This is a genomic window from Streptomyces aureocirculatus (assembly GCF_000720475.1).
GTDB classification, from domain to species: Bacteria; Actinomycetota; Actinomycetes; order Streptomycetales; family Streptomycetaceae; genus Streptomyces; species Streptomyces aureocirculatus.
This window is the reverse complement of record NZ_JOAP01000001.1, coordinates 399716-446987: the sequence shown is the minus strand read 5'-3', so window position 1 is coordinate 446987 and position 47272 is coordinate 399716. Positions and strand designations below refer to the sequence as shown.

Annotated in this window: 39 protein-coding genes; 18 read left to right on the top strand and 21 right to left on the bottom strand. The window is 66.4% G+C overall.

Annotated elements, in window-relative coordinates; genetic code table 11:
* The first annotated feature begins 377 nt into the window (after nt 1-377).
* The 17 genes from IG78_RS41575 (at nt 378) to IG78_RS0101860 (ending at nt 12494) form a co-directional block, all read left to right on the top strand.
* A complete protein-coding gene (locus IG78_RS41575) occupies nt 378-1154 on the top strand; it encodes a hypothetical protein (protein ID WP_037684702.1) in 777 nt (258 codons plus the stop codon).
* Nucleotides 1154-1729: a zinc finger domain-containing protein gene (locus tag IG78_RS50000; protein WP_169749659.1), complete on the top strand. Its 576-nt coding sequence runs from the start codon at nt 1154-1156 to the stop codon at nt 1727-1729. The genes IG78_RS41575 and IG78_RS50000 overlap by 1 nt, the downstream gene beginning before the upstream one ends.
* A complete protein-coding gene (locus tag IG78_RS0101940; protein WP_157855738.1) occupies nt 1656-2693 on the top strand; it encodes a hypothetical protein in 1038 nt (345 codons plus the stop codon). The genes IG78_RS50000 and IG78_RS0101940 overlap by 74 nt, the downstream gene beginning before the upstream one ends.
* 90 nt (nt 2694-2783) lie before the next feature.
* Entirely contained in the window at nt 2784-2969 is a 186-nt protein-coding gene (locus IG78_RS0101935; RefSeq protein ID WP_030559215.1) for a hypothetical protein, read from the top strand.
* Between the two features lie 41 nt (nt 2970-3010).
* Nucleotides 3011-3733, top strand: coding sequence for a hypothetical protein (locus tag IG78_RS0101930; RefSeq protein ID WP_030559214.1), 723 nt, complete (start codon nt 3011-3013; stop codon nt 3731-3733).
* A 612-nt stretch (nt 3734-4345) separates the two neighbouring features.
* Nucleotides 4346-5812, top strand: coding sequence for a hypothetical protein (locus IG78_RS0101925; protein ID WP_030559212.1), 1467 nt, complete (start codon nt 4346-4348; stop codon nt 5810-5812).
* A gap of 641 nt (nt 5813-6453) precedes the next feature.
* Nucleotides 6454-6906, top strand: a complete 453-nt coding sequence (locus IG78_RS0101920; RefSeq protein WP_030559211.1) for a helix-turn-helix domain-containing protein — start codon at nt 6454-6456, stop codon at nt 6904-6906.
* Nucleotides 6893-7240: a hypothetical protein gene (locus IG78_RS0101915; protein WP_030559210.1), complete on the top strand. Its 348-nt coding sequence runs from the start codon at nt 6893-6895 to the stop codon at nt 7238-7240. The genes IG78_RS0101920 and IG78_RS0101915 overlap by 14 nt, the downstream gene beginning before the upstream one ends.
* A 224-nt stretch (nt 7241-7464) precedes the next feature.
* Nucleotides 7465-8175 (top strand): hypothetical protein, encoded by a 711-nt coding sequence (locus IG78_RS0101905; protein WP_051852281.1) that lies wholly within the window; start codon nt 7465-7467, stop codon nt 8173-8175.
* Nucleotides 8168-8476: a hypothetical protein gene (locus IG78_RS0101900; protein ID WP_030559207.1), complete on the top strand. Its 309-nt coding sequence runs from the start codon at nt 8168-8170 to the stop codon at nt 8474-8476. Before IG78_RS0101905 ends, IG78_RS0101900 begins: the two co-directional genes overlap by 8 nt.
* 383 nt (nt 8477-8859) lie before the next feature.
* Nucleotides 8860-9339: a hypothetical protein gene (locus IG78_RS0101895; protein WP_030559206.1), complete on the top strand. Its 480-nt coding sequence runs from the start codon at nt 8860-8862 to the stop codon at nt 9337-9339.
* 87 nt (nt 9340-9426) lie between these two features.
* Nucleotides 9427-9852 (top strand): hypothetical protein, encoded by a 426-nt coding sequence (locus IG78_RS0101890; protein ID WP_157855737.1) that lies wholly within the window; start codon nt 9427-9429, stop codon nt 9850-9852.
* A 328-nt stretch (nt 9853-10180) separates the two neighbouring features.
* Nucleotides 10181-10399 (top strand): hypothetical protein, encoded by a 219-nt coding sequence (locus IG78_RS0101880; RefSeq protein WP_030559202.1) that lies wholly within the window; start codon nt 10181-10183, stop codon nt 10397-10399.
* A gap of 129 nt (nt 10400-10528) precedes the next feature.
* Entirely contained in the window at nt 10529-10879 is a 351-nt protein-coding gene (locus IG78_RS0101875) for a hypothetical protein (protein ID WP_030559201.1), read from the top strand.
* Between the two features lie 283 nt (nt 10880-11162).
* Nucleotides 11163-11570 carry a hypothetical protein gene (locus IG78_RS0101870; protein ID WP_030559199.1) on the top strand — a complete coding sequence of 136 codons (408 nt, stop codon included), beginning with the start codon at nt 11163-11165 and terminating at the stop codon, nt 11568-11570.
* Nucleotides 11530-12075, top strand: a complete 546-nt coding sequence (locus tag IG78_RS0101865) for a hypothetical protein (protein ID WP_157855736.1) — start codon at nt 11530-11532, stop codon at nt 12073-12075. The genes IG78_RS0101870 and IG78_RS0101865 overlap by 41 nt, the downstream gene beginning before the upstream one ends.
* 62 nt (nt 12076-12137) lie before the next feature.
* Nucleotides 12138-12494: a hypothetical protein gene (locus IG78_RS0101860; RefSeq protein WP_030559197.1), complete on the top strand. Its 357-nt coding sequence runs from the start codon at nt 12138-12140 to the stop codon at nt 12492-12494.
* A 90-nt stretch (nt 12495-12584) separates the two neighbouring features.
* Here IG78_RS0101860 and IG78_RS0101855 read toward each other — a convergent pair whose 3' ends face one another.
* The 21 genes from IG78_RS0101855 to IG78_RS0101745 all read right to left on the bottom strand — a co-directional run bounded on the left by IG78_RS0101855 (nt 12585) and on the right by IG78_RS0101745 (nt 46044).
* Entirely contained in the window at nt 12585-12965 is a 381-nt protein-coding gene (locus IG78_RS0101855; protein WP_030559196.1) for an HU family DNA-binding protein, read from the bottom strand.
* Nucleotides 12966-13098: 133 nt separating this feature from the next.
* The gene (locus tag IG78_RS0101850) at nt 13099-13464 is read right to left on the bottom strand and encodes a hypothetical protein (RefSeq protein WP_030559194.1); all 366 of its coding nucleotides are present in this window, start codon (nt 13462-13464) and stop codon (nt 13099-13101) included.
* Between the two features lie 41 nt (nt 13465-13505).
* Entirely contained in the window at nt 13506-15245 is a 1740-nt protein-coding gene (locus IG78_RS0101845; RefSeq protein WP_030559193.1) for a hypothetical protein, read from the bottom strand.
* Between the two features lies 1 nt (nt 15246).
* Complete coding sequence (locus IG78_RS0101840; protein ID WP_030559192.1) at nt 15247-20793, bottom strand: hypothetical protein; 5547 nt, start codon at nt 20791-20793, stop codon at nt 15247-15249.
* A gap of 176 nt (nt 20794-20969) precedes the next feature.
* Entirely contained in the window at nt 20970-25919 is a 4950-nt protein-coding gene (locus IG78_RS49995; RefSeq protein ID WP_225881902.1) for a type IV secretory system conjugative DNA transfer family protein, read from the bottom strand.
* Between the two features lie 307 nt (nt 25920-26226).
* A complete protein-coding gene (locus IG78_RS0101825; protein ID WP_030559191.1) occupies nt 26227-28284 on the bottom strand; it encodes a coiled-coil domain-containing protein in 2058 nt (685 codons plus the stop codon).
* A 143-nt stretch (nt 28285-28427) separates the two neighbouring features.
* Nucleotides 28428-31337: an AAA family ATPase gene (locus IG78_RS49990; protein WP_225881908.1), complete on the bottom strand. Its 2910-nt coding sequence runs from the start codon at nt 31335-31337 to the stop codon at nt 28428-28430.
* Between the two features lie 268 nt (nt 31338-31605).
* Entirely contained in the window at nt 31606-32844 is a 1239-nt protein-coding gene (locus IG78_RS0101810) for an ATP-grasp domain-containing protein (protein ID WP_030559189.1), read from the bottom strand.
* 38 nt (nt 32845-32882) lie between these two features.
* The gene (locus IG78_RS0101805) at nt 32883-33221 is read right to left on the bottom strand and encodes a hypothetical protein (protein WP_225881901.1); all 339 of its coding nucleotides are present in this window, start codon (nt 33219-33221) and stop codon (nt 32883-32885) included.
* Nucleotides 33222-33246: 25 nt separating this feature from the next.
* A complete protein-coding gene (locus IG78_RS50950; protein WP_051852280.1) occupies nt 33247-33630 on the bottom strand; it encodes a hypothetical protein in 384 nt (127 codons plus the stop codon).
* Nucleotides 33631-33871: 241 nt separating this feature from the next.
* Nucleotides 33872-34414, bottom strand: coding sequence for a hypothetical protein (locus IG78_RS0101795; protein WP_030559186.1), 543 nt, complete (start codon nt 34412-34414; stop codon nt 33872-33874).
* A gap of 138 nt (nt 34415-34552) precedes the next feature.
* Nucleotides 34553-36841, bottom strand: coding sequence for a relaxase MobL (mobL, locus tag IG78_RS0101790; protein ID WP_030559185.1), 2289 nt, complete (start codon nt 36839-36841; stop codon nt 34553-34555).
* Nucleotides 36842-36935: 94 nt separating this feature from the next.
* Nucleotides 36936-37961: a hypothetical protein gene (locus tag IG78_RS0101785; RefSeq protein ID WP_030559183.1), complete on the bottom strand. Its 1026-nt coding sequence runs from the start codon at nt 37959-37961 to the stop codon at nt 36936-36938.
* Nucleotides 37961-38470: a hypothetical protein gene (locus tag IG78_RS0101780; RefSeq protein WP_030559182.1), complete on the bottom strand. Its 510-nt coding sequence runs from the start codon at nt 38468-38470 to the stop codon at nt 37961-37963. Before IG78_RS0101780 ends, IG78_RS0101785 begins: the two co-directional genes overlap by 1 nt.
* Before the next feature lie 63 nt (nt 38471-38533).
* Nucleotides 38534-39244 (bottom strand): hypothetical protein, encoded by a 711-nt coding sequence (locus tag IG78_RS0101775; RefSeq protein ID WP_030559181.1) that lies wholly within the window; start codon nt 39242-39244, stop codon nt 38534-38536.
* The gene (locus IG78_RS0101770) at nt 39241-39990 is read right to left on the bottom strand and encodes a hypothetical protein (RefSeq protein WP_030559180.1); all 750 of its coding nucleotides are present in this window, start codon (nt 39988-39990) and stop codon (nt 39241-39243) included. Before IG78_RS0101770 ends, IG78_RS0101775 begins: the two co-directional genes overlap by 4 nt.
* Nucleotides 39991-40103: 113 nt before the next feature.
* The gene (locus IG78_RS0101765) at nt 40104-40805 is read right to left on the bottom strand and encodes a hypothetical protein (RefSeq protein ID WP_030559178.1); all 702 of its coding nucleotides are present in this window, start codon (nt 40803-40805) and stop codon (nt 40104-40106) included.
* Nucleotides 40802-41785 carry a hypothetical protein gene (locus IG78_RS0101760; RefSeq protein WP_030559177.1) on the bottom strand — a complete coding sequence of 328 codons (984 nt, stop codon included), beginning with the start codon at nt 41783-41785 and terminating at the stop codon, nt 40802-40804. Before IG78_RS0101760 ends, IG78_RS0101765 begins: the two co-directional genes overlap by 4 nt.
* 197 nt (nt 41786-41982) lie before the next feature.
* Nucleotides 41983-43887: a phage tail tip lysozyme gene (locus IG78_RS43785; RefSeq protein WP_030559175.1), complete on the bottom strand. Its 1905-nt coding sequence runs from the start codon at nt 43885-43887 to the stop codon at nt 41983-41985.
* Between the two features lie 321 nt (nt 43888-44208).
* Nucleotides 44209-45513: a hypothetical protein gene (locus IG78_RS0101750; RefSeq protein WP_030559174.1), complete on the bottom strand. Its 1305-nt coding sequence runs from the start codon at nt 45511-45513 to the stop codon at nt 44209-44211.
* 138 nt (nt 45514-45651) lie between these two features.
* A complete protein-coding gene (locus tag IG78_RS0101745) occupies nt 45652-46044 on the bottom strand; it encodes a hypothetical protein (protein WP_051852279.1) in 393 nt (130 codons plus the stop codon).
* Nucleotides 46045-46467: 423 nt separating this feature from the next.
* Between IG78_RS0101745 and IG78_RS0101740 the strand changes: the two genes are divergently transcribed.
* Nucleotides 46468-46977 carry a helix-turn-helix domain-containing protein gene (locus IG78_RS0101740; protein WP_030559171.1) on the top strand — a complete coding sequence of 170 codons (510 nt, stop codon included), beginning with the start codon at nt 46468-46470 and terminating at the stop codon, nt 46975-46977.
* Nucleotides 46978-47272: the final 295 nt, after the last annotated feature.

Sequence of the window (47272 nt, the reverse complement as noted above, 5' to 3'; positions counted from 1 at the left end):
CCGCACGAAGAGCCTCTCCGTCGACGCCAGGTATCGCTTGCGGTTCGTAACCAACAACAAGTGCAGAAGACATGCGGCCAACCTACCGAGCCCTGCCCATACATGATCCGCCGGACAGGGCCTAGCCCGCCGGGTTCACGAATCCCAGGACGCTCTCCATGGAGCACGCCATGAGTCCTCGCGTCTGCCGCAAGGGCCGTAAGCGACCGATCCCGTTCGACTGCAAGTTGGGCACCGAACACTGAGGTGCCTGTAACCCCTTCACCCACCGGCCCAGCCCGCCCAAGAACCCTGCCGACCACGCCGTTCCCCTCGCAATGAGTAAGGCCAATTGTCAGCGCTGGAGCTGGTCCACACCTCCCTCAAGGAGATTCCCCGTGATTGCCGCACGCTTCAACCCGCTGGACATCGAGTGCCTTGTGAAGACCGCTGTGGAGCTGTGGGAGGACATCGACCCCAGCGATCTTTCCGAGCACCAGCAGGACGCCCTCAACCGCGCACGCGATCTGTTGCTCGCCGAACATACTGACCAGGAGTCTTCCCACCCCGAAGTAGTGACCTTCATCAGTCCGCGCCCGGCAGGACAGGCATGGGTGCTGCGCCGCCGGGACCGCCACGAGGACGTGGTGACACTCCATGATGATGAGGACTCCGCGCTGGCTGATCTCGCCACGTACGTGCGTGGGGTCTGGGACAACCTCGTTGGTAAGGAAGGTGTCCCCGAGCAGCCGCCCACCGACGACCGCGAGGCCGTGCGACTCTACTACGGGCCCGAGCGGGATAGCCGCCCGGATGAGGGATACAGCCTCTACGCCGAGGATATCGCCAGGCGCGGACGGACCCGCATCGTGCCGCTCGACTACCGCTTCCTTGATGAGGATGCGAGCGAGCAGGCGAATCGGGACGCCACCTTCCACCCGCAGACCGACGACAACGACCCCCCATACGTCCAGGTCGACGGCGTCCTGGTGTTTGTCTACCTCGACCACGAGGCCGGTGCCGTCCGGGTCTCCGTGCACCTCGACTCCGCAGCAGACCGGCTGGTCCGTCCCGACGGCACCGTGCCGCTGCGCGTGGATGTCGAAGACGCCGTGGTGCTGGATGACAAGGTGACCAACGTCTGGAAGCCCAGGCAGAAGGGCGGCGACGCCTGATGGACCTCACCCCGAACGACTGGCAGCGGGAGAACCTGCCGCCACTCGCCATCACCTGCCCGGACTGCGGCTCGGCGGCCGGCGAACTGTGCACGAGCCACGACGGCACCCGCGCCCGCAATTCCCAGGTGCACCGAGGACGTACTGCCGCATGGGACCAGGCCCGGATTGACGGCAACCCGGCCGTCCGCCTCGTCCTCGACGCCGTCAAGACCCGGCGGGGCATGCGCGGCAAGCACGCCGCTGAGCTGCTCGACGCCCATGGCCACACGGCCGAGGCGGAGCGGATCCGCCGCGCCGTGTCCGAGCGGAACGGGCTGCTGTCCGCCAAGCAGGCCGCCGCACTCATCCTCGACGAAGCTCGAGGGAGGGCAGACCCAGTGAGCGCCCGCGACGTACTGATCGGGATCCTCCGACAGTGGAGCGGCACGCCGCCGCCCCCCCCAGACGCCCGAAGCACTGGTGGCGGCTTCCGACGCAGAGTTGCTGCGCGAGTGGTCCGTGAAGATCCGCGAGGTCGGCACCGCGAAGGGCTGGTCGGTGTGGGCTGCAGCCTACGTGGACCCCGACGTTGAGTTCGTCGACACCGGCATGCCGTCGACCGAGACCATCGTTGCGGACCTGCGACGCCTCGATCGCGACTCGGTCCTGCGCGAGGTCGACGAGCAGTTCGCCGCGAAGAAGCTGCCCGACGAGCTGAAAGGCACACTCAACGCCGGTTCCTATGCCGAGGGAAGCCGCCCAGAGCCCGAACCGCTGGTCGTGTCGCGGTACGACGTCGCCATGGAGTCCGCCTCGGAGGAAGAGCCGGTCTTCACGGTCGCCGCGGTCACCGAGGACGGGCGGCCCGTGGCGCTGTGCTTCGACCCAGAGACGCGCCGGAAGGTCGGGGCCTGGCTCGCACCGGGCGAGATCGCCGAGCTGGAGCGGCTGCGGCTTCGACTGAGTCGAGGCCCGGCACAGAGTCAGGACCTCACCCAGCGAATCGCCGCGCTGAAGACGGCCAACGCCCAGTACCGGGCGGCAACGTTCGTTGCTCTCGCCCTGGCGCTGCGCGAGGAGCCGTCGTATGACCTGGTGACCAAGCTGGAGGACCTCGGAGAACTCGCGTTGACGGGTGAGCCGGATGAGATTGGAACGCTGGTAGAGCAGATCAGTGAACTGGCTTCGGTGGACGAAGTCGCCACTCGGCTCGGCGGAGAGTTCCCGTATACGCCGGGCCCGAACAGCCAGGACGTGCCGGAAGCCCCGGCCGCTCCCGACTTCTTCCAGCCGGAGCGCACCTATCGGCGCGGACGCTGGATGTTCCAGTGCCTCGCCGTAGCCCCCGCGCCCCACAACGGCCAGGTCCACGCGGTCGGCTACCTCGCCCGCCGAGACGGAACCGCGACCGTGCACGGAATGAGCCTCCAGAACTGGAAGCACGATGGCTGGACCGACGTCACCGAGACGGAGGCGGCGCACCCGGACGTCTTCCCCGTGGTGCACGCCGATGCGCCGTCGTGCACTACCGGCGACCCCCCGGGGGAGGACCGGTGAGCCAGCCGCACGACCCGCACGATTCTCAGCGAAGGCATCGACGGCTCCACCGTCGCGAATGCCTGCTTCCAGGAGCGCATCAGCGACGCCGTGAGCCGAGCCACCTACGACGTGAGCGACCTCGCGCCCGAGAACGAGCAGGTACGTGACGCGGCCAACCTCATCGACAGCGCCGCGCTGCACTACCTCGAGAACCCCGGCGCGATCCCGCGCCAGGCGATCAAGGCCAGCTGCGACCAGGACGTCGACGATGTCCTCGGCTGGATCCGGGACTGATCCGACCCACTAATTATTCCATCCTGAAGGAGCAGATCATCATGGGCGCGAACATGCTCACCGCCACCATCGCCTTTCCGGCCGAAAGCACCGAACCGCCGAACTTCGACCGAGGCCGTCAGCTGCTCGAAGAGATCACAGACGCCTCGCTCTTCACCTTCGACGAGCCTGAGGCTGAACTGGAGGAGCTGCTGCCGGATCTGGACGACGAGTCCGACTTCGTCGACGAGAACGGCGAAGTGCTCATCGAGTACACCCGGCGGGCCGGGCTCGTCATCATCAACAACCTCGAAAAGGCCCTCGACTCCCGTGAGACGACATTCCTCACGGTCGCCGACTACAGGCTCTACATCACCGGCGGGCCCACCAACGGCGACAACCCCACGAACGCGACCCAAGCGATCTGGGACGCCTACAAGCTGCCCGAGAGCGTGTTCCTCGCCATGGGTTTCATCCCGGACTACGAGCAGCCGCTCTCCCACGCGAACAGCCGCGGGGCCAGCACGCCCCTCACTGACACCGACGTGGTCGACGCGATCGCGCTCTGCCTGGGCACCTCGCCGCAGTGGCCCGGCACGGACACCCTCAAGCGGATCGCCGAGGCCATCGGCAAGGTGCGTGACGAACCCGGCAACGCTAAGCCCGCCGAGTACCTCAAGCGCTGGTCAGAGCGGTACAGCTTCGACCCGCTGTCGAGCAAGTTCCTCTCGGCGTACATCGACGAAGAGATCGGCAAGGCCGGCGAAGACGAGAACGAGGACTGACAGCGCTCGCACGACCCATAACCTGCAGCACTTGGTCAACCAGCTCAACCACCCCCTCGAAGAGGCCGGATACGAGCCCCCCAGGCCGCCGGTGGAGGAGTTCGGCTACCGGAAGCGACCAGGGAGCCTACCAACAAGGCACCTCCCGGCACGAGCAGGTGGTATGGGATGGCCCGGAGCTTCAGGGCGAGCCACCAGCCGGCGCCGGAGAATCCACCGAAATCGGGCCATCAGGGACGGGAAAGCCAGCGCCGGTGTGCCAGTGACCACCACCCCGACGCATGTCCGCGCCCATGACCACTCTCCACGTGACCCCGGACGCCCTGTATGCCGCAGCTGTGAAAACGGAGCAGACCGGGCCCCGCGCATATGGGTCGACCAAGGCGGCGAAACAGTCGTACCGATCCCGCCCGCCACCAACGACGACTGACGTAACAACGCACCCGCGACCGACACGGGATGCAGCACCCCAGGTTGACGACGCCAACGTGCGCGGCTGGTTCTTGCGAGGGGCTGCTCCCAATGGCTGTCCGAGACGGATTTCGACTGATCGCCCGTTGGCGACCACCACGCCCGCGTGCTGCAGGCTCCTACTGGAAGGAAGACCCTGTGATGACGCTCCCCACCCCCGGCCAGTTGCGCACGCTCATACATGACGCGCTCACCACAGCGCTGACCCGCGACACCGCCACACTGCCGGCCTCCATGCTCTACACGCCCGGCTGCCGCCCCGCGCTGTTCATCGACAGCAGCGTGGTCCGCGGCGGTCCCGGAGTCGGCAAGACGTTGTGGGCCCGGGTCCTGACCGACCCTGACCTCCGTGCGGCAGCCGCCTATGACTTGAAGATGCCGCGCCTGGAGGATACCCGGGTGATCTCCGCCCCAGGGGCCGCAGGAGACAGCGACGGCTATCCGGCCGCGCCGGAGCTGGAGGCACTGATCGGCGAAGGAATCCGCCCCGTGACGGTGTGGACCGCTGTCGCCCTGACCGCCCTGGACGTCTGCGACCTCACACACCTGCCCAGCTGGCGCGACCGCGCGCAGTGGTTGCTGCGTAACCCCGACGCCCTGCACCAGGCCGTGGCCGACCTGAACTCGCAGGGCCACACTCATCTGGTTGTCTTCGACAGCCTGGACCATCTCCACCCCAATCAGCGCATTACGGACCGCCTCGCTTCCGGAGTCCTCCAGCTCGCTGCCGACCTGGCCCGCCTCGGCCCGCGCGTGAGGGCGAAGGTCTTCCTACGCCCCGACACCCTCGACGCGGCCCTGCGGGCGCTCACGCCCAAGGCCCGACGTGCGCTGCGTACGACCGACTTGAACTGGAGCACGCCGGACCACTGGGGCCAGGTGACCGGAACGCACCTCTACGGGCTGTTCTTCCAGCTCCTGGCGAACCACCCCAGTGAAGGTGCCGCCGCCTTCCGTTCTCTGACCCCGGGCTGGAGGCTTACCCCCGACGGCCGCTTCAGCGCCCCCGAGCAACTGACCTCCGATCCCGCCGCGCAGGAACGCCTCTTCACCGTGATCGCGGACACGTACATGGGCGCGACCGCCCGCCAGGGCTCCACGTACCGGTTCTTGCTCACGTATCTCCAGGACGGCGTCGGCGGACTCAGCCCGCGCCCGTTCCTCATCGCACTGAGGCAGGCCGTGCGCCACGCCCTGGACGATCACCCCGACCACCCGCGCGCCCTTCACCACCGGGACATCCGCCGGGGCGTGCCGGAGGAAGCGCGTGCCCGCGCCGCAGAAGTCGAGAAGGCCATGCCATGGGTGCGGGCGGCACTCGCTCCGCTGGCCGGGCAGCAGCTGCCGATCGAATCCGACCAGGTCATCGCACAGTGGGACCACGCGGGCCTGCCAGACCGCCTTCGCCGTCTCGGCTCACGCACGACGGACCCGTACCCCGGCGGCATGCGGCACCTAGCCCGCTACCACGACCTCCTCGAAGAGCTCACTGCCGCTGGCGTCGTGCACCCCAGTACCGATGGGTCCTGGGACATGCCCGAGCTGTTCCGCATCGCGTACGGCCTGGGACGCCGAGGAAGCGTGAAGCCGGCCTCGGCCCCCGTCTAACCCGGCTGAGGCGCGCCCGGACTCCGGCCACGCACCGGCACCCGCACCAGCTATCGCGCTGCCCCGCCGCCGGATACCGACTAGCAGGGGTGCGCCTCCCGTCGGCTGCGACGAGTGGTCGCACAGCGTGAGCACAGGCGCTGGTTGGCTCGGTTCCTGGAGCCGAAGGCGTTGCGCTTCGAACCGCGCATCACCCGCGCCCTCAAGGCCCTCGCCGAGGCGGCCCTTCCAGCCCGTGACGCTCGGCACCCTGCGGGCTGGAAGGGCCGCCGACGTTCGAGCGGCAGCCGCGCACGGCTGACGACCCGTGAGCGACCCCCGACTACGTCCCCGGCTCCCGGCCTCCAGCAGCCCCACCGCCCCCGCAGAGCACCACGTCGGCTAGCCGGGCACCGTACCCGTGGGCCGAGTGCAAGTGCACGCACGAGCCTCCGTGCGTGGCGGGCTGGATCGACACCGTCGAGCAGGAGCCCGAGCGCGGTGCCGACAGCCGACCGTACCCGGGACAGCCAGCCCGTCACCCACCAGACGAAACGCCCTTGTCCCAACTGCCGCCCCGAGGCGGCCCAAGCCTTGGCCGACTCGATGCCCACGCGCGGCCAGCAAATTCTCGAAGCCCCGTAAACGCAAGGAGCGCTGATATGTCCTTAGCCCAACCCACCGAGACGCGCCCCCCGACCTGGCGCGAGGAACTGACCCACGACCTGGCCGACGCCACAGAGAAGACGCGGGCGGCCTGGCTGTCGCAGCGCAACGTCGTCGCCACCTACCTGCGGGCCGTCATGCCCCACTTGGAGGCGGCGTTCCACCGGGGCAGGCGCGGCCACCTGCGCGACCTGGGGACGCTCCCGCCCTCGCTGATGCACCCGCTCACCGGCCGCGAGAAGCAAGTCGTCGTCCGCGTGGCGCGCGGCATGTCCAACGCGAAGACCGGCGTGGACCTGTTCCTCTCCGAGGACACGATCAAGACCCACCTGCAGCACATCTACAAGAAGACCGGCACGCACGACCGGGCCCACGCTGTCGCCCTCCTGCTGATCCGGGGCGACATCACGGCGGCCGACGTCCTGGAGCCCCTGGATGACGACCGTTGACGCCCCTCTCCCGCATCTTTCGCCCGCAGACAGCACCGAGCGCCCGGTCCACCTCGTCGAAATCCGGCGCCCCGACGACGAGTACCCAGCCGCTGCACCGACGGGCATGTGCGGCGGCTGCCAGTTTCACAGCGCCACTGTGAACGCCTGTCCCCCGAACGGCTCGTATCCCATCGAGGCGACCACGCTCACCGACACCGCGGAGTTCCAGGACTTCTCATGGGGCCACGGGTACGAGCGCGAGATGCCGCTCGACACCCCCGCGAAGGAAGTGGCCGACGTCGTCCTTGCCACGCTCCCGGTCCAGGGGAAGCAGAGCGTGCTGGTCAGCTGAGCCCCGTACGGCAAGCCGGGGTCTCCGTTCCACGGAGGCCCCGGCTTCGTCATGCCGTCGTGCTCGCCGCCAGATCCACAACATCCCCCTGCACCTAAGAGGAAGCGCAGTACACCCGCCATGACCAAACCGACCAACCCTTACGCCCAGACTTACTCGGACTTTCTGAGCGAGACCGCCGAGCACCAGGCCCAGCAGGCTGAGACCTCTGAGACGGTGCCGGCATGAGCCACCGTCAAAACCAGGACCCAGCGATCGACGCGGAGCACGGCGGTGAGATCCACCCCGCCTTCGGCGTCGCGGTCGTGACGCGCAGGCATGAATCAGGCCGTTCGCTGTTCCAGTCCGACCTGCTCCACAACGAGACCGTCTCGCTCTCCGTCCACGAGGCCGTACGCAAGCGCGACCTTAACCACGACTGGGTCCATCCGGGCCGAGAGCTCGTGGAGATCGAGATGAGCCTCGCGCAGTGGGGCTCGCTCGTGTCCTCCATGGGGCTCGGCAGCGGCGTCCCGGTGACCATCCGGCGTACCGAGCACAACGCCTTCGTACCCGCGATCCCTCATCAGCCCCGCACCGCCGAGAACCTGCGAGAGGTTCGCGAGGTCACCGACCGGATGTACGCCCGCGTCAAGGCCGCCACGGCGGCATTGCACGAGGCGATCCACGAGAAGAAGGGAGTGAGGGCCACCAAGGAAGCACTCAACGCACTGGAGAACGCCGTCGCCGTTGCAGGCAGCAACGCCCAGTTCGCCGTCGACTCACTCGTGGAAGCCGGCGAGCAGGTCGTCGCACAGGCCCGCGCCGATATCGAGGCCCACGTCCTGGAGGTCGTCCGACTGACGGGTACCGAGCCCTCCATCGAAGCCTCGTCTTTCGATGCCCCTGCGCTGCCGGGACCCGCTACCAGCCGAGAGGAGCCCACCGATGCCTGAACTCACCGTGCCCGACGAACTGTTCGACGCCGATTTCTTCACCTCCGACGAGCACAGGCTGGCCGACCGCTTCGACTGGATCATCCAGGACGGCCAGATCGTCCACGCTCCCGTCGTCGGCTGGACCTGGGCGTGCCCCAAGTGCGGCGAGTCCGGAACCCTGCCGGAGGAACCTGTTGCTCTCTTCCACAGTGCCTCTCCACACGGGAAACAGCAGGCAGCTGACCCGTTCGACACCCTCGTGCCGCTCCTGGTCTCCGTCGTGCGCGAGTTCTCTGGCCCTGCTCCAGGAGCCGACTGAAGCACCAGCCTCGATACGGAGGGACACCAGCCATGAACGCACTCACGACCACGACGCCGTACACGGCCTGAGTTGCGCGCAGAGACCCCGCCCCGCCGCACCGGGCTCGTCCCTTCCCGACCGCGGGAGCAGGGTCCGCCTCAACTCCGGCCGATCAACCACGTTCACCGAGATCCCTCAACTGCCCGGTCTCTCCGTCGAACGCATCAATGACAGCGTGGAGGAGCCTTGATAGGGGAACAGAGGAGGCAGGAATTGCTGGACAGCCTGCCGGACGACCCGGTCAACGCCGAGCGGCCCCCGGAGTCCCTCCAGCAGAAGGCAGACCGGATCGCCTTGTCACCGGCCATCCCACCGAGGACGACATCACCCTGCCATCCCAAATGGAGCGCCTGGCCGACCAGATGGCCCGTCAGTACGACTACCGGCCCCTGGCCGAGCTCGAGCAGGAAGATCCCGAACGCGCCCAGGAACACCGGGACGCGGCCGCGCACCTGGCGCCGTGGATCCAGGAGTGCCCCCGCGCGGAACGCCGTGCCGCCTTTGGCCGCGGCTTCGACAAGGGCAAGGAACGCCAGAAGCTGAGCACTGCTGGCGACGTACGCCGTCTCCAGGATGAGGTGGCCGAACTACGGCAGGACCGTGACCCGGACGGACTGCGGGCTCGTATCCGGGACCTGGAGTACGCGCTGGATGGCTGGGACCGCCTCATGACCGGCCGGGTCATCCTGCGGCCGGACGCGCCAGCGGACTGGAAGACGCAGGCCGCGGAGTATCTGGCCAAGTTGACCGCGGTACAGCGGGAACTTGCCGTGCTGAAGGGCGTCCAGCCATCCAACGCCACCCGGAGCAGCTCGTTGTGACCGAAGGCGCCTTGTGAGCCGGCGGTGCGCGGCTGGCCCCCGTGGGGCAGTGTCGGCGCACCCCACCCAGTGAGAGGGAACTCCAGCATGCCCAACGCTGAACTCGCCCCGTATCCGGACCGCAATCGTCACTCGTCCCAGCCACTACGACACGGCCGCTTGGCTCCGCTGAACCAGCCTGCTCCGCCCGGACACTCCGCTCGGCAGCACCGGCCCCTGTCCAGGACGACCCTGTGCGTCGCCGGATACGCCGCCCACTTAACCGGCCACACCCTCGAAGTCGTCCACGGCCCGTCCGACTCCCACGGCAGCCGCGCCACCCACACCGTCGCCCACAAGCCCGGCAACCATGCCCTGCCAGTCCGGGGCGTCGCCAAGGGGGAACGGCACCTGACCGGCAACGACGTCGGACGGCTCTTCGCCTCCTGCACCGCGGCAAGCACCGTGCTTGCCGCGCTCCGCCAACTCGCGGGTGGTGCACCCCGAATCGACTGGGCGGCGATCCAGCAGTAGCCGCCCGCCCCGGCCGAGTCGGGACGGCGCGTCTTCGGGTTCGTGCACAGCAATCACCCGGACGCCGACTGGGCCTCGACCGCTCTCTGTGAGACCACCTTCCTCTTCTGGACCCCCTTCCAGACCGACGCTTCCCTTGCCGTCGGTGCCGTGCTCCCGGCAGGGAGCGAACCGTACGTCCCGACGCCGGGCACGGAGTACCCGTTCAGCGTGTCCGACATCGCCCGCACCACCGCCCACCTTCGGAGGCAGATGGAGCGCCCAGTCCGACAGTTGGGGCACGACCGGCAGGCTCTCTGGCCCGCGCGCGGCGAAGTTCACGTTCCTCGTGGACGAGGAAGGCGACCTGGTCACCGAGTTCTGGGGCTCCACCGACGACTTCTTCGAGGATACGGAGCTGCCGAAGCGGGTGCTCGACTGCGACGCGGGGGTCTACCTCGAAGGGGCCTGTGCCGGTGACGGACTGCAAGCGCCCGCCGAGCTGGCCGCCGCTTCCATCCGCGCCGTCACCGGCAACGATACGCAACCTGCCCACACAGCGCCGTAAGCCCGCGCCTCATCCACACTCGCCCCCGCTCTCGGCTCCCGCCGCCCGGGTGCTGCGTGTTGCGGGGCTTGCCCAGCCCACACGCAAGGTCGCACCTGCTCAACCCACTATGGACCTGAAGGAGACATCGTGACCGTTACCGACCCTGCATCCTCCGCGGGCGCCTACCTGCTCAACGCCCTGCAGGAAGCAGGATGGACCGCCGTCGAGGACGGCGACAGGGCCAGCGACTACGTCGAGCTTCCCTTCGGCACCGGCGGGGGAGTCATCCAGGTGACCGCCAGCGGCGCCCACGAGAGCGAACTCGCGTACCCGCCCGCAGAGCACGCCGGATGGCACGCCGTCTGCTACCCCGACGGCTACGCCGGTGACCTCCCCGGTGACGCCTTCTATCCCGCCGGGATTCCGGACCTTGCCGAGGACACCGCCCGCCTGATCACCGCGATCCGCATCGCGATCACCCGGCACACCACCCGCTGACCCGCACACGCGTCATCACCGCATCCGGTGGCCCTGTGGCGCTCACCGGCCTCGTTTGCCTGCAAGTCGACGAGGGGAACTTCTGAAATCACGACCGTCCATCCACCAAGGCCCGCGCCCCGGCTCCGCACCACGCGGCACTGGGGCGCGGGTCTCTTCTTTCTCCTAACCGCACCACCTCTCAACGGCGGGATGATCGACCATTTAATGCCCTTATTGACTCGGCGAGAACGGTCGTATGCGAGTCGATGACAAGTCATTCCCGACTGATTAGGATGAAGCTATGACTCACAACAGCAATGCTCACGACAACGGCACTCTCGGCGCCGAGCTCCCGAAGTTCTCCGTCAATGTCGTCCCGACCGACCGGCTCAGGCGCGAGGACCTCGGCACGATGCTGAACCGTTATCGCCACGGCGAGATCACGCCGCTGATCTTCGGCGACGACAACAAGCCCGAGGCCGCGATCATCCCTTTCGCCGCGTTCGTGCGCCTCATGAAGTACGACCACGCGGCCCACGTCCACGCTGAGGCTCCTTTCCAGGCCGAGCTCTCCCGCCGCATCCAGGAGCCCGATGCCTCCGGCGAGGCGGGCATGACCATCGAGGAGCTCGCCGAGAGCCTCGGCCCGCTCGGTCAGCAGTGGGCCGATGAGCATCGTGCTGCCCAGCAGGAAAAGCGTGATGAGTGAGCGTCAGCCTGCCATCCGGCTCCTGCCGACAACCGGTCTCAAACAGGACCTCCAGACGCTCCACGACGCCGCGGTGATGCACCCTCATGGACCGGAGGACCGGCTCCTGCGCGTGGCCCTCAACCAGATGGGCCGGATCCAGCAGGGCGCGCCGAGCACGCACCCGCTGGAATACATGCCCAGTTATCCCGACCTCTCTGATTGCGAGACCACGTACGTCGGCGCGGATCCGAATGCGAAGCCCTCGCACCGGATCGTCTGGCGGGAGCGCGCGCCCCAGTGCCCGGGTGAGCCCGTCACCCGCGAGATCTTCGCCCTGGGTGAACGCGCGAACGGGCAGGCCTACTACATGGCGGGCCAGCGCCTCGGTCGCCCTGTGGGCTTCACTCTCGCCGAGCTGGCCGCGCAGCGCGAGCCGATCGCGAGTCCCTCACGACCCCGAAAGCGCTCGATCAGCAGCTTCGAAACGCCATCCATGAGCGAGCCTGACCTCCAGTTCGAGTGACCTGTAATCCCGCTATTCCTGCTGGCCATTGATGGCTTCTCGTAGAAGACTTCATCGGCTGGGTGATCGAGGACCCGGGGCGGGCCTGGATCGCGCTGGCGGCCTTCGTCATCCCGCACATAGGGCTGTACTACCTGCCCTTGAGGACCGGAAGTAGGACGGGGCGTCATGTTCAGGACGATGTTCAAGCTCGTGCCATCATCGTTCTCGGTCTGATCGGCGGCGTCAGTCTGGCGGTCATCATCGGATGGGGCACCGGTTTCTTCGTCGCGATCGCGAGCACCGGCGCCGGCCTGTGGAACGACTTCATGGGCTGGATCAACTCGCCGCTGAGGTGGGAGCACCTTCTCGCCGGGGCTGGCGTGCTCATCGTCCCGGTCATTGTGCTCGTGCTGATCTTCGCTGTTGCCGACGGCTGAGCCTCTCAACTGGGCTCGTCCCACCACGAAAGAACCCCCCTGATGCCTGTGCATCACGGGGGTTCTCTTTTTCCGCTGGCTCCTTGTTGCCTACGATGCGGCCCGTAGCTCACGATCCTCAACGATGTTCTCGAACTCGTCGGCATCGATCATCCCGTAGGTCTCCGGTGATATCTCATCCTCGTTGCCCCCGAGCCGGCGGTTGAAGGTGCTCGACGCGGAGAACTTCAGCACCACGTAGTCGTCGACGCTGCTCTTGCCGAAGCGCACTTTGTGGCCCTTGTGGTCCTGTCGGTAGAAGCGGCCGAAGCTCGTGAGCACGACCGTCTCCCCGCAGATGACCGCGCCCGTGAGTTCACCGAGCAGCGACTCGTACACCTTGTTCACCACTCGGACCGGCAACCCGCTGCGAGTCGCGACCCGAGAGATGAACTCGCGCTTACTGACCCGCGGATTCGTCGTCGTCTCCATACCCACACCCTGTCCTGTCGTCCTTCATGCCGCGGTTTCACTTAGAGACCAGTCTATCGAAGAAAGCTACGAGTCGAGAAGAAGAGACATGCTCATCGAGTGCCGCTCGCTACGCTTGTCGTGACCCATTCGGCTAGAGCTCCAGATCCGGCTCGATCTCCTCCCGGCCATCCTTGGGCTCGTAGTCGACCGACTCGATGATGTTCCGCGTGTTCGGATTGCGGCGCTGGTTCACGACCTTGTCGTGGGACTCCTCGAACCGCTGCTGCGCCGCCACACGGTGGGCCGCATCGAGCTTCGCGCCGATGTTGCGCTCCCCGAACTCCATCATCGAGCCCAGCAATGATTTCGTGCCCTGCTTGATCGCGTTGACGTTCGGCTTGTTCTGCGCCCGCATCTGCTCCCATCGGCTCCTGTCCTCCGGCGTGACATAGCCGAACATCCGCGCGAAACGCGATCCGAACCTGGTCTGCTGTCCCTCAGCCTGTTCCTGGTCCATGACCCTTCCTCCTGCTCCTTGTTCGTGTTCTCGGATCGCCCTCAGGCGGGCTGGTAGTTCTCGGTATCGGCCTCAGCGTTCGGGCCGTCGTTCTGCGGGCCGGCCTCCTGCTCGGCCGACGGACCCGTAGGGCGCGCCCGCGGCTTGAGCCGCTGCTCCTCGAAGAAGGAACCCGGGTCGTCGACCGCCGTCTGCAGCGTCTGCTGCCAGTTCTCCCCGAGGCTCCGCTTCAGCTCGGCCTCAAGATCCGGGTACTTCTCGTTCACCGCCTCCATCGCGTCGACGTAAGCGTTGGAGTAGACCCGCTGCTGCTCCTCGGGCGGCAGGCCGTCGATGTCCATGCTCGCGATCATCACCTCGGACTGGTCCAGGCGGTGCTGGAGCGTGTCGGGCAGTCCGCTGGTGTCCAGGCCCTGCTTCTGTGCCGCGAAGCCGACCAGGTAGCCGAGCATGTTGCCCCCGTAGCCCTCTTGGTCGCCGCGGCCCAGCGCGTCGAGCAGCGAGGTCTTCATCGTCTCGGCGAGCTGGACCTGGTGGGCGTCCGCATCCATGGGCCGGCGCAGCGTGAACATCCCGTCCTCGGGCAGACGCTGACCCAGCTGGTCGTCGAACTCCCCGCTCCAGACCGTGCGGACCCGGTCGGAGCCTGCGATCCGCTCCTCGTGCGCGGGAGCCTTGACGATCCGGCCGTGGGCCACGCCGTTGAACATCGTGCGCAGCTCGGGCTCGTACTCCATCCGCGCGCCGATGATCATTCGCGCGCGCTGGACGACCTCCTGGCGCTCCAGACCGTCTTCGCGCATCTGCTCGTGCAGCCGCTTGCGCATCGCCCGGTAGCTGTCGCGGATCAGGCCGGCGTCCGCGCCCGGCTCACGCATCTTCCAGAAGGCGTTCTCCGTGAGCGCGACCTCGGTCATGGCTGCCGAGTCCGGGGTGAACATCTCCCGGTGGCCGCGCTCACGGTGCTGCATGGCGTCGAAGCGCTTGCGCCACTTCTTCGTCAGGTGGTCACGCGGATCGGTGCTGCCGATGAGGCGCTCGTGCCGGGCGTCGCTCGGCACGTCCTTGAAGATCCTCTGCCGGTGCGCGATGCCGCTCTCGGCAGAGGCGATCATGCCGCGGGTCCTGGTGTCGATGCGTTCCTGGATCTTGTCCTTGAAGGGCTGGAGGTAGCTGTCCATCTGCGTCTTGAAGTCCGGGGCAAGCATCCGCATCGTCATCACCATGCCGACGGCCTGGATGATCGAGTTAGCATTCACCCCGCGCGAAAGCGGCTTGAGACACGACTGCACCATCATCTGCATGTAGACGTGGTGCATGACGCCGAGCTCCTGCGTCCGTTCCTCGTCGTTGAAGCCGGGCACCAGCAGCTTCGAGTCACGCAGCGAGGCCATGTACTTCTCGCCGGCCAGCCGCGTCTCCGCCCGGAGCTTGAGCAGCTGCTCGCGCTGGTCCAGGCCCTCGGTCTCGTCCCCGGCCCGGTCGACGTCGATCCCGTGCACGCGCTCGCGGTCGGCCATCCGATCCTGTGTCTTCGCGCCGAAGAAACCGCGGGCGCGGACCCGGAGCCGCTCGCGCCAGGCGCGCGAACCGTCTGCGTCCTCCGGTCCCGGCTCGTCGATCACCTCGGCGTCGATCGGCTCGTTCGAGCGCGAGTCCCAGTAGGCATACGCGGTGCCCTGAGGCTCGTTCGCCTGCTGCCGATCGTCGTCAACGGGAAGCTTTTTGGTCGCTCGCGGGCGGCCCGCAGGGCCCGTTCCCGGTTCCTTGTGCTGTGCCATCTCAGTACCCCATCCCGTAGTCATCGTCGCCCTGCGGCTGATCGATTTCGATGCTCGGCGTGTAGACCGGGCGCGACGTGCCCACGCCCACGGCATGCACAGAACGGCGGTGCGAGTTGCGGGTACGGGAGGCCCCCGCGTCGTGAGAGATCACGTCGTGCTTGACCACCGAGTCGTCGACGGCGATCGCTGCGCTGTCCTGGCCCTGCGCCTCGGTGGAGCCCAGCTGATCGAGCTGCCGGGACATCTCCGCCCGGGCCTTCCGGGTCCCCGAGGACGCGAACTGCTCGTTCTTCTCGCCGTCGTAGACGCTCTCGCGGTTCTTGGCCGCCTGCACGAGCGCCTCGAAGCCACCGCCGTAGGCCATCCGGTCCATCACGGTGCCGGCCAGCGACGGATCCTCTTCGAGGTTGCGGATGAGCCCGGTTTTCGGGTCCTCCAGCGAACTGGCCACGCGGGCCACGTAGTCCGGGTTGACCGTGACGCCGAAGCCCTCCTTGGACTCGTAGAACTCGATGAACTGCTTCTCCCACTCCTCGGCCGTGGCCTGGACGGGCTCACCGTCGAGGAATGCCGTGCGCCACTGACCGGGGCCGACGTGTTCGATGCTGCGGCCCCTCCAGAGCTCGCGGCCGGGGCCCTGGAGCATCGCGTACTTGTGCCGGGCCTCGGCGGCGTCGTGCTTGGCCTGCAGGATCGACTGGGTCACCGGGTAGGTGACCTCCAGGACGGCCTTGAGGTCCTCGCCGCGCAGCGCGCGCACGGCACGCTGGCTGAACGAGCCGCCCAGGCCGGTGCCGTGAGCCTTGATCGCCGTGGCGAACATCGAGGCTTCCTGGTCGGCCTGCGTGATGCCGGGCGTGCCCTGCGCATCGCCCAGGTTCCGGGCGTAGTCGGTGAGCTTCTTCTCGCTGCCCTTGGCACCGGTCTCGACGCAGACCTCGCGCACGCTCTGCAGGTGCGCCTCGCGGTCCGAGAACGTCAGTGCCGCGCCGAACTCGCCACGCTGCGCCTGGCGGTACAGCGCGCTCAACTCCTCCGTCACGACCTGCTGGGCGAGCTTGATGTCCTCAGGCGACTCCGCGCCCGTGAGCGCTTGCAGCCGGAGCCGGTTCGCCTCGCTGCGCGAACTCTCCAGTTCCTCAGCCAGAGCAGTGTCCTTGGAGAGCGCGACCTGGGTGTCCAGCGAGACCTGCATGGCCAGCGGGTGCGAGCCGTCGCCCTTGACCACGCCGGTGTCCAGCAGGTTGGCCGGCACCGAGAGCTTCGCCAGGGCTTCCCCCTTGGCGGCCTCGCTGTGCAGCTTCACCACGGCGACCGCGTCGCCGTCGAAGTCGCCGTCGAAGCAGGCGTCCATCACCGGGTTGATCGCGGCACCGGTGAGCCGGTCGTCGATCGCGACCCGCATGTAACGCACGCCGGCGTCACGGAGCACCGGGTCACGCCACACCAGCGCGTGGTCACCCTCGGCCAGCCCCAGCTGCTCGGCCTTGACCGAGCTCAGCGCAACCTGGTCGACGTCCAGCCGCGGGTCCGCAGTCCACACCATCGTCGCCGAGTCGGTCAGCCGCGAGGCCATCAGCCCGGTCTTGAAGATGTTATTCTTGCCCGTGAACACCCGGTTCTGCACGTTGGTCGTGATCGCCTCGAAGGCGCGCTGAGCGCGCGAGACCGACTCGCTCATGCCGCGACGCACCTCGGCACGCTTCTCCGCGGACAGACCCTGGCCGTCCAGATGCTCGGCCATGTAGCGGTAGCGGCAGGCCTCCACGAAGACGTCCTGGTAACTGCGGGTGTAGTCGTGCGTGACAGAGGACCCGTCCTCGAACTCCTGGCCACTGCGCAGATGCGAGGACATCACCGGCAGCTTCCACGAGCTCGCGCTCACCGTCTCGGTCTGCTCACCGGTCGGATACATGAGCGGGAACGGGATCTCCATGTCGCCGCCGCGGTCGCCGATGAGACCGCCGAAGGACTTGCGCATCGCCGTGGTGTTCAGCCCCGGGAGCTGGCCCTCCTTGCGCGGCTGAGTGCGCAGCAGCTCGGGCATCGGGATGAACCGGCGCTCGGGGCGCTCGTCGAGGCCCTCGGCCTGGCCGACCACCCGCAGCGTGCCGTCAGCCTCCATATCCATGCCGGTCACCAGCAGGTACTCACGCAGGTTCGACTCGGCCCCGCTGTTGTGGCCGTAGAACTCGCGCATGATCGCCGGGCAGTCCTGAGACTGCAGCGCCCAGGCCAGCTGCGAGGACGCTTTGCGGCCCTTGCCAGCACGCACCTGCTCGTCGTCGTAGATCTTCGTCTTCTCGTCCACCGCCATGTGCGTGACGACAAAGCGCATCTCGCCGAGAACGCCGCGCTTGTACTCGCCGTCAGGGGAGAACAAGCCCGCCACCCGTCCGTTCATCAGCTCGCGCGCCGAGCCGGCGTTGCGCCGGGAAATGAGACTGAACGGGCTCATGACTACGTCGAGATCTGCATTGGCTCGGAACCAGGCCACCTCCTGCTCGATGCCTTTCTCGCGTGCCGCGTTCGGCCGCATCTCCCGGTCGACTACCAGCGAGATCACGCCCTTGTTGCCGTGCAGGTCGCTGATCTTGTCGCCGACGACCAGGTCGCGCAGATGTCCGCCGGCACCGCGGATTTGATGCTCAGATGCGAACTCGGCGCTGACCACGATCGGGTCGTCGGCCGTCCAGCCGCCGAAGGACATCAGCGCCGTACCCGTGGGATGGGTGACCTCCGAGGACTGCATGATCGTCGAGGCCGTCATCTGCTGGCGGTCGAACGGGTCGTACCGCAGCGTCTCGAGCTCGGGGAGAGTCATGAGCGGCGCACGCTGTCCGGCCACGCTCCCGTCGCCCGGCACGATCCGGCCGACGGCGTCGACCTGGGCCTGAGTGGTCAGGTACCGCACGATGCCCTGGTTGGTCGCGCCTCCGGTCATCACCGGGTCGAAGTAGCCGCTGGGCGCAGCGGCGTTGTTCCGGTCCTTGCCGGTGAGCACCGTCATGTTCCGCCCGCCGGTGAGCCGCCAGGCGTCGAAACGGTTGTCGTCAGCCGGGTCAGTTCGGTCGCGCTGGGCCCGGTACTCGGCGTAGATCGTCGAGCCGGCCTTGATGTCGTTGGAGTAGCGCACACGGCGCGCCTCGGTCTGCAGGATCGCGGCCGTCCACTCGTCCAGGTGCTCCTTGGTTTCGCCGCTGGACTCGTCGACGTGGTACGTGGTGGCGCGCTCGATGAAGTCGATCGGGTGCTTCGTGCCGTACAGCTGCGAGTAGACCGTATTGAGCGAGGAGGGCTCGCCGGTCTCGCTGCGCCCGGCGATGAGGTCACCGGCGATCTGGTACTGGATGCGCTCGTGCATGAGCTGCTCGTAGCCGCGCAGGCGCGTGCGTTCCTCGACCGAGGCCGGAGCCTCGCCCGGAGTCTGGGCCGTGATCGTGGCCTCGTAGCCCGGCACGATCAGAGCGTTCTCCCCGCTGGCGAAGGCGGTGGTGATCTCGCCGTACTCGCCGACGTCGAAGACCTGGCCGATCTCACCCGAGATCGGAACCCCCTTGCCGTCACGGCGCAGCTTCTCGCCGTTCCAGCGGATGACGCCCTGCTCGTCGACCAGGATCTCGGAGACCGTGGCCGCGTTGCGCTCGATGCTCTCGCGCACGGTGGCCCCGATGCGCCGCATGAACGCAGATTCGTGATCGGCGATCGGCACGGAGCGCTCGGCGTTGAAGCGGACGAGCCGGTCCTTGAACCGGGTCGTCTGGAAAGTCGAGCCCATCATCTCGTCGGGGGAGATCCCGCAACGGCGCAGCGCCGAGGCGAGGTTGTCGAGGTTCGACCACTGCCCGGTGGGGCTGGTCATGTACCGCGCCACCCGGTCCGGGTTGAAGCGCTGATCGACCCACTCGCCGTCGACGTCGTGAGGCTCCGCCTCCCAGGTCCCGATGAGCTCGAAGGGGACGTCCTCGGCGTGCTGCCGGACCTTCTCGACAGCGGTGCCGCCGTAGACGAGGTTGCCCATCTCGGGCACCTCCTCGGCCTGCAACTCGCCGATCTCTTCCAGCCGGTCCTGGTACATCTCGTCGGTCGCACCCGGGCGCAGCAGATCGCTGTGCGCGCCAGTGAGCACGTCCCAGTAGGAGCGCTGGATCGCAGCGACCTCAGAGTCAGCCGAGTACTCCGGCGGCTCGATCGCATCCAGATGTCCGCCCGTTCGCTCTAGCTCGGCCTCCGCGCGGGCAATCAGGTCTTCGACGCCAAGAACTGCCTGCAGATTCTCCCGCGCGCTCTCGACGGCGGCCTTCGCGTAGGCCTCAGCGGGCTTGGCGTCGACGAAGAAGGTCGGCAGGGAGCGGTTCTTCGCGTCCCGGCGCAGCATCACCTTCGCCCCGGGCCGGGGACCGGATTCGCCGGGGGCCGCGTAGTCGCCGACCACGAACATCGACTCCCGGTCGACATGGTAGCTGTCGGGCACCTCCACCACCGTGCGGCCACGGCCGCGCTCCTGGTGCGTCGTGCCGGTCTCGCCGGCGGCGTGCCCCGGCAGATCGCTGCGCTCGATGCGGTGGCCCTGGGCGAAGCGCAGCAGATGAACGGCCTCCGCCGGTGAGGGGGAGTAGACCGCCATGCCGCCGGGGACCCGGTAGTTCGTCGAGTAGCGCAGCACGGTGCCGTTGTCATAGATCCGGGCTCCGGCGTACTCCTCCTGGCGCGTGTCGGTGAGACGGATCTCCATGCCGGTCCCGGCGATCTTCGCCTTGATCTGCCCCGGCTCGCGGTCGCGCATCACCTTGTAGGACACGCCCTGGGCCTTCAGCTCTTCGAGCAGTGCTGCCGAGCGTGCCACGGCGCGCCGGGACATGAAGCGGTTGCGGTCGACACGGTTCATCTGGGGATCCCGGCCGCCGTCGATGACCCACTCGCGGACCTGGTCGTACTCCTGCTGGCTCATCTTGTCCATCAGCGCGGTGAGTCCAGCGGCGTCATCGTTCGTCATCGCTCGGCCGGCCTCGAACGGCTTGCCCTCGTCGTCGATGCGCCAGAGCACCATGTTTCCGCGCCGGGGATCGGCCAGGGTCTCCACCTCGCCGCCGGCCACGCGTCCGATCGTCTCGTCCGGCAGGTATACCAGCGCGGTCCCGGCGCGCTTCACGGTCGCGCGTTCGGACCAGCCGGGGTCATAGGGGCTGATCGGCAGCCGGGCCGACTTCGGGTCGGCCGGGGCACCGACGCCGGTGGCACGGGTGAACTCCCGCTGCGACTGCTGGTAGCGCTCGTTCTGCGGGGAATGGTCACCGAACTGCGGCTCGTAGTCGGACACCTTCTCCGCGAACGCCTGGTCGATGACGGTGAGGCAGTCCGTGACGCCCAGCCGCGGGTCGGCCAGCGCGGTGCCACGCTGGCCCAGGATCTCGTCGACCCGGGCGCGGATCACCTTGGCCTGGGAGACCGGAATGACCTGTCCGGTCTGCTCCCGGGCCTGCTCGACTGCCTTGTAGTAGACGTACTCGTAGAAGTACCTGCGCAGTCCGTGCGCCTTCTTCATGGCTAGTCAGCCTCCTGTGGAAGCTCGGGATTACATAAGTACACATAGAGGCTACCTTGCTTATTGAAAGGGAGTGAGAAGTCATTAGGAAAGACCAGTGCCGAGGTCGCCTCTCTTAGTCGAGAGACGACCTCGGCACTGGTCGTGATCCTTGGCTGGCCCCAGGTGGCTGCCGGCTACTTCGCGTTCATCTCGATGGCCATGGCCCGGTCGAACCGGCCGTCGGCCAGCACCTCCCAGCTCGGCAGTAAGGCCAGGTACTGGTAGAAGGCCGCGTGGACCTTCACCGTCGCCAGCGACTTCAGGTCCTCCTCGGTGACGTCCCCCTCCGCGAACAACCGCGAGTCCTCTTCGTTCACATGGCCGTTGATCCGGCGGGCCGCATGGGCGTACGCGTCCGAGCGGATCTGGCTGATGTACGTCTGAGACCCGTCGGCGCTGCGCAGCTCGCCGTCGCTGCCGACCGAGAAGTGCTCGCGATCCTGTTCCAACTCGGTCTGCGCCGACTTGTAGGCCTCACCGATCTCGATGTCCAGGCTCTTGACCTTCGCCGAGCCGTCGGGGTTGACCAGCATCTCCTTGCTGATCGTCCCCTCGGCGTAGAGCAGACGCTGGCGCTCGAAGCTGACCGCCTGACTCTCGGCGACCGCAACCCCGACCTCGACGTTCTCGATGAACTGGTCCTCGTCGAACATGCTCATCCCCTCGTACGCGTCGGGGTCGACGACCACCGGAGCGTTGGGGTCCTGGCCCTCGTCGACCGTGGTCATCGTCGTGATGACCTCCATGACCTCGTCGGCGTAGACATCGGGATCCAGGCGCTCGATGTCGACCTCCTGGTAGCCGTAGATCTCCTTGTACTGCGCCTTCGCGTCTGCGGCCTTGACTGCCTGCCGCATGCGCTTCTCCAGCATCTTCACGAAGTCCGGCTGGTTCATCCGCACGTCGAAGTCCATGGCACTGGACAGCGTCGGGATCGTCTGCAGCGAGTACGTGTGCCCCGGGTGCTTGATCGTGTTGCCCAGCAGCCGGAACGACATCGGCAGGATTGTCTGGTTGCGGTTCCAGATCGGCGCGTCGCCGGCTCGGAAGACGATCGAGTTGCGCGGCGAGAGGAATGCCATGTCGTTGTAGCTGATCAGCGGCTCTTCCTTGGTGTTCATCGTGTAGGAGACCCGGCCCTCGGTCTTGCCGCCGATGACCTTGTCGAGATCCTGGCTGATCTGCTTGCTGTCACGGTACGACCGGTGCGTCTTGCCGCTCATCTTCTCCAGCGTCTCGATCATCGAATCATCCGTGGACTTCAAGAAGACGATGTTCGAGGTGTTGTGCGTTGGGATGAAGTCGTCGGTGAGGTAGAGATGCCGCTCGTCGGCGACCTGGATGCACTGCACCTCCTCGTCTCGCACGTATTCGACGCTGACGACACGGTTGAATCCGCGTGTACGGTCGCGCCAGCGCTCCGTCTTGCGTGAGAGCAGGAAGGGGTTGATCTCGGGCAGCCGGATGTTCTGCACGCGGTAGGCGTCCCTGGCCTCCTTCGGCCCCGGCTGGTTCGGCGAGGTGTACTTGACGTTCGTCTTGACGTTGATCGCCACACGACCGCCCAAGGAGCGCACGAGCTTCTGGACGTCCTCAGCCAGCTCGCGGCTCGCGGAGGTGAACTCCATCTCGCCCTTGCGGCTGATCGTGCCGTCGGTGTCCATGAGACCGCGCAGCAGGTCGGTCCGCTGCTGCACCGAACCGAACAGGTAAGCCGCCGGGATCGACTTCTCCCACGAGCGCTTACCCGCGATGCCGAGCTCGCGCAGGTGCTTGCTGACTCCAAGGACGCTGTACGTCGAGCAGTGTCCGTCCTTGACCTTGTACTCCGAGACCGTATGTCCGCGACGACGAATCTCCTCCACGATCTCCTCGTCATTGCACGAGAGCAAGGAGAAACCAGCCTTGCCGATATGCCCGTCCCCGATGAGAGCACCCAGAACGTATGGGGCGATCGGAAGATCGGCCTCCGGGTATGCCACCGGCATGATTCGAGGCAGGTCGACCTGACGACCCTTGTCGACGCGCGACTTCAGCTCGTCGGTGGTGACGATCTCGGTGACACGCTCGGCGGTCTTGCCGTCATTGCCGCCGACGTACGCCCTCGTGCCGTCCTCGCTCTTCCCTGCCAGATACTTCACGCTGGACTTCCAGCGCTCAATCGGCCACAGATGCTCGTTGCACGACTCGGCCGAAGAGCCGTCACGCAGGGTGAACCGGTAGACCGGGCGAACACCTCGCGGATAGACCCCCGTCACCGTGGTGACCGTGCCGAACGGCGTGAGCACCTCGTCGCCGACCTTGATGTCGCCCATGCGCTTCCATCCAGTAGGGACGGCGATGAGAGAGTGAAGCGGGGCAGCATTGCCCTGCACGATCTTGTCGACGCTCTCGCCGTAGACGTCGCGCAGCTGCTGCAGCGTCTGCAGGATGAGCGTGAACTGCTGCTCCTGGCCCAGGCCGATGGAGAGCATCGTCTCGAAGCCGTCGATGCCTTTGCCCTCGGACTGGAGGTTGCCGAGTTCGTCGAGCATGAACCGCGTGCGGTAGAGCGGCTTCTGGTTCGACTTCGTCATGTACGCCTGGTCGGCGCTCACGTCGAACAGCTGCTTGACCAGGATCAGGATCAGCTTCGCGTACTTCATCAGGTGAGGTGGAGTCACCAGGAACAGCGCCTTCGGGGACTCCGAGTAGCGCGACAGCGTCTGCGTGATCGCCCGTGCCTGGTATGAGACCTTCTCCGGGTTGCCGACGCCGGAGAAGTCGAGTCGCGTGTCCGGGTAGAGCGTGTCCCCGGGCTGGAAGGACAGGATCTTCCCGTCCCGGGTGCCGCCCTCACGCACCGGCTTCAGCTCACGCATCACGCCGTTCTTCACGATCTTATTGCCCGTCACCGGCTCGACCACGTAGTGCCGGCCGTTGAGCGAGACCTGGTAGTTCTTCGTGAAGCTGAAGTAGAAGGTGCGCACCAGCATCTTCGTCTGCGGGTTGACCAGCTCCAGCTTGAGCCAGGCCTCGTCGCCGGGGAACTTGCCCTTGAAGTTGTACCGGGCCCAACCCTCGCGGCCGACGATCTCCTCGTGCTCGAAGTCCTCACCCAGGTTCTCGGTGAACATCGGGTCCACGTAGGCCGACCACACGGCTTGCTGACCGACGAGGTGGTCGCGCTTGACGTAGTTCGGCGCGAAGCGCACGCCGAGGCGACGCGGGAAGCTCAGGCCGGCCAGGTCGGTGTTCTGCGAGGGCTTGCCCGAGGTCAGCGTCGAGATCGTGGGGTCGGTGAAGAACGACATGGCGGTGATCGCGATTCCGTACACCGAGGCCAGCATCTTCTCCGCCCCGGCCATCGAGCGCAGCGCATTGTGGGCGTTGCCCACCAGCGTGCGCATGTTGTTGCGGGGCAGCTCCTCGCTCGCGTTGAAGTACAGGCTGAGCATGTCCTGATCGGCCTTGCCCTCCCACATGAAGGCCTGGGCCGCAGCCTTCTCCTGCTCCTCGGCCAGGGCGTCCTCGTTGTTCTCAAACTCGCCGGCCTTGACCCGCTTCTCCAGCTCGGCCTCAGGGTTCTTGATCTTCTTCGAGCTCATCTGCACGAAGAGCTGGTAGCAGTTGTAGAGCGTGGCCTTGCCCCAGAGGTCATCGAGCTTCTGCTCCAGCAGCGCCGGGTCCATATTCAGCACGGCTGCGGCGCTGCGCAGCTCCCGCTCCTCCTCCAGATAGAAGTCGATGAGTCCGTAGGCCGCGCGCTTGAAGGCGTTGTTGGCGGCGTTGGGCCAGACCGGGTCCTCGCCGCCGTCGAGCGGAAAGAAGATCCCGGCGATGTTCTCCACGTACAGCGCGCACTTGGTGAAGTTGCCCTCACGCGCCGCGTCGGCCGCCAGTCCCAGGGGGTTGTAGATGTCGGTCTTCATGGAGTTGATCAGGTTGAACTGCACCGGCTCGAACCCGCGTGTGACCAGGGGCACGTAGTTCTTCACCAACAACTCGCCCTTGGGGTCGTTGATGACCATGTTCGAGGGCTTCTTCTCCCGCGACCACATGTCGATGATCGGCTCGATGTACGTCTGGCCCTTACCGGCGCGGGTGATGGCTAGCACCATGGTGTTCACCGGCGCGGTATCGACCACATACGCCCCGGCCGGGCGCTGGACCTCGTACGCCGGGAACTCCCAGTCCTTCTTGATCAGGTCAGCGACGGTCTTGTACGTGTCCGATCCGAAGCCGAGCTTGTCCCGGTCCTTGCCGTCAGGGTTGTACGGGATCCGTGCCGTGTCGTACTTCTGTCGCAGCGTCTTGTCATCGGGGAGCCCAGATGCCTCGAACAGCTCGTCGCCGAAGCCTTCGTCGATGATCGGCAGGGTCTGCGTCAGCGGATCGCCCTCGTCGTCGTCCATGACCTCGCCGGCGTAGTAGACGAGGTTCCCCTCCTCATCGACGACGTCCTTCGTGGCGCGCTGGGCGACCTCAACGGTGCCCAGGCCCTTCTTCTTGAGCATCATGTGGCTGAGCATCGAGCTGACCTGCACGCTCGAGTGAGCACCGGCGTCGGGGAACCAGTCGTAGTTCTGCTGGATCTCTTCCGGCAGGGAGATGTGCTGGTCGTTCTGGTACTGGTTGATGTCGCTCGTGGTGTTCATCAGGTTCGCCGCGGCGACCTTTCGCGAGAACCACGTACCGATGATGAGGGCGACCATCAGACCCGAGCCGAGCGTGATGAAGAGCTTGCCCCCCGAGACGTCGGCCAGCTGCCCGCCGACCGTCGTCGCGCTCTTCTTGGGCTCAGCCGGCTTCTCGGCGCTGGGCTTGCCGTCCTTCGCCGCGGTGTACCAGCTGGGGACCGGAACAGCCTCAGTGCTGGTGTAGCACTTCGCTTTCACGTCCGGGTTGCCGTCCTTGGTCAGCGGCCGGTAACACGTCACGACCGAGCCGCCCGCACCCGTCGTGGTGTCCTGGACGTAGTATGCGCTCGGCTCGCCGCTGCGGGGCGCACCCGAACCCACGGACGTGCCCGCCGACAGCACCGCCGCGGCGATGAGCGAGTACAAGACCCAGGCGACGATCGCCGCCAGCACACCGGCAATCACCGCGGCGACGATGCCCGGTCTGGTCGACCTCAGGGTCCCGAATGTGCTGCGGTCCAGCTGCTGGCTGTCGTAGACGTCTCGGTTCGTCAGCGTCTCGCCCGGCGTCCGCGCCGAAATCTTGTCCCAGCTGCTCGCCTTCGGCCGCGTTGCCTTCCGCCTGTTCGTGGCCATCGTGATCCCTTGCTCTCGAGCCTCGCTCGCTCTGCTGTCCTGCTGTCCAGTGCGCCTGCCTGCGCAGACGACGACGGTGAATGGGGAACGCGCCCCATGCGCCGTCAGATCACTCCGTCGCTCATGACCGTTCCGCTCAACGGGTCAAGACCACCCCGACGATGAACACGACCACACCCAACAGGAGCAAGAGCGTTACGATCATGACCACGAGGATCTTGTCCGAGCTGCTCTGCATCTTGGAGGCCCGAGCCAGCTCGTTGGCGTAGAACTCCTTCTCGGCCTGCATCTCCGTCAGGCGCACCTCATACCGCTTGGCCACTGAATCCTCGATCGTGGACAGCTGCTTGAGCAGGTCGGTGACCCGCGCCATCTGGGATTTGGTCTGCGCCTTCTCCAGGTCGAGGCTGTACTGCCACTCGGCGTCCCGCGTCGTCATCTGCATGATGGAGCCCTTACGGTGGCTTTCCAGCTCGTCCTCCATCCGGCGGATCCGGTCGGCGTGCTCAGAGCGCACCGAATCCAGGAGGTCCTGCTGTTCCCGGCGCAGGACGCCGATCTCGTCCGTGGTCCGCAGGTGCTCGGCCAGCGCCTCGGACTGGGCGATGTCGGCCTTGCGGTTGTCATCGACGATCCGCTGGATCTCGGACTTCCATTGGTTCAGGCGCTCTTCCTCGGCCGCCAGGTACTCCGACTGCCGTTCGGCCAGCACCTCGAAGATCCGCGTTTGCCCGGTCTGCATCTTCAGCGTCGCGTCCGAACGCCGGACCCGCAGAATCTCCTGCTGGTTGTGGGCGTGGGTATCCTCGATGTCCCGCTCGATCTCGGCGACGGAGTCGATCTGCTCGCGCTCCATCTTCGAGCGATTGCGCTCCTTGTACTGCAGTTCCGCCGAGAGCGCCGCCTGCTGGGCCGCCTTGGAGGCCTGCGACTCGTAGTCCTTGGCGATCTCCACCCGGCGGGACCGGATCTTCTCGTCCTTCTCCGTCTGCCGCTGCTGGTGCTCGGCCTCGGCGGCGTCCTTCAGCAGCTTGTACCGGGAGCCCGCGCGGTCGGTGGCCACATCGCGGATGACCTGCTCGGTGTGCGCCGACATGAGATTGACGTAGAGCGCACGCAGCTCATCCTCGTGTGCGGAACGGAGCTGCATCAGGTCTGCGTTGGACTGCCGGTTGAGCTGGGCGACCTGGTCCCCGAGCCACTCCGTCGCGCCCTCGGGCACAGCGATCTGCACGACCGGCGCGCCGATGGCGAAGGTCGCGTTGAACTCATCGAGCCGGACGTCCAGGTCCAGCTCCTCGGAAAGGAACCGGCGGGCGATGGCGTCGCGCACCTGGGCCTGATCGGCCAGCAGCACAATGTCGCCGGCCTCCTCGTAGTCGCCCTCGACGCCGTAGCCGACGTCGGTCTCGTCGAAACCCTCGTAGCCAGCCACCTCGTCGCCGTCGTAGTCCGGCTCCGACTTGACCGGGACGGTGCCCGCGTCGTCCTCGTCGAGCATGGGTGCATCCGCCCCTTCATCCTCGTCGACGACGTCGCTGAAGAGCGGCTCGTCGTCCAGGCCCTCGTTAGCCCCCTCGACACCGGGGATCCCGTCGAAGATCGCATCCCCCTCGTCCTCTCCGAGGACCGCAGCGGCAGGGGTAGTGGCTCCAGCCTCGGCGACCAGGCCGCTGTGCTCTTCCCACGCCTTCTTGCCCACGGCTTCTTCGAGGCTCGTGGTACCTGCAGCGACAGAGCGCGCCTGCGCGAAGGTCGCATCGCTCACCAGATCGACGAGCAGATCACCGCTGGACTTCTGCCACACGACGGCCCAGGCGTAGGTAGCACCGGTGAGCAGCGAGTATTCCTCCATGCGCGCGAGAGTCTCGTCGGTGGGGATGATGCCGAAGACCTCCTCTTCGATCATCTCCGCCGTGGCCACCGTGCGGATCTGGTCGGAGCTGATGAGCTCGATGATCGAGCCCTTCGCCTCGTTTCGCCCGTGCCGCCTGCTCAAGCCGCCGATTTCGCCGGCTGCGAGCACGAGCATCATCCAGGCCGTACCGCTGGGAAAGACGAACTGCGTGTTCGACCGCAGCAGCTCGACCGCCGCCGGGATCGCTGTCTCTCTCACCACGGAGGCCAGAAGCTCGTCGGGCTTCTTCTTCCGTTCCTTCTTCTGGCTGACCGCTGCCGTCCCCAGAATGCCCATTGATACAAGATCCCTTCGCTAATAAAACACAAATCACCTAGTTTATAAATATCCTATCGCCGCCCTATATCAGTGGGAAATCGTAGGGCATGAATGGACTATTGACTCATGAGTCGACTAGTTCCCGCCGTCCTCGAACCGGCTCATCGCACCGCGCTGACCTCGACATAGGCGTCGGAACTCAGCAGGTTCTTGTCGTCGCTGACCAGGTCGCCGACGACGTCGATGCGGATCCGTTGCTCCGAGGGGTGCTCGTTGAGGAAGGTCGCCACCGCGGTGGTGACCTCGTCGGTCAGCTTCGCCACAGCCGCACGCGCACCGCCGGCATCAGAGTCGGTGTCGCCCTTGTCCTCGATGAGGTACTGCAGGACCCTCGCATCGACATCGACCCGCATGTTGTGCTTGACGAACACCTCCTGCACCATCTGGCGCAGCTTCTTCCGCACGATCTTTTGCTGCGTCGGCAGCGACAACGGCTGGAAAGGCACGATCGCGTCGATACGGCCCAGCAGCTCGGGCGGAAACCGGTTGTCGCCCGTCGTCGAAGAGATAGAGCGACGGATGAGCTTCTCGTACTCCAGCAGATGCTTGCCCGACCCGGTGTCGTCCGCCGCGTACTGCGAGATGTCCTTGTAGATCTCCGAGCCCGCGTTCGTCGTCAGCACGATGTACGTGTTGAGGAAGCTCACCTCGCGGTTGTTGGCGTCGTTGAGTCGGCCGTCGTCGAGCACCTGCAGCAGTACGCGTGTCACCATCGCCGAGGCCTTCTCGACCTCGTCGAAAAGCAGCACAGCGTGGGAGAGGGCCCACACGCGCTTGGTGAGCTCAGAACGGAACGCCGCGAATGACGAGTCCTCGGCGTACTCCGTCATGTCGAACCGGATCAGGTGCCGCTGGTCGTCACCGAACAGCAGTCGTGCCAGCTGCTTCGTGAGCTCCGTGTTGTGCGTGACCACGAACTGACCAGCCTGGTAGAGGTGCTCCTCGTCGTTGACGTAGATGCACGACGAGCTCTGCTGCTCTGGCAGCTTCTCGATCGACGCGATGCCGACCATGTCGAACTTCTTCACGCGCTTACGACCCGAGGTCTCAATGGCCGCGCGCCGTGCGATCTCGTGCTTGCGGGGGAGGGAGAAGAACCGGGCCTTATCCTCGTTGCCGACCTTCACGTGCACGCCGTACTCGACCAATTCGCGCCCGCCCTCCTTCGTGCGTGTCCACGACTTGATCGTGTTCGAGACGCCGAGCGAGAACAGCACCTCCCTAAGGTCCTCCGTGAGCCCCTTGGAGAACGTCGAGTACGAGACGTTGAAGCGGCCGTTCGAGGCGCCGATCGATCCGTCGGTGTCGAAAAGGCCTCGCACCAGAGCCCACCGCTGCTGTACCGATCCGTGTTTGTACCTCTCCGGGATACGGCGCTCCGCCGAGCGCGCACCGATCAGATCGGGAACCGAGGCAAGCACGTCCTTCGTCTGGTACAGCGAATCGCGGCGGTCCTCCACCGGGCCAACACCGACAGGGAAAACCCAGCTGTAGTTGCGTCCGTACGACTTCGGTGCCGACCCCAGCCATTCGCCCACCATCCACACGGTGTGGTCGGCGTCGTCCTCGTCAGACGAGAGCGTCAGCTGCCTCTCAGTGAGGCACCCGTTACCGATGAGGACGCCCAAGACGTACGGTTCGACGTCGAAGTCCTGCTCCGGCCAGTGCACCGGCCCGTTCGCCGGGATGAAGAACTTCAGATCTTCCCGAGAGTCGCCGGGGTAGGTGCGCACGACGCCACGCTCGACCATTTCCTGCGTGCTCAGGACCATCGGCGCGACGTCCTTGCCCGCATGCTTCTTCGACCGCTGCTTGGCTGTGTAGACCGTCCACAAGTGCGGTCCGCCAACGTCGAGAGTCCGGCCGTCCCAGAGCGTGACCCGGTAGACGTCCTGCATGCCCTGCGGGAAGTGTTCGAGCACCTCGACCGGGCGACCTTGGCGACCGAATACTCTGTCGCCCGGGAGCAGGTCGCCGTGCAGCTTCCAGGTGGTCTCGCCGTCGCTCGAGTAGACCGGCACCTGCGTCGAGTCGATGCAGAATTTCCCCACACCAGTGGAGCCCGTGAACAGCAGGCTCGCCATTGGCTTTCCCTTGTCGTTGAGGTCCGCCACCGACAACTGCAGACGACGCGCCACCGCGCTGGTCGCCCAGTCCTGGCTGAACACCTTGGCGTCCAGCTGCTTCTTGATCTTTGCGCCGTCGACCCGGAATGCGACGTTCACGTTCAGGGACTCCATGAGCACGTCCGAGAGCAGGTCCCGGTCCATCGGCCGGTGCGTCAGGCGATGCCAGCCGACCATGGAGTCGAGCACGAGGATCGACTTGCGCGGCTGGGCGCTGGCCGGCATGTAGCGCTGGGTGTACTCGTAGATCTGCCAGAAGATGTGGTCGTCGTAGAACTCGTCGGCCACGCCGTACCGTTCGGCCATGCCCTGCAGGATCTTGATGGTCGTCGCCTGGTCCGGCGGGTTGAGGTTGATGCGCTGCAGGCGCTCGACGAGCGGCTGGTTCGGTGAGATGTGCTTGTGGAACTCCTCGTAGGTCGTCGCCGCGATGATCCTGATGCCTCGGGTCCCTGAGGCCGCGAGGACCGGCTTGATCGCCTCGACGGCGGCGTCGGAGAGCTGGATGATCTGGTGGAACTCGTCGATGAAGAGCACCAGTTCATGCTTCTCGTCCTTGACGAAGTCCTCGGCCTCGTCGAAGAAGCCCTTGACTATCGCGGCCATGTTCTCGGCGTTGCCCGCCTCGGAGATCATGCGCGCCGGGTCCACTTCGAGATAGAGGCGATCCGGATCCACGAGCATCGTGGCCTGGACCAATGCGGTCTTACCCGTTCCGGCCTCGGCCAGTAGAAGCGCATTGCACAGCTCGGGACGGCTCATCGAGGCCAACAGCTGCATCGTCTCGTGCTCACGGCCGACGATGTCGCGCTCAGCCTTCTTCAGCGGCTCCGAGAGCTTAGACAGGAGTGGGTAGCGCTCGTTGAGCTGTACCTCGTGGAACATGCCGCGCAAGACCTCTCGACTGAACTGAGGGTTCAACTGGAAAATCAGTCAAAATTCTATCACGAGTCGCATTCGATAAGGATTTGAATGGAGAGCACGAAAGGCCCCGGATCCCACTCCAGGGCCTTTCGTTCCGTGCGCTGGTCGCGGTCGCTCACCCGTCGTATTCGGACTCGGTGCCCTCCGGAGTCTGGCTGCTCGAACTGGTGGTTGAAGCGCTCGCTGGCGGGGCCTCGTTGCTCCCCTCCGTGCCGGCCTTGCGGCGTGGTCAGGCGGCGCGCTGCGCCTCGGAGGTGACCTCCACGACGACACGGCCGAGGACCTCGTCGAGGTGCTGCTGGGTGTCATGCGCACTGTCGCCACTGACGACCGCGAAGCCGCAGCGGATGTTGTTCGGCGTGGTGCTGGACGGGGTGAGCGTGGCGACGTCGCCGACGTCGCACAGCCACTGGAAGTGCTCCAGGTGATGGTCGTTGCCAGGGAGCAGATCGCGGTGGGTGACAAGACCTGCGGTCGGCGGGTAGATCATGCCAATGACGGCGCTGCGCTGCCGAGTGGGGCGCAGGTCGGGGATCTCGCCGCAGGCGAGAGCGGCGGAGGCCAGGGGCAGGGAGATCCCAGTGGCCAGGCGCACGAGTTCGCCGATGAGATCGCCGCCCAGGCGCGCGTTGACTTCGATGACCTTCGGTCCGTCCTTGGTGAGGCGGATCTCAACGTGGCTGACTCCGTGGGTGATGCCCACAGCCTCCAGAGCGGCTGCGGCGACGGGCGAGACCTTGTACAGGAGGGGGTCGTCGGCAGTGACGCTGTGCTCGGTCTCCATGAAGTAGGGGTCGAAGCCGACCGACGTGCGGGTGACGGCCACGGCGCTGGTGACACCGCGGTGGGTGACGGTCTCCACGGAGACCTCGGGTCCGTCGAGGTACTCCTCCACGAGCACGCCGTCTCCCTCGGGGCCCTGGTGGGCGGCGCCGGCGGAGGCGATGGACCAGGCAGTGGGCAGGTCGGTGATCGTGCCGACGCGGACGACACCAATGCCGCCGGCATGGGCAGCGGGTTTGAGGACGACCGGGTAGTCGACGCGTTCGGCCGCGGAGGCCGCGGCGTCCAGGGTGTGCACCCAGGTGGAGGCGGCGGAGGGAACGCCGGCTGCGGCGAAGCGCTGGCGGGAGGTGGCCTTGTCGCGGGCAGCGGCGACGGCCGCGAGGGTGTTGCCGGGTCGGCCGCCGAGGCTCTGGGCGAGGCGGGCGACGGTCATCAGGTAGTACTCGTCCCAGGTCACGACGCCAGCGATGGGCCTGCGGACGGCGAGCGACGCGGCGGCGGCATTGACCGCGATCGGGTCGCTCAGATCGGCCACCTCGTGGTCGATGACGTAGGGCTTCTGCCAGGTCAGCGGTGTGTCGTTGATCAGCAGCTGCGGGTAGTGGGCCGCGGTCTGCTCCAGCAGGTAGCTCCGCATGGGGCGCGGGCCGGAGCCGATCACGAGCAGCATGGGGTGGGACACGGTGAACTCCCAGGAGACTAGGGCGGGCTGGACCGGGATCAGGCGGCGCGCGGCGTGTCGGCCGTGGCAGAGGTTGGGGGGCCGGCGGCCGCGGGATCGGCAGCGGTGGGGCTGGGCGCGTAGGAGGTACGGTGGTGCCACAGGCCTCGGGAGGCGAGGGTCATGGCCGCGCCCTGCAGGACGGCGCAGGTGAGGAGCAGGGCGTCGGCGGGGAGGGCGGCGGCCAGTGCGCCGGCCACGGGCATCGGCAGCACGCTCAGCGTGACCATCGCGCTGGTCGTGGTGCCGAAGACGGCGGCCGGGATGAGGCGGGCGCGCAGGGTGCGCAGGACGACGGTCAGCGCGCCTTCGCCAGCCATCAGGACGGCGATGGTCATCGCGTACACGGCGAGAGGTCGGTGGTCAGGCGATGAACGCGACGTCGGACACCGGCGTCGTCGAGGCGTTGAAGGTGGGCCCGGCCGTGGTTAGGGCACGGCGCATCGCCCCCAGACCGCTCCGAGAGGGAGCGGTCTGGGGGCGCGTCGCGTCGGCGGCGCACGGTGGTGCTAGAACCAGATGGCGGCGACCCAGCCCTTCATGCCGTACGAGCTGCTGGAGAAGGATTCGCCGTGGTGCCAGCGAGGATTCGCCGTAGTGCCAGCGGTTGCCGTAGCGGTTCTTGGCGGAGCAGAGCACGTAGAACTCGCCGGCCGAGTCGAGCTGCCCCTTCTTCTTGTAGGCCACACCCTGGCCGGTGCGGATGGCCGGCCATTCCAGGTTGGGACCGATCACGCTGTGGTTCATGTCGTTGCTCAGTCGGGGTTAGGGATGACCGGGCTGGTTGCTCGGGCTCCCCACCGGCACACGAGATGCGCCGGTGTGTCTGTGGGTTAGCCCTGCGGAGAGGGCTGCTCGCCCTGACAGGAGCGGCGCCGCGAGTACGTCGAGGCATTCCGCTTGCAACGACGGCGAGTTCGCCAGTGACATCCAGGGGCCCACGTGACACCCAGGGGCCTTTCGAATAAGGCTTGACTCGGTCTCGGTCTCAGCCGACTGCCGGCTCCTCGACCTCGGCTGCCTGCTCCTGCTTGGTCTCGGGGGCCGGGGCCGGGGCCTGCGACTCCTTGGCTGCCGCCCGTGCCTCGCGGGCGGCGCGCATGGACGCGAACTGGTTGTCCAGCGTCTTGTCGTCGACCTTGAACTCGGAGGCCTCGACGGATTTGGTGTTAACCACCAGGCCAGTGCCGCGCGTCGCGGGCATCACGTTGCCCTTGAAGCCGTAGACGGTTCCGACCTCGGTGCCGTCCTTGTTCAGGATCGGCTCGGTGTTCGGACCCGCGGCCTTGACGATCTCCTCCATCTGGCCGGTGGAGTACGGAGCGCCGTTGTTGTAGCGGACCTTGCCGTCCTTACCCTGAACCCGATCGGACTTCAGATGCAGGTTCGTCTGCTCCGGACCGCGCGGATCTCGAGCGTCGAGCTGGACGTCGGCGTACTGGGACTTGCCGTCCTTGGTGACGCCGTTCTTGTAGACCTTCGCGATGAGGTTGACTCCGGTCATCGCGCCCTTGCCCTTGAGAATTGCCATGATCTCTTCCTCCCGCTTGTTCCAACTACCCTCTGACAAGTCGGCTGCGATCAGTCACGTTGTCCGGACAAAGCATTGAGTTCCCGCCGAACGCTCTTTACGCTAATACTCTCATAGGGCATTCGACAAGACCATCGACTAGTCTTTCTGCTCACGTTCAAAGTCGGTCGAGATGGGAGATGGTTGCGGATCGGATGCCATTCCGGCGTCCGCTGTGGTCACAGCCTGATCGACCTGAGCCTGGACCCGCACGACGAGGTCGGCGTCCAGTGACGAAGCCTTGGACCGCCGCATCCGCTCGGCCTGCTCGCTCCCGGCGCGCAGCTCCGCGATCCGCGAGCGCAACACGAGGGTGCCGGAGTCCTCGTCTGTCTGCTGAGGTGCCAGCTCCCGGGAGACCCGTGTCATCGCCGCGACATCGTCCACCGGCAGATCGGGAATTGCCTCGGCCTGGCCGGACTGGTCCAGGTACTCCATCGACGCCAGCAGCAGCCGCCGGCGGTCCCTGGTCGTCTCGACGAAGGACTGGCGCGCGTGCAGCCCGATCTCGACGTCGGTGACGAAGTCGTATCCCAGGTGGTGCAGGTCCAGGGCCTTGACCTCGTCGAAGTCATACGCGGCACCAGCGACGATCTTGAGGTCCGTGCTGACTCCGTCGGTCTCCGTACTCGCCTGATCCTCGGCGCTCGACCCCACGCGCAGCACCAGGCCGGAGGAAGCGAGATCGGCCCGCAGGTTGTCCAGCTTCTGGTCATAGGACTGCTTCATCGTCCGGATGCGCGCGTCCAGCATTGCTCGGCCGCGCTTGCCCTCGGCCAGGAGCCTGCCGCCGGGCTGATCGTAGATTGTCCGGCCCAGGTTCTCGGCCTCCTCCGGGTCCTTCATCCGCTGCAGGGAGGCATCCGCGCGCAGCGCCATGAGCGAGAGCAGCCGCTGACCGTAGGTCGCCACGTCCTGCTGCTGCCCGTACCACTGGCCGGCGTCCCCGGGGAAGGGCAGGAAGTGCCGGTACTTGCTCATCAGCCGCCGGTGGTAGTTCTCCTCGAAACGGTAGAAGTCGTAGAGCGGGCGCGAGTCCTCGGCGGCGACGTCGGCCTTCTCGGCCTGTTCCCACTGGTGCGCGAGGTCGCGGTAGACCCCGGCCTTCTCCCGGTGATGCTGCAGGCGTGAGGCGTAGCTGCGCAGTCGGAAGCCGAAGGAGACCAAGTCGGCCTCAGTATTCTCGTCTTCGCCCTGCCGGTCCGCGGCGAGCACCGCCATCTGCTGGTAGTCCATCCCCATGACTTCGAGCATCGGCGTGCGCACCCGCAGCTCCGACTCCGGCATGGCCCGCAGCATCTGGTAGACGCCGTTGACGGTGCGCTCCATGATCTGCGTACGTCCCTGCTCGACCAGCTTCTGCCATTCCTCCGTGCTCAGAGACTCCTTCGCGCGGCGCTCGTTGGCGTAGTCGACGATGCGTTCCATGGCCTCCGGCATCGGGGATCCGGCACGGTCGAGTTGCTCCTTCACGAGCTCGGTCACCAGTTGGTTCGCCTTGCGCATGCGGGCGTCGTTCGAGCCGGCGCGCCACAACGTTCGGTCTGCCGGCAGGCAGGCGAGCAGGAACTGCGGCAGGGACTCGGCGCGGATCCGCTCGTGCGCCCACCGCTTGATGAAGGTGGTGACGTTGCGCCGCTCGTAGCCGACGGCGCTGGAGAGATGAGTCACCGCCTGCTTCTCGTCGAGCCAGGTGTCAATACCGCGGCGGAGCCTGGACTTGTGCCGGTCCAGGAGCTTGCCGCGCTGCGTACCGTTCTTCGTCACCTGCCCCCGGCCGCCGTCGACCATGGCCAGGTGGCAGTGCACGTGCTCGGTATCGACCTGGATGACCCCGACGTAGCGCAGGTCGTCGAAGCCGCTGGTGCCCGAATTCATCCGCTCCAGACCGTGCATGATCGCCATGCGCAGCCTCATCTGGTCGATGTGACCGCGGTAGTCGCCGCGGGCTTCGCAGTGGAAGTCCTTGTCGACGATCTTGTGCTTCCGCAGGTACTCCTCGTCGAAGGACACCACCGTCTTGAGTACGGTCTTGCCGTTCTCGAAGTGCTGCTGGATGTCGTTGCCGGCCGCGCGCAGCTGCTCGTCGGAGAGTGAGACCGAGTCATAGCCGAAGGCCACGCCGCCGTCGCCCTGGGCCTGGCGCATCTCATGCTTCGCCGCACTCCGCGAGATACCGGCGCGCTCAACGGCAGACTCCCGCGCCATGTAGCGCATGATGAAGTCATCGGTGCGCAGGCGCTGGATCGGAGCCAGCGACTCGGTCGCTTGCTCGCGGGCCATGTACCGGGTGACGTAGTCACCCGGTGTCGCACCGCGCGATCCCTTGCCGCCGGGCAGCGGCACACTGAACTCGTTGACCACGATGATGTCCTGCTTCAGGCCCATCGTCGCTCTCCTTCCTGTCTCGGTACCGATGCACTACGGCCCCGGCTGCTGTCCGCCAGCAACCGGGGCCGCGCTCGTCATGCCTGATCCGTACTCAGGGCCCCAGGCTCTGCTCGCCGTCCTCACTGAAGTCCAGATCGGCCGCATGCTGGGACACCTGGCGCTTGCGCTCGTCCAGACTCGGAGCGGGCTTGACCTCACGTCGGCGGGTCTCCTTCTCCTCCAGCTCCAGGTCGCGCTGAGCCTCGCGGACCGGGACCGGGGGAGCGAACGGCTCCTCCTGCTCCTCAGCCGTCTGCAACGCTGCCGCCACGCGCTCCCGGTAGAGGTTCTCCGTGGTGCCCTCGGTGCTCGCACGCTCGGTCTGGTACTGCACGCGTTCGGCGGCGATCTCCGCCTCGATCTGCTGCAGGCGAGCGCTCATGCCGTTGGCGACCGGCGCTGCCTCAGGCACGGACGCTCCGACGATCTGCTTGACCTCGGTGTCCAGGCCCAGCTCGTCCTCGGTGAACAGCGAGTTGATCGCGTCCGAACGTGCCTTCAACCCGTGAGCATCGACCACAGCCTCAGCCCGCGGGACGCCGTCCCTGGAGTGGTCGGCGAAGTAGCCGGTGAGGTCGTAGCCGGCGGACTCGAGATCGATTTCCAGGCCCCCGATGTCGTGGATCTGGGTGAAGACCACGGGTGTATCGCCTTCGGTCTGCGCCCCCGACGGAGCGAGCACGAGCATGTCCGCCGTGGCCGGCAGCTCCCACTCGATCCCGGTGACCTGCTCGGGCACGGCGAAGCCGCTCGTGAAGTAGCCCTTGCTGGCGAGCACGACCAGCTGCTGGTCGTCGAACTCGTAGAAGGCGTCTACCTTTTCGCCCTGGCCGGGGGAGTAGGTCACCTGGGAGATGCCGAACGGCAGGGCCTTGGCCGGGGTGACCGAGCGCAGCTCGCCCGTCATGTGCAGATACGGGCGGTAGTTCTCCTCCTTGCCCCGGTGCTTGAGATCGAGCGATTCGACCATGACGCCGAGCTCGGCGGGCACCCCCTCCAGCCGGTACGTCTCCACTCCCCGTTCACGCAGGACACGGTGGGCCCATACGTCGTTCATCGTCAGTCCTGCGGTGCGCATCACTTGCTCCTCCTGTGGTTGGTCTTGCTCTGGCTGGTGGTCCTGGCCGTGGACTTCGTTGTGACGTCGGCCCCGGTCGCCTCGCCCCGGGCGTCCCGGATCTTCTCGATCATCCGCGTTGCCCAGCGCCACATGCCGCGCATCACGATGATCTCGCCCGCGACGAGCAGTGCGACCAGGAAGAGGAGCGGCATCAGCCACAAGGTGATGGTTCCGTCCGCACTGAGCGCACCCCGGGATGCGCCCGACTGCCGGTGCAGCCATGCGCCCAGCAGCGGGATGATGACCATGGCCGTGATGAACGCCAGCAGGCAGTCGGCGAGAAGGACGATGACCCGGAAGAACCCTGCCCACACCGCTACGGAGAACCTGCCGGTCTCCTTCTTCGGGGCCAGCCGCCGCCATCCGGTGCGCAGCTTCGAGTTCTTCTGTTCCTTCATAGGCTTCACCGTGGCGGCCGTGCTCGTCGGGGCGGTCGGCTTGGTTTTCTCCAGGGTCTGGGTTGACATGCTCGTGTCCTTACGTCTTGTCGGGGTCTTCTGGGGTGCGTGCTGAAGCGGTGGGCGCTTCGCTCACCCGGCCGGCTCGGGGGAGGACGGTTTCCTGCTGGCGGCAGCGAGGGCGTCGCGGGTCTTGCTGGAGGCCCGATAGGCGTCCAGCGACGTCACCGTGCCGTTCTGAGAGGTGGAGTAGGTGAAGACCACGAACTTGCTCTTGGCAGCGCTGCTTTGATTCGGTCCGACGCGGACCGGATCGAGCCGGGCCACCCCCGTGTAGGAGTAGTTCAGGCTCTGCACCCGACTCACATCAATGTCCAGATCAGCAAGCCTGTACGTCGTCCCAGCGCCCTTCGTGGCTCCGGTCGCCGTCATCCACTCCGGAACGAACTCGGTGAGCACCCGGGACTTGTGGTCGAGGAAGCCGTAGCGCGCGTCGAGCAGTACCTGCTGCTCCGTGACGGTCCGGGTCGACGCTGAGCTGTTGGTGAGGCTGAGCAGGAGCGACCGGCCTGTCGCCCCGTCACGGTTCACCCGCTCGATGTCCATGTCCGGCAGCTGAGCCAGCAGCGCCGTGTGTTGTGTTGCGAGCTCGGCCCGGGCGTCGCCGAGGTTGCCTTCGAGCTGCTGAACAACCACATCGGCCTGGGTGTCTGACGCGGCCGGGCCGTCGCTGAGCAGGCTGGCTCCGAGCGTGACCACCGAGAGCGCGAGCAGCGCGCCGCTACCGGCGAGCAGGATCTTCCCGGCGTGCTGGCGCAGCCTGTCCGGGATCTTTTCTTTCACGGTGCCTTCACCTCCTGCTTCAGGGCCTCGCCCGTGGCCGTCGTGCCGGTCCGGAGCTTCACGAACGCCTTGCGGACCAGGTCATAATCGGCGCGGGCCCAGGCCAGCACCGCCGGCCTCTCGCCCGCACCCGTCCTGGTCTCCATCGCCAGCCAGGTCACTGTGATGGTGCTGTCGTCGTTGACCAGGTAGGGCACCTGGGCGACCCACTTAAAACCGGAGTTGAAGCTCATCGGGATCCCGACGCCGGCCGCTACGTCCTTGTCCCTGGCGAGCAGGTACCACGGTCCCAGGTCCGCTTGGTGTACCGAGGGGGCGAAGTAGGGGATGAGGTTGTGCAGCGTCGACTGAGACGTCGCCGTGTCGAGCGTGCCGCCGTCTGCCGCCACGCTGGGCGTCAGGTAGCGATAGTCGTTCTGCAGCTTCGCGACCTGACCAGCCGCCGTCTGGGCCGCGGTCAGCCCACGCTCGGCGTCGTCGGCCTTCGGTAACGTCGCCGTCTTCGCCTCGGTGATCCTGATCTGCTCCTGCAGAGAGGAGATCTCCGGCGCAGTCGTATCGGCCACCGCGCTGTGACCGCCGGAGAATCCCGCGGAGAGTGCGAAGCACAGCAGTGCGCCCACACCCATGCTCACGCCGGCCGCGAGGGTGCGCTTGCGCAGGCCGCCCGCCGGCTCCGTCTGCCCAGGAGTGTCCGCGCCCTTCTGCGAGGACGCAAACGTCGAGACGAAGCGCGTCTTGCGCACTGCGCCCCTACCCGACTCATCGGTCTGTGTCGATGACACTGGTCCTCAACTCACCATTTCACTCGAGTACCAAGGAAACTCTATCGATGAGGCAAATGGAAAGGGTGTTTGAGTCATTCGGAATGGCGAGTCTCACCACTCGCCGGGACGCCGGAGAGATCCGAGACCTCGCCCTGGGCGTCGACCGTGGCGAAGAGCAGCGCGCGCCGGTGCGCCGTGACACTGGCTTTGCTCGCCTTGTTCTGGGACACCGCGTCGGAGGTGACCTCGACGTCGGCCAGGATGGCGTAGGTGTAGACGCCCGCCTTGGCGTCGACGACCTCTACGTCCGGCTCCTTGCCGAGGGCCGAGTTCAGGCCGACTGTGTCGATGTAGTAGTAACGCCGCCCCTGGGAGTCCTCGTTGAACCTCGACGGAGGCATGAACGACTTCAGGAACGTCTCGTTCTCGGTGAGGCCGAACCGGCTCTTCAGGCTCTTGCGCGCCGCCTCGTAGCTCTGTCCCGAGTCCCACGTGAAGGCCGTGGAAAGCAGCGACTCGATGCGCTCGCCGTCGGTGCTCAGCCGGTTCTGGCTGACGCCCAGGGCCGCCATAACATCCGCGTTCACCTGCTCGGCGTTCTTCTTCTGGATGCCTGCCAGCTGTTCCTCGACGTCGTTGATCTGGGCTTCCTGCTCAGCCAGGGCCGCGTGCTGGCTGCTCCAGGTTGCACCCGCAGCCGTCACGACGACCGTGAGGACCGCTGCCACCACCAGGACCGAGAGGTTGCGCCGGAAGAATCCCCGCCGCGTGGGTGCTGCCGTCTGCTCCGTCATCGCTTGCCGCCCTTCTTCTGTGGGCCTGTGCCGCTGAGTTCAGGGACTCCGGACCCGGCCGGCACCTTGATCACGGGGTTCTCGTACTGAGCCCCAACGGCGGTCACCACGAGCGCCAAGTGGCCGAAGGCCCCCGTCGTGCCGTTGTGCACGTAGCGCGCGCTCGCCCAGGCGAGCACCTCGCCGCTCTTCGTGTCCTGGCACAGCCAGACGACCTTTGCCTGGTTCGCCGCGCCCGAGCCGTCCTTCAGGCTCAGATCGGGCATCACCGTCTCGACCTTCCATGCGTACGTGCTCGGGGCAGCTGCGTTCTGGCCGTCGTAGCGGATGTACCAGGCGTGGCGCGGATCGATCTCGGTGGTGGCGTCGAACGGCGTCAGTGACGAGGTGCTGTACGCCTCCTTGTCACTGACCAGGAAGGATTCCTTGCTGAACAGCGGTGCCATGTCCCGGCGGTGCTTGATGATCTCCAGTGTGGCCTGATCCGGGGTCCCGTTGTTCGGGCTGGGCTGGCCGCGGGCCCGGTGGTACAACGTGGCGAAGGCCTGCTCCCCGGTCGCGACCTTCTTCGCGTCGGCGGCTGCCGCCGCGGTGAGCTTGGACAGATCCGCGCCGGCGTCCGCCCCCGCGGGCGTGGACTGGGCATCAGCCAGGTGTCCCTGGAGCTGGACGATCTGGGCCTCGTTGTCCGCCGTGCTCGCCTTGAAGCTCTCGCCGGCCACGCCCGTGGCGACGACCAGTGCGAGGATCCCGGCCCCCGCCACCGCCGTCACGCTGCGCCGGACCAGACGCGCGTTGTCCTCAGGGCTGCGTACCCGGACCCGTTCGCGCTGGCGCATTGTCCAGCCCGCGAAGCGCTCTTCGAGCTCGGCTCCGGTGACCCTCTTGCGCGTCTTCGGTGCCGCGGGCTTCCCCTCGGGCATCGACCCGGTCTCCCGCTCGGGGCCTGTGCTCTCGGACTCGTCACGGACTGTCGTCACGGAACACACTCCTCACTCCATGTTGCTCTCATAAACGACTCAAGTCTATCCAGAAACGTATTCGCGGCCGAGTTGTAGTTCATTCGATAAGGGTGCCGAAAAGCTAAGCCGGCGCGCAGGGCCGGCACCGGACATGAAGAAGCCGGTGCCCTGATCGCCGAGCGCCGGCTTCTCACTCCCAGGTCAGATGCAGCGCGTCAGACCGTCTTGATCTTGCCGGTGGGGAGCATCGAATCCGACATGTCCACGAACTTCCAGCCCTCGGCCGCCATCCGCGCCGCGCTGTCGACGCGAACTCGACCCATGTAAGCGCAGTAGCCGGCCTCGCCGAGGATGACTTTGTCGCCCTGGGCGCCGAGCACCACGAGAGTGTGGCCGGCGGGGCCGGAGCCCGGGCCGGAGCCCACCGAGTACGCCTTCGGGGCCGAGGACATTTGCTTGCCGGTCTCCCTCGCGATCGTGTACGCCGTCTCCTTGCCGTCGCCGGCCGGGTAGGTCTGGAACGTCGTGTACTTGTTCACGAAGTAAGTCGAGAACGACACGCAGTTCATCGCGTGGTTGCCGTTGCAGGAACCCGGGCCACCGTCCGGGCCGTACCGGTCATCCAGGAACTTCCCGCCCTCTTTGTTGAAGAGGTCGACGAGGGCCTGGGCCTCCTCCTGCGTCATCCCGCCGTCCTTCAGCGAGACGGAACTGCCGCCCTTGGAGGTGCAGTTGCCCAGGATCGTATTGATCCCGTTCCCCATGTTCTCGATGATCCCGCCGACGATGTTCTCGACGCCGCCCAGGATCGAGCTGTCGACTGACCAGCCGCTCATCTTGGCGAACCACATCTCGGCGCTGTCGCCTCGTGCGGTGAGCCCGGACGCGCCGTCAGTGGAGCGCTCCCAGCTCTCGTGGAAGTGCAGCGCCGCCGCACGCGGCGAGCCCTGCGACTTCTTGAGCATGCCCCTGAAGACCGTGACATCGCCCGGGTTGTCACCATCGACCATGAAGGCCAGCTGGGCCTTAGTCGTGAACCAGTCGACGCCCTTGCTCTTCGCGTACTGGCGCAGCAGCGTGTTGCGGCCGAACGTCCACTGCCCGAGACCGATGCCGTTGTCCGTGTTCTGCGCGGCGCTGGCCTTCTTGGCGGTCATGGCATACGTCCGCGTGGGGAAGGTCTGCACGCTCGTCGGGTCGATCCCGGACTCCTGCGACCAGTTGCCGAGAATGCCCGCGATGTTCTCCTTCGGCATCCCCCACCTGCTGAGCACCGAGTAGATCTCCTTGGCGTTCTTCTCCACGTTTGCCGGGACGGTGGCCCCGGAACCGTTGCCGACGCTACCCGCGTTGACGACGCACGCCGTCCCCTTCGCGTTGATGCTGCCCTCAGTCAGCGCCGTCGAGTTGAGGACGCCGGTCAAAACCGTGCCCAGCAGGGCCACGGTGGCGGTCACCGCGACCGCACCCGACGTCGCTGCCGCTACAGGGGTAAATGTCACCGTGGCAGTGACGCCCAGGACCGCGCCGGCCCCCTTGGCTAAAGCGCTGCCGGCCGCCATGAACGGCGCAGCGATCGCGTGACCAACTGCCGTGAGGAATTTGACGATGAGCGCCTTGATGATTTTGACGATGAGCGTCCACAGCAGTTTCCCGGCGTTGACGGCCAGCGCCATGGCGGCGAAGAACATGGACTTCAGCCAGTTCAGGAGGGCCATGGCTGTGACCACGCCCATGGCCGGCGGGGCAGTAGCCGCGCCACCACCGGCGGCGACGCCCTTGGCCGCCTTCGAGCCCAGGCCCTCGTCGTCCTTCGACGCGCCGCGCTCGTAGCCCGTGCCGCCGGCGCCCAGCTTGCGCTGGTCGGCCGGCTCGGCGTCCGGGCTGGCACCGGTGACCTTGGACATGCCCTTGACCGCGTCCTGGACCCCCTCGACGCCGACGTTCTTCGCTGCGCCAACGGCGGCTCCTGGAAGCCCGCCGACCTGTGCGCCGGCCGCAGCACCGGAGACCGCAGCTCCCGCGTGACGCCCGGCGTTACGGCGGATCGCGCTGCTGCCGTCTCCCTCGATCGCCTTCTGGGCCGCGCCTCCGGCCACATTCCCGGCGACGCCGTTCATGCCCTGTTTGATCTTCGACGCGGCCTCTGGTGCCTTCGGCGCAGTGTGCGCCGCCCCAGTAAGGCCAGAAGAATCAGCCCCCGGCCCCGGGAGCTGCTTGGGCACGCTGGCCTTGCCTGCGGGAGGCATCTCAATGCCCTCCGCGGGGTCGAGGCTCTTGGTCCCGCGACCCTGCCGGGGCATCCACCTGACTCACCGGCGTGCGCGGCTGGTCCTTCGTTGTTCCCTCCCTGGGACTCCGATTCGGCTTGTCGGTGTTCATGTAGCTTTCCTTTCCGGCTTAATACCAGGTAGCGGGATGCGTTCACTTCATCGACTCACTTAGTGGAAAGTAGTGAGGAATTCCTTGTCGTCGCGAATGGTGCTGTTGGTCTGCACGTCCCGCAGACTCGCGTCCAGTCGGAGCAGTTCGAGCGACAGGTCAGACTCGTACAGCGACTTGTTCCGGGAGTAGTTCTGATACGCCTGTGAAAGGTTGTTCATGATGTTCAGCAACGGGCGCATCGTCACGTCAGAGGACTGGTAGTCCCTGGTGAGGCTGGTGCCGTCCGAGAGGATCCACCGCATGTCCGAGATCTGCTGGCTCGTCGGATCCGAGCCCTCGTCGCGCTTCTTGGTGAAGAACTGGGCGTAGCTCTGACCGGCCGGAACCAGGGCGTCGAGGTAGCCGTCGTAGACGTTGCCTGCACGCCAGTTGAGGTTGAAGCCGCCCGGGACAACGTGCTTGGTCTGCAGCACCAGCGTCGAGAAGCCGTCCGTGGCCTCGGCTGCGGAGACGCCCGTGATCTTGTCGGTGGCAATCGAGACTGGAACGGTCGGCGCACGCAGGAACAGGCCGTCGATCTTCGTCGTCTGCAGGTCGGAGGTGTACGACTGAATCTGCGTCAGATTCGCGCGCATCTCGACGAGCTTCTGGTCCAGGGCATCCCTGGCTTCGGCCTCCATCTCCTTGAGCGCGACCTCGTAGTAGGCCTGCGCCGGGTCGAAGGCCAGGGCGTCGAGCGCCGCGATCTTCTGGACCCCGGATGCGCCGGGGTTGAAGAAGACCCGCCACTGGTCGTACTTGGAGAAGGTCTCGTCGCCGGCCAGCTTGCCGCTGCCCTGCGCCTGCTCCGCTCCGGGCGTGGTGAGTTCGGCATTCGCACGGACCGTCAGGTTCAACACCTGACGGTCGAAAGGCCGGTCGGCGTTCAGGAGGACCCCGACGTAGCCGGTCGAACCGAAGGCGTAGAAGGAGCCCTTGATCCCGCTGGTGCTGACCGGCTCGCTGTTCAGCGAGGTGTCCGACCCGAGCAGGAACGCTCTGTAGTCCGCGGCGCTGTACGAGATCTGAGCGGTCGGACTGAAATGCATCATCACGAGCGCCCTGTTGCCACTCTCGTTGGTATAGACCCCGTCGACGGTGCCGTCGAGATTCGTCTTCGACGTCTTGAAGTCGCTGGTGTACAGCGCCGTCCGCGACAGCGAGTCACGCTCCGCCTGGTACGCCGAGACCCCCGATGCGCTGATCACGATCGCGCCCGTGACCGCGAAGATGCCGAAGAACACCCCAAAACGTTCGATCGCGTGGTGCGAGTCGAGCTTGAACTTCTTGCTGAAGGCCAGTGCCTTGTCCTTGATCCCCACGTTCTGCTCTCTTTCGTGCCTGCACCGTGCTGCGGGCCCGGATATGGCAAACCGGACCGGAGGAGACCTTGCACCTCAACCGACCCGGTGCGCTCGACGCCTCTGTCCCCGGTCGTGTGCACGGCCTGTGACGGCCTCCTACTTGGAAGGGCCGCTCAGAAACCCGGGGACCTGATCGACGGTCTGGACGATCACCGTGCCGCCGCCGAGGTCCGTGATGGTCTCCTGGCTGCCGGAACCCACCGTCGAGATCAGCGACCACCCGCCAGTGCCCAGGGCTCCGCCGACGAGAATGAGAAGCGCGATCGTGCCCCAGCCCTGCTGCTGACCCGCGGACTGCGGGTTGGCCATCAGCTTCTTGATCAGGAGTACGCCGCCCCAGACCAGGCCGACAGCACCGAGCAGCATGAGCAGAAGACCGCCCCAGAGTTGGATCTGGGACTTGGCGTTCTGCAGGAAGCTCGTCAGGTCCCAGGCTGCACTCGGCAGAGAGGCCTGTGTGAGGACGGCCGCCTCGTAGATCTTCGTCACGGTTCTTTCCTCTCACCTTTCGAATCATTCGATGGCATGACAGTGAGTTACAAGGCGACAAGCGTGGCCAGCCCACCAGGACTGGCAGCGATAGAAGCAGGAGTGATCGGTCGGTAAGTCGCTCTCTCTCCATCCGGCTCGTATACGTGCGTATCTAGAGTGACTAATCTACCCCATTTCAATGGTAGAGCACAGGAGGCGCAAAGGGGCTATCGATAAAGGGTCGAAAGATACTCGGAAACGAGGCAAATCGGCATCGCGGTGCGCGACCGCAGGCCCGTGGCGGACGTCTGTGGTATCCGCAGTGTGGGATGTGTAATGTGCCGCTTCAGTACTGCTGCGACGCTGGCCTGCTCGATTTCGAGGCGGGTCGCCCTCCGCACCCCATCGATCGCGATCTTGACCAGGAAGTATCAAACCGCCATGAACTCGCTGCCTGGGGACCTTTTCGCCCGCCGACTTCGTCAAGAACGCGAACGCCTCGGCATCAGCCAGGCAGAGCTAGCACGCCGTATGGCCGCACTGCTCGGTACGAACGTTGACTCCACTGCCATCACGCGCATCGAGCAGCAGACCCGCGCGGTCAGGCTCGACGAGGCGGTCACCGCTGCCGAGGCTCTCGGGGTCCCTCTGATCACGCTGGTCAGCGACAACTACGCCCGCGAGAACGAGGCTGAGATCCAGAACCAGCTCGCCGAGCTCGCCCTCGCCGAGCAGGAATGGGAAAGGCTGCGCCAGAAGATCCACCGGATCACTCAGACCATCCAGCAGCTCTCCGCCGAGCGGGAGGCCTTCTGCTCTCACGCGCTGGACGTCAACCCTGAAACCGCCGGCGACTACGAGCTCGACCCTGAGACCCAGGCCGCTCTCGACGCCCGGATGCGTGATGCCCGCAACAAGTCGGCCGGAGAGGTCGCAGACACAGGCGCATGACGCTGTTGCGGGCGGGGCCGGGTTGAACTCCCGGTCGTTGACGTTCACCGTTTCGGGCTTCCGTCACCGGCCGACCCGCATGATCTCCTCGGTGCTCGCGCCGTTGTACCCTGCCTGAGTTACGTGACCAGCTCGTAGGCTGTGGAGAACCGTACGCCGACGGATCCATCCTCAAGGCCTCCCTCATGCGCGTGTGCAGCGCGTCGCCACGTAACACCAGTCTCGTGAATCCCGCGCGTCCCCTCTAGTGCGGTACATCGCCCCCCAGCGTGGGGAACGGGCGAGCCAGGTGCGA

Coding starts and splice junctions, on each gene's coding strand:
- IG78_RS50000 (WP_169749659.1), top strand. CDS start 1,154: ATGGACCTCACCCCGAACGACTGGCAGCGGGAGAACCTGCCGCCACTC.
- IG78_RS0101930 (WP_030559214.1), top strand. CDS start 3,011: ATGGGCGCGAACATGCTCACCGCCACCATCGCCTTTCCGGCCGAAAGC.
- IG78_RS0101925 (WP_030559212.1), top strand. CDS start 4,346: ATGACGCTCCCCACCCCCGGCCAGTTGCGCACGCTCATACATGACGCG.
- IG78_RS0101920 (WP_030559211.1), top strand. CDS start 6,454: ATGTCCTTAGCCCAACCCACCGAGACGCGCCCCCCGACCTGGCGCGAG.
- IG78_RS0101915 (WP_030559210.1), top strand. CDS start 6,893: ATGACGACCGTTGACGCCCCTCTCCCGCATCTTTCGCCCGCAGACAGC.
- IG78_RS0101905 (WP_051852281.1), top strand. CDS start 7,465: ATGAGCCACCGTCAAAACCAGGACCCAGCGATCGACGCGGAGCACGGC.
- IG78_RS0101900 (WP_030559207.1), top strand. CDS start 8,168: ATGCCTGAACTCACCGTGCCCGACGAACTGTTCGACGCCGATTTCTTC.
- IG78_RS0101895 (WP_030559206.1), top strand. CDS start 8,860: ATGGAGCGCCTGGCCGACCAGATGGCCCGTCAGTACGACTACCGGCCC.
- IG78_RS0101890 (WP_157855737.1), top strand. CDS start 9,427: ATGCCCAACGCTGAACTCGCCCCGTATCCGGACCGCAATCGTCACTCG.
- IG78_RS0101870 (WP_030559199.1), top strand. CDS start 11,163: ATGACTCACAACAGCAATGCTCACGACAACGGCACTCTCGGCGCCGAG.
- IG78_RS0101865 (WP_157855736.1), top strand. CDS start 11,530: ATGAGCATCGTGCTGCCCAGCAGGAAAAGCGTGATGAGTGAGCGTCAG.
- IG78_RS0101855 (WP_030559196.1), bottom strand. CDS start 12,965: ATGGAGACGACGACGAATCCGCGGGTCAGTAAGCGCGAGTTCATCTCT.
- IG78_RS0101850 (WP_030559194.1), bottom strand. CDS start 13,464: ATGGACCAGGAACAGGCTGAGGGACAGCAGACCAGGTTCGGATCGCGT.
- IG78_RS0101845 (WP_030559193.1), bottom strand. CDS start 15,245: ATGGCACAGCACAAGGAACCGGGAACGGGCCCTGCGGGCCGCCCGCGA.
- IG78_RS0101840 (WP_030559192.1), bottom strand. CDS start 20,793: ATGAAGAAGGCGCACGGACTGCGCAGGTACTTCTACGAGTACGTCTAC.
- IG78_RS0101825 (WP_030559191.1), bottom strand. CDS start 28,284: ATGGGCATTCTGGGGACGGCAGCGGTCAGCCAGAAGAAGGAACGGAAG.
- IG78_RS49990 (WP_225881908.1), bottom strand. CDS start 31,337: ATGTTCCACGAGGTACAGCTCAACGAGCGCTACCCACTCCTGTCTAAG.
- IG78_RS0101805 (WP_225881901.1), bottom strand. CDS start 33,221: ATGACCATCGCCGTCCTGATGGCTGGCGAAGGCGCGCTGACCGTCGTC.
- IG78_RS50950 (WP_051852280.1), bottom strand. CDS start 33,630: ATGAACCACAGCGTGATCGGTCCCAACCTGGAATGGCCGGCCATCCGC.
- IG78_RS0101795 (WP_030559186.1), bottom strand. CDS start 34,414: ATGGCAATTCTCAAGGGCAAGGGCGCGATGACCGGAGTCAACCTCATC.
- mobL (WP_030559185.1), bottom strand. CDS start 36,841: ATGGGCCTGAAGCAGGACATCATCGTGGTCAACGAGTTCAGTGTGCCG.
- IG78_RS0101785 (WP_030559183.1), bottom strand. CDS start 37,961: ATGCGCACCGCAGGACTGACGATGAACGACGTATGGGCCCACCGTGTC.
- IG78_RS0101780 (WP_030559182.1), bottom strand. CDS start 38,470: ATGTCAACCCAGACCCTGGAGAAAACCAAGCCGACCGCCCCGACGAGC.
- IG78_RS0101765 (WP_030559178.1), bottom strand. CDS start 40,805: ATGACGGAGCAGACGGCAGCACCCACGCGGCGGGGATTCTTCCGGCGC.
- IG78_RS43785 (WP_030559175.1), bottom strand. CDS start 43,887: ATGAACGGCGTCGCCGGGAATGTGGCCGGAGGCGCGGCCCAGAAGGCG.
- IG78_RS0101740 (WP_030559171.1), top strand. CDS start 46,468: ATGAACTCGCTGCCTGGGGACCTTTTCGCCCGCCGACTTCGTCAAGAA.